This is a genomic window from Cryobacterium sp. TMT1-66-1 (assembly GCF_004403435.1).
GTDB lineage: Bacteria > Actinomycetota > Actinomycetes > Actinomycetales > Microbacteriaceae > Cryobacterium > Cryobacterium flavum.
Map to the genome: position 1 here is coordinate 1 of NZ_SOGP01000023.1, position 56,210 is coordinate 56,210.

52 protein-coding genes and 2 pseudogenes are annotated in these 56,210 nt (G+C 66.0%); 22 read left to right on the top strand and 32 right to left on the bottom strand.

Annotated features, from left to right (window positions below; genetic code table 11):
- Positions 1-583: 583 nt before the first annotated feature.
- The gene (locus E3T29_RS16305) at positions 584-778 is read right to left on the bottom strand and encodes a hypothetical protein (RefSeq protein ID WP_134346613.1); all 195 of its coding nucleotides are present in this window, start codon (positions 776-778) and stop codon (positions 584-586) included.
- A gap of 293 nt (positions 779-1,071) precedes the next feature.
- Here E3T29_RS16305 and E3T29_RS16310 point away from each other — a divergent pair, with 293 nt between their 5' ends.
- From E3T29_RS16310 to E3T29_RS16320, 3 genes are all read left to right on the top strand, one after another.
- Positions 1,072-1,542: an isoprenylcysteine carboxylmethyltransferase family protein gene (locus tag E3T29_RS16310; protein WP_134346614.1), complete on the top strand. Its 471-nt coding sequence runs from the start codon at positions 1,072-1,074 to the stop codon at positions 1,540-1,542.
- Between the two features lie 63 nt (positions 1,543-1,605).
- Entirely contained in the window at positions 1,606-2,604 is a 999-nt protein-coding gene (locus E3T29_RS16315; RefSeq protein WP_134346615.1) for an LLM class flavin-dependent oxidoreductase, read from the top strand.
- Between the two features lie 9 nt (positions 2,605-2,613).
- Positions 2,614-2,985, top strand: coding sequence for an MmcQ/YjbR family DNA-binding protein (locus E3T29_RS16320; protein WP_134346616.1), 372 nt, complete (start codon positions 2,614-2,616; stop codon positions 2,983-2,985).
- On the opposite strand, the gene E3T29_RS16325 is transcribed toward E3T29_RS16320, so the two are convergent.
- Entirely contained in the window at positions 2,942-3,604 is a 663-nt protein-coding gene (locus tag E3T29_RS16325; RefSeq protein ID WP_134346617.1) for a histidine phosphatase family protein, read from the bottom strand. The genes E3T29_RS16320 and E3T29_RS16325 overlap by 44 nt on opposite strands.
- 145 nt (positions 3,605-3,749) lie before the next feature.
- Here E3T29_RS16325 and E3T29_RS16330 point away from each other — a divergent pair, with 145 nt between their 5' ends.
- On the top strand, positions 3,750-4,076 hold the full coding sequence (locus E3T29_RS16330) for an antibiotic biosynthesis monooxygenase (protein ID WP_092339607.1): 327 nt from the start codon (positions 3,750-3,752) through the stop codon (positions 4,074-4,076).
- Between the two features lie 43 nt (positions 4,077-4,119).
- Here E3T29_RS16330 and E3T29_RS16335 read toward each other — a convergent pair whose 3' ends face one another.
- From E3T29_RS16335 to E3T29_RS16345, 3 genes are read right to left on the bottom strand one after another with little or no spacing between them, the layout of a single operon-like run.
- Positions 4,120-4,536 (bottom strand): hypothetical protein, encoded by a 417-nt coding sequence (locus E3T29_RS16335; RefSeq protein WP_233197494.1) that lies wholly within the window; start codon positions 4,534-4,536, stop codon positions 4,120-4,122.
- A gap of 23 nt (positions 4,537-4,559) precedes the next feature.
- Positions 4,560-5,576, bottom strand: coding sequence for a DUF6545 domain-containing protein (locus tag E3T29_RS16340; RefSeq protein WP_134346619.1), 1,017 nt, complete (start codon positions 5,574-5,576; stop codon positions 4,560-4,562).
- Positions 5,576-6,070 carry a hypothetical protein gene (locus E3T29_RS16345; RefSeq protein WP_134346620.1) on the bottom strand — a complete coding sequence of 165 codons (495 nt, stop codon included), beginning with the start codon at positions 6,068-6,070 and terminating at the stop codon, positions 5,576-5,578. The genes E3T29_RS16340 and E3T29_RS16345 overlap by 1 nt, the downstream gene beginning before the upstream one ends.
- Before the next feature lie 126 nt (positions 6,071-6,196).
- Between E3T29_RS16345 and E3T29_RS16350 the strand changes: the two genes are divergently transcribed.
- Positions 6,197-6,871 (top strand): hypothetical protein, encoded by a 675-nt coding sequence (locus E3T29_RS16350; RefSeq protein ID WP_134346621.1) that lies wholly within the window; start codon positions 6,197-6,199, stop codon positions 6,869-6,871.
- Between the two features lie 53 nt (positions 6,872-6,924).
- On the top strand, positions 6,925-10,554 hold the full coding sequence (gene metH, locus E3T29_RS16355; RefSeq protein WP_134346622.1) for a methionine synthase: 3,630 nt from the start codon (positions 6,925-6,927) through the stop codon (positions 10,552-10,554).
- An 18-nt stretch (positions 10,555-10,572) separates the two neighbouring features.
- Here the strand turns inward: metH and E3T29_RS16360 are convergent, their stop codons facing one another.
- Both E3T29_RS16360 and E3T29_RS16370 read right to left on the bottom strand, forming a co-directional pair.
- Positions 10,573-10,908 (bottom strand): ribbon-helix-helix protein, CopG family, encoded by a 336-nt coding sequence (locus E3T29_RS16360; RefSeq protein WP_134346623.1) that lies wholly within the window; start codon positions 10,906-10,908, stop codon positions 10,573-10,575.
- A 358-nt stretch (positions 10,909-11,266) separates the two neighbouring features.
- Positions 11,267-12,124, bottom strand: a complete 858-nt coding sequence (locus E3T29_RS16370) for a prolyl oligopeptidase family serine peptidase (protein WP_134346624.1) — start codon at positions 12,122-12,124, stop codon at positions 11,267-11,269.
- 75 nt (positions 12,125-12,199) lie between these two features.
- On the opposite strand from E3T29_RS16370, the gene E3T29_RS20515 reads away from it, so the two are divergent.
- Positions 12,200-12,331 carry a hypothetical protein gene (locus tag E3T29_RS20515; protein WP_255575368.1) on the top strand — a complete coding sequence of 44 codons (132 nt, stop codon included), beginning with the start codon at positions 12,200-12,202 and terminating at the stop codon, positions 12,329-12,331.
- A 438-nt stretch (positions 12,332-12,769) separates the two neighbouring features.
- On the opposite strand, the gene E3T29_RS16375 is transcribed toward E3T29_RS20515, so the two are convergent.
- The 8 genes from E3T29_RS16375 to E3T29_RS19780 all read right to left on the bottom strand — a co-directional run bounded on the left by E3T29_RS16375 (position 12,770) and on the right by E3T29_RS19780 (position 20,578).
- Positions 12,770-13,597: an ECF transporter S component gene (locus E3T29_RS16375; RefSeq protein ID WP_134346625.1), complete on the bottom strand. Its 828-nt coding sequence runs from the start codon at positions 13,595-13,597 to the stop codon at positions 12,770-12,772.
- Positions 13,594-15,546, bottom strand: coding sequence for an ATP-binding cassette domain-containing protein (locus E3T29_RS16380; RefSeq protein ID WP_134346626.1), 1,953 nt, complete (start codon positions 15,544-15,546; stop codon positions 13,594-13,596). Before E3T29_RS16380 ends, E3T29_RS16375 begins: the two co-directional genes overlap by 4 nt.
- A complete protein-coding gene (locus tag E3T29_RS16385) occupies positions 15,546-16,142 on the bottom strand; it encodes a hypothetical protein (protein ID WP_241987863.1) in 597 nt (198 codons plus the stop codon). Before E3T29_RS16385 ends, E3T29_RS16380 begins: the two co-directional genes overlap by 1 nt.
- Positions 16,143-16,162: 20 nt before the next feature.
- Positions 16,163-17,530, bottom strand: coding sequence for an O-acetylhomoserine aminocarboxypropyltransferase/cysteine synthase family protein (locus E3T29_RS16390; protein WP_134346627.1), 1,368 nt, complete (start codon positions 17,528-17,530; stop codon positions 16,163-16,165).
- 56 nt (positions 17,531-17,586) lie between these two features.
- Complete coding sequence (locus tag E3T29_RS16395) at positions 17,587-18,768, bottom strand: MalY/PatB family protein (protein WP_134346628.1); 1,182 nt, start codon at positions 18,766-18,768, stop codon at positions 17,587-17,589.
- A gap of 130 nt (positions 18,769-18,898) precedes the next feature.
- Complete coding sequence (locus E3T29_RS20365; RefSeq protein WP_241987864.1) at positions 18,899-19,105, bottom strand: hypothetical protein; 207 nt, start codon at positions 19,103-19,105, stop codon at positions 18,899-18,901.
- Between the two features lie 462 nt (positions 19,106-19,567).
- The gene (locus E3T29_RS16405) at positions 19,568-19,894 is read right to left on the bottom strand and encodes a type II toxin-antitoxin system RelE/ParE family toxin (RefSeq protein ID WP_134346931.1); all 327 of its coding nucleotides are present in this window, start codon (positions 19,892-19,894) and stop codon (positions 19,568-19,570) included.
- Positions 19,895-20,326: 432 nt separating this feature from the next.
- Entirely contained in the window at positions 20,327-20,578 is a 252-nt protein-coding gene (locus E3T29_RS19780) for a hypothetical protein (RefSeq protein ID WP_166792442.1), read from the bottom strand.
- A gap of 210 nt (positions 20,579-20,788) precedes the next feature.
- On the opposite strand from E3T29_RS19780, the gene E3T29_RS19785 reads away from it, so the two are divergent.
- On the top strand, positions 20,789-21,412 hold the full coding sequence (locus tag E3T29_RS19785; protein WP_198417779.1) for a Pr6Pr family membrane protein: 624 nt from the start codon (positions 20,789-20,791) through the stop codon (positions 21,410-21,412).
- 160 nt (positions 21,413-21,572) lie between these two features.
- Here the strand turns inward: E3T29_RS19785 and E3T29_RS16415 are convergent, their stop codons facing one another.
- Complete coding sequence (locus tag E3T29_RS16415) at positions 21,573-23,231, bottom strand: MFS transporter (protein ID WP_134346629.1); 1,659 nt, start codon at positions 23,229-23,231, stop codon at positions 21,573-21,575.
- Positions 23,228-24,037, bottom strand: coding sequence for a tryptophan-rich sensory protein (locus tag E3T29_RS16420; protein ID WP_134346630.1), 810 nt, complete (start codon positions 24,035-24,037; stop codon positions 23,228-23,230). The genes E3T29_RS16415 and E3T29_RS16420 overlap by 4 nt, the downstream gene beginning before the upstream one ends.
- 57 nt (positions 24,038-24,094) lie before the next feature.
- Between E3T29_RS16420 and E3T29_RS16425 the strand changes: the two genes are divergently transcribed.
- The 7 genes from E3T29_RS16425 to E3T29_RS16455 all read left to right on the top strand — a co-directional run bounded on the left by E3T29_RS16425 (position 24,095) and on the right by E3T29_RS16455 (position 35,996).
- Positions 24,095-24,568 carry a MarR family winged helix-turn-helix transcriptional regulator gene (locus E3T29_RS16425; protein WP_241987865.1) on the top strand — a complete coding sequence of 158 codons (474 nt, stop codon included), beginning with the start codon at positions 24,095-24,097 and terminating at the stop codon, positions 24,566-24,568.
- Positions 24,569-25,087: 519 nt separating this feature from the next.
- On the top strand, positions 25,088-27,331 hold the full coding sequence (locus tag E3T29_RS16430; RefSeq protein WP_174776438.1) for a UvrD-helicase domain-containing protein: 2,244 nt from the start codon (positions 25,088-25,090) through the stop codon (positions 27,329-27,331).
- 138 nt (positions 27,332-27,469) lie between these two features.
- Entirely contained in the window at positions 27,470-29,578 is a 2,109-nt protein-coding gene (locus tag E3T29_RS16435; RefSeq protein ID WP_134346632.1) for a prolyl oligopeptidase family serine peptidase, read from the top strand.
- Positions 29,579-29,635: 57 nt separating this feature from the next.
- The gene (locus E3T29_RS16440; protein ID WP_166792443.1) at positions 29,636-31,171 is read left to right on the top strand and encodes a DUF3375 family protein; all 1,536 of its coding nucleotides are present in this window, start codon (positions 29,636-29,638) and stop codon (positions 31,169-31,171) included.
- The gene (locus E3T29_RS16445; RefSeq protein ID WP_134346634.1) at positions 31,164-31,871 is read left to right on the top strand and encodes a DUF4194 domain-containing protein; all 708 of its coding nucleotides are present in this window, start codon (positions 31,164-31,166) and stop codon (positions 31,869-31,871) included. Before E3T29_RS16440 ends, E3T29_RS16445 begins: the two co-directional genes overlap by 8 nt.
- Positions 31,868-35,236, top strand: coding sequence for an ATP-binding protein (locus E3T29_RS20570; RefSeq protein WP_134346635.1), 3,369 nt, complete (start codon positions 31,868-31,870; stop codon positions 35,234-35,236). Before E3T29_RS16445 ends, E3T29_RS20570 begins: the two co-directional genes overlap by 4 nt.
- A gap of 151 nt (positions 35,237-35,387) precedes the next feature.
- On the top strand, positions 35,388-35,996 hold the full coding sequence (locus E3T29_RS16455) for a hypothetical protein (RefSeq protein ID WP_134346636.1): 609 nt from the start codon (positions 35,388-35,390) through the stop codon (positions 35,994-35,996).
- A 23-nt stretch (positions 35,997-36,019) separates the two neighbouring features.
- Here E3T29_RS16455 and E3T29_RS16460 read toward each other — a convergent pair whose 3' ends face one another.
- On the bottom strand, positions 36,020-36,475 hold the full coding sequence (locus E3T29_RS16460) for a DoxX family membrane protein (protein WP_134346637.1): 456 nt from the start codon (positions 36,473-36,475) through the stop codon (positions 36,020-36,022).
- 38 nt (positions 36,476-36,513) lie between these two features.
- Positions 36,514-36,678, bottom strand: a complete 165-nt coding sequence (locus E3T29_RS19790) for a hypothetical protein (RefSeq protein ID WP_166784319.1) — start codon at positions 36,676-36,678, stop codon at positions 36,514-36,516.
- A 154-nt stretch (positions 36,679-36,832) separates the two neighbouring features.
- On the opposite strand from E3T29_RS19790, the gene E3T29_RS16465 reads away from it, so the two are divergent.
- Positions 36,833-39,130, top strand: coding sequence for an FdhF/YdeP family oxidoreductase (locus E3T29_RS16465; RefSeq protein WP_134346638.1), 2,298 nt, complete (start codon positions 36,833-36,835; stop codon positions 39,128-39,130).
- Between the two features lie 18 nt (positions 39,131-39,148).
- Here E3T29_RS16465 and E3T29_RS16470 read toward each other — a convergent pair whose 3' ends face one another.
- From E3T29_RS16470 to E3T29_RS19795, 4 genes are all read right to left on the bottom strand, one after another.
- Entirely contained in the window at positions 39,149-39,466 is a 318-nt protein-coding gene (locus E3T29_RS16470) for a DUF6457 domain-containing protein (RefSeq protein ID WP_092339639.1), read from the bottom strand.
- A 112-nt stretch (positions 39,467-39,578) separates the two neighbouring features.
- Complete coding sequence (locus E3T29_RS16475) at positions 39,579-40,067, bottom strand: DUF427 domain-containing protein (RefSeq protein WP_134346639.1); 489 nt, start codon at positions 40,065-40,067, stop codon at positions 39,579-39,581.
- A 30-nt stretch (positions 40,068-40,097) separates the two neighbouring features.
- On the bottom strand, positions 40,098-41,357 hold the full coding sequence (locus tag E3T29_RS16480) for an MFS transporter (RefSeq protein WP_134346640.1): 1,260 nt from the start codon (positions 41,355-41,357) through the stop codon (positions 40,098-40,100).
- Positions 41,358-41,410: 53 nt separating this feature from the next.
- Positions 41,411-41,674 (bottom strand): Pr6Pr family membrane protein, encoded by a 264-nt coding sequence (locus tag E3T29_RS19795; RefSeq protein ID WP_166792466.1) that lies wholly within the window; start codon positions 41,672-41,674, stop codon positions 41,411-41,413.
- On the opposite strand from E3T29_RS19795, the pseudogene E3T29_RS16485 reads away from it, so the two are divergent.
- A pseudogene (locus E3T29_RS16485) lies at positions 41,588-41,824 on the top strand (ATP-dependent DNA ligase); the annotation flags it as partial. The gene E3T29_RS19795 and the pseudogene E3T29_RS16485 sit on opposite strands and share 87 nt — an antisense overlap.
- A gap of 20 nt (positions 41,825-41,844) precedes the next feature.
- Here E3T29_RS16485 and E3T29_RS16490 read toward each other — a convergent pair.
- Both E3T29_RS16490 and E3T29_RS16495 read right to left on the bottom strand, forming a co-directional pair.
- Positions 41,845-42,846 carry a glutathione S-transferase family protein gene (locus E3T29_RS16490; RefSeq protein WP_134346641.1) on the bottom strand — a complete coding sequence of 334 codons (1,002 nt, stop codon included), beginning with the start codon at positions 42,844-42,846 and terminating at the stop codon, positions 41,845-41,847.
- A gap of 9 nt (positions 42,847-42,855) precedes the next feature.
- Positions 42,856-43,179, bottom strand: coding sequence for a hypothetical protein (locus tag E3T29_RS16495; protein WP_134346642.1), 324 nt, complete (start codon positions 43,177-43,179; stop codon positions 42,856-42,858).
- 144 nt (positions 43,180-43,323) lie between these two features.
- Between E3T29_RS16495 and E3T29_RS16500 the strand changes: the two genes are divergently transcribed.
- Positions 43,324-43,791, top strand: a complete 468-nt coding sequence (locus E3T29_RS16500) for a VOC family protein (RefSeq protein WP_134346643.1) — start codon at positions 43,324-43,326, stop codon at positions 43,789-43,791.
- Here E3T29_RS16500 and E3T29_RS16505 read toward each other — a convergent pair.
- A complete protein-coding gene (locus E3T29_RS16505) occupies positions 43,765-46,239 on the bottom strand; it encodes an ATP-dependent DNA ligase (protein WP_134346644.1) in 2,475 nt (824 codons plus the stop codon). The genes E3T29_RS16500 and E3T29_RS16505 overlap by 27 nt on opposite strands.
- A gap of 71 nt (positions 46,240-46,310) precedes the next feature.
- Between E3T29_RS16505 and E3T29_RS16510 the strand changes: the two genes are divergently transcribed.
- Positions 46,311-47,150 (top strand): Ku protein, encoded by an 840-nt coding sequence (locus tag E3T29_RS16510; protein WP_134346645.1) that lies wholly within the window; start codon positions 46,311-46,313, stop codon positions 47,148-47,150.
- A 33-nt stretch (positions 47,151-47,183) separates the two neighbouring features.
- Here the strand turns inward: E3T29_RS16510 and E3T29_RS19800 are convergent, their stop codons facing one another.
- Entirely contained in the window at positions 47,184-47,327 is a 144-nt protein-coding gene (locus tag E3T29_RS19800; RefSeq protein ID WP_166792444.1) for a hypothetical protein, read from the bottom strand.
- 101 nt (positions 47,328-47,428) lie between these two features.
- On the opposite strand from E3T29_RS19800, the gene E3T29_RS16515 reads away from it, so the two are divergent.
- Both E3T29_RS16515 and E3T29_RS16520 read left to right on the top strand, forming a co-directional pair.
- A complete protein-coding gene (locus E3T29_RS16515) occupies positions 47,429-47,764 on the top strand; it encodes a cupin domain-containing protein (RefSeq protein ID WP_241987866.1) in 336 nt (111 codons plus the stop codon).
- Between the two features lie 25 nt (positions 47,765-47,789).
- Entirely contained in the window at positions 47,790-48,212 is a 423-nt protein-coding gene (locus tag E3T29_RS16520; RefSeq protein WP_134346646.1) for a YbaY family lipoprotein, read from the top strand.
- On the opposite strand, the gene E3T29_RS20020 is transcribed toward E3T29_RS16520, so the two are convergent.
- Positions 48,183-50,102 (bottom strand): M12 family metallopeptidase, encoded by a 1,920-nt coding sequence (locus tag E3T29_RS20020; RefSeq protein WP_198417780.1) that lies wholly within the window; start codon positions 50,100-50,102, stop codon positions 48,183-48,185. The two genes, E3T29_RS16520 and E3T29_RS20020, sit on opposite strands and share 30 nt — an antisense overlap.
- A gap of 132 nt (positions 50,103-50,234) precedes the next feature.
- Positions 50,235-51,725, bottom strand: a complete 1,491-nt coding sequence (locus E3T29_RS16530; protein WP_134346647.1) for a phosphotransferase — start codon at positions 51,723-51,725, stop codon at positions 50,235-50,237.
- A gap of 286 nt (positions 51,726-52,011) precedes the next feature.
- Here E3T29_RS16530 and E3T29_RS20380 point away from each other — a divergent pair, with 286 nt between their 5' ends.
- On the top strand, positions 52,012-52,674 hold the full coding sequence (locus E3T29_RS20380; RefSeq protein WP_241987867.1) for a GntR family transcriptional regulator: 663 nt from the start codon (positions 52,012-52,014) through the stop codon (positions 52,672-52,674).
- Between the two features lie 125 nt (positions 52,675-52,799).
- Here the strand turns inward: E3T29_RS20380 and E3T29_RS20385 are convergent, their stop codons facing one another.
- The 3 genes and pseudogenes from E3T29_RS20385 to E3T29_RS16550 form a co-directional block, all read right to left on the bottom strand.
- Positions 52,800-53,021: a hypothetical protein gene (locus tag E3T29_RS20385; protein ID WP_241987868.1), complete on the bottom strand. Its 222-nt coding sequence runs from the start codon at positions 53,019-53,021 to the stop codon at positions 52,800-52,802.
- Positions 53,022-53,109: 88 nt separating this feature from the next.
- Positions 53,110-53,604: pseudogene (locus E3T29_RS20770) on the bottom strand (IclR family transcriptional regulator); the annotation flags it as partial.
- Positions 53,605-53,817: 213 nt separating this feature from the next.
- Positions 53,818-55,539: an HNH endonuclease signature motif containing protein gene (locus tag E3T29_RS16550; RefSeq protein WP_166792445.1), complete on the bottom strand. Its 1,722-nt coding sequence runs from the start codon at positions 55,537-55,539 to the stop codon at positions 53,818-53,820.
- Positions 55,540-56,210 lie beyond the last annotated feature (671 nt).

The window sequence follows — 56,210 nt, forward strand, 5'->3', positions numbered from 1 at the left end:
AACCCGAATGACACCCCGCCCAACGCCGCCAACAACGCATCCCGAGCCTGCTCCACCGCCGCAACGACGGGGTTCGAGCTGGCCTCGCTCGGGTTTTCCATGAACATGGGCGCCATTGCCTCCTTGATACCCATTCTACCGCGAATCGAACACAAAAACGATAGAACCTCAGAAGCATTTCTGGAAGCAATTGGGAAGGTCGACGCGGATAGCTTTAGCCTCGGTACCCCAGAATGCTTGTTTGCAAGCCGTTCGGGGTGAACTAGTCGCGTGAAGGTTTGCCTTTACGACGGGACAATATCGAATTCAACAGCGGATTCCTCTCACGAAACGTACACGTCAGGGCTCCTTTTGATCGATGCACGCGGCGATCTGTGATGCTGAACCCATCTTCGCTGGGCGCAGCATTTAAATCTTGCTCTCGTTCCGGGCCTAGGCCTCGACCGCAGGCACGGGCGCCCCCGGCGAGACGCAGGCGCAGCGTCTGCCCAGGGCGAGCCGTCGACACAGCCACGCACACAATGACCGTCGCAGCGAGGCGGCAGCCACCGCGCCGTCCGGGGGGTGAGCGCACCACGGTGAGCTACGCGGCCAGGGGAGCGGCTCCTGCCTGCCAGCGGATAGCGCGCACGCCGGCCCGGGTGCCGTGCATGTTGTCATCGTGGCCGCGCCGGCGACGGCACTCGACCAAGTCCTCGGCCGGCGTGATGTGCGGGTCGCGGCACGAGTTGTCGTAGCCGGTGTAGTCGATTTCAAGGAGGAGTTCGTCGTCAGTCATGGTTGAAGTTCCAGTTCAGCGGAGGCACCCCGAGGTGAGGTGTCCCGGCGAATGCAGGTGCCGGATCACAGCGCTTGCCTCGAACCGATCGTGCAGTACACAACCCGATCTGAGGCCCGATGTCACTCTCCGGCAGCGTCGGCGGAGCTGGTCTCTGCATTCGAGGGTAAGTCGCCGCGGTGCGGATTGTCTGCAAGAAAGCGAAAATGTTTCATTTCGTTACACGGTGGTGATGTGGAGGTAACGTCGATCGATCGATCGGTCGGCTCGCCGCCCGGGCGTACCCTCGAATTATGAAACGTGCGCTCGCGCTGAGCCTGGTCACCGTGCAATTTCTGCTGCTGGGGGCTCTGGTCTTTCTGCCCCATGGCTCGCTGTGGTCGCCCGGCGTCGGCATCATCGTGGCCGCCATCACGTTCGCTCTGGTCGGCGCCGCCCTCGCGGTGCTCGGCGTCGTTGGCCTGGGGCCAGCGTTGACCGCGAGTCCGATTCCGCGGGAGGACGCCCCGCTGGTCACCGGAGGTGTCTATGGGCTCATGCGCAGCCCGATTTACGCGGGACTCATGACCGGCGGTGTCGCACTCGTGCTGGTGGGGGCATCCGCTCGGCACGTCGTGGCGTGGCTCGCCCTGGTCGGCCTGCTTTCAGCGAAGACGCGGTGGGAAGAGCGGATGCTCGTGGCCGAGCACCCCGATTACCTCTCCTACGGCGCGCGGGTCGGGCGATTCTTTCCGGGCATCGGTCGGCTGGCCGGGCGCGGCTGATGCCCTTTCATGCTGGTTTCGGGTGTCGGGTAACGATTTTGCCGCCCGAGTGTTGGCCCCAGTATGACTATTCCGCTCTCCATTCTTGATCTCGCTCCGATTGCCCCCGGGCAGACCGCTCGGGAGAGCTTCGCGGCGAGTGTCGCGCTCGCGCAAACGGCCGAAAAACACGGGTACGAGCGCGTCTGGTATGCCGAGCACCACAACATGCCCACCATCGGATCGTCGGCGACGAGCATCCTGATCGGCCACGTCGCCGGGCAGACCAGCACCATTCGGCTCGGATCCGGGGGCGTCATGCTGCCCAACCACTCCCCGCTGGTGATCGCCGAGCAGTACGGCACGCTGGCCGAGCTCTACCCTGACCGCATCGACCTCGGCCTCGGCCGGGCCCCCGGCAGCGACCAGAATACCGCCAGAGCGATGCGCCGCGACCCGCGCGCCTCCGACCAGTTTCCGCAGGACGTCATGGAACTGCAGGCCTACCTGCGCGGCCAATCGATCGTGCCCGGCGTGCAGGCGGTTCCCGGTGCCGGCACGAATGTGCCGCTCTACATTCTCGGCTCCTCGCTGTTCGGCGCCGGCCTCGCCGCCGCCCTCGGCCTGCCCTACGCGTTCGCCTCGCACTTCGCACCCGATGCTCTGCACGAGGCCATCGCGCTCTACCGCCGCGACTTCACGCCGTCGGAGCAGCTTGCCACGCCGCACCTCATCGTTGCCGCCAACGTGATCGCGGCCGACGATAAAGCGGATGCCGTGGCCCAGTTCGAGACGACCCGCCGCACCAGGGTGCGCGGCATGCTCTCCCGCGGGCCGGCGACGCCTGAGTACAGCGACGACCAGATCGACCTGTTCCTGACCACGCCGGAGGGCCGCAATATCGCCAACATGATGCGGTATTCAGCGGTCGGCACCGCCGACGAGGTACGCGCCTATCTCGAGGAATTCGCCGCGGGAACCGGAGCTGACGAGCTCATTCTCGCGCACCAGTCGCCGCTCATCGAGGGCCGCCTGCGTTCGGTCGAATTGACCGCCGATGCCATGAATCTCGTATCGGCGTAGGTTTCTAGCATGACTCCGGACACGCTCGTCGATCTCTGCCTGAGCCTGCCCCAGGCGATCGAGACCTTTCCGTTCGGCGAGGAGACGAGTGTGTTCAAGACCAGCGGCAACGGCAAGATCTTCGCACTCTCCGCCCTCGGCGGCGAGCCGTTCACGGTCTCGCTCAAAGTTGATCCGGAGGAGAGCCGGGCGCTCCGTGAAGAGTTTCCGCAGTGGATCACCCCGGGATACCACCTCAACAAGAAGCACTGGATCACGATCGTGCTGGACAACCACGTGCCCGCCGAGCTCGTGGAGCAGCTGCTGCGCGACAGTCACGCGCTCGTACGGCCCCGCCTCACACCTCAGACAGCGGCTCGCCCAGGGGATCGGCAGCGCTGAGGTCGGCCAGTGCCATGCCGCCCACGGGCAGGCCGGCCCAGGACAGCAGGGTCCAGCCTTCTTCGGGCGAGCCGGTCAGCTCGACAACACCGGTGTTGTCGAGCTCGTTTTCGCCCGCGAACGTCGTGGGCACGTTCTGCGCGCGGGCCGCGGTCCACACGCGAATGGCGGCGCCGTGGCTGAACACCGCAGCGACCTCAGAACCGGCAGCGGCCCGCGCGATATCGGTGTCGAACCGACGGAAGAAGTCGTGACCGTCGTGAGCGCCCGGCATCCGCTTGTCGAGGTCGCCGGAGCCCCAGGCCACCGCGGTTTCCAGATAGGTGCGAACGGATGCCCGATCGCGCAGCCCCTCGAGCGACCCGGCTTCGATCTCGTGTAGTCCGGACGCGACCTGCAGCTCGAGGCCGCGATCGGCGGCGAGCGGATGCGCGGTCAGATGCGTGCGCAGCAGCGTCGACACAAAAATGGCGTCGATCGGATCTGAGCGCAGGGCATCGGGTATCGCGGCGGCCTGGCGCAGGCCGAGATCGGTCAAACCCGGGCCCGGACGCTCGGTATCGAGGCGTCCGAGAACGTTGCCGGGAGTCTGGCCGTGGCGGATCAGGAGTAGTCGCATGTCTGTTCCAGCATAGGGAACCTTGCTGGGCGGTGGGAGACGGATGCGCCGACGGCTGCGGCACGGCGCGATACGGCGCGGTCTCGCAGCGGAGAGTGGCAGCATGGAGGAAATACCTTCGAGCGTTCGAATAGGAAGCAGTTTTATGACGATCATCAAGATCAATGCCATCACCGTACCGAGCGACGGCGGCGACGAACTCGCCCAACGCTTCGCGGCCCGCGCCGGAGCCGTCGACGACCGCCCCGGCTTCGAGGGTTTCGAGCTGCTCAAGCCGACCGACGACCGCCTGACCTGGCTCGTTGTCACGCGCTGGGCCGACGAGGAATCGTTCCAGGCCTGGCTGACCTCCCCGTCCTTTGCCCACGGCCACCGCAGCGAAACCCCGAAGGAGGGCGAGCCGAAAGCGCGCCCCGTCGGTGTGAGCAGTGAGCTGTGGTCCTATGCGATCGCCGGCGGGACCGCCAGCTAAAGCATCCGGGCTGCCGGCTTCCCGCGAAGGCGGTCCTGCCGCCCTACGCGGGCGGGCCTGCCTCGGCGCCGTCCTCCTGAAGCAGTTTGGTGATCGACCGCAGGGTTTCGGGGGAAACGTCGCCGAGCATCCGCGCCGCAAAGCTCACGACTCGGGCAACGCGCAGGCTCTTGACAAATTCGAGCTGGGCGTCGACCCGGTCGGGCAGATCTCCGGCGGCGCCGAGCATGTATTCCGGAGGGATGCGGAAGAACTCGGCAATGCCGGTTAGGAGCGCCGGATCGGTGACGAGGGGGCCGTCGCCGGTGATCATGTAGGCCCAGCGTGCTCGGGAGAGCGTGAGTCCGCGTTCCTTCAGCCCCGCCTCGATTTGGCGGAAAGTGTACGGGGTATTGCCCTCGGCCACGACGACATCGAGCAGCAGGTTGAGTTTGCGCGCCAGCTCCAACTGCGGGCTCACGTCCCCCCAATTCTGCGGCGCGCTCATCGTGTCGGCCCGACGAGGGTGGCGGGGGTCGCTGGCAGACCCACCTGGGTTCGCTGTTCGGCCAGTTCGATAATGGCCAGCTCGGCCGGGGTGACGGCCTCCTCGGGGCGAAGCAGCAGGCTGTCGCGAATCTCGACGTGTCGTCGATACAGGTGCGCGCCGGGTCCACTGACCGTGAGCAGCTGCCGCGGTGAGAGCTGCCGCTCGATGCTGAGGTGCGGAGTGTCGCTCAAAAGCCGCCACCACAGCGGTGTGATGCGCCAGAGCAGCACGCGGTCGCGGTAGTTCTCTCGGCCGGCGGCCAGCGCATCGACGGCCGCAGTCAACCCGAGGCCGATGACGAGACTGATGGGGGAAAGCAGCAGGGTCAGGGTGTAGGCAGTACGCGCCCAGCCGACCAGGAGATAGTCCGCGTAAAAAACGGCAAGCACGGCACTGGTCAGGCTGATGACCGCGTAGGTGAGAACGCCCAGGCAGGCGAGTAGCACCAAGCTCAGTGAGATCAGCGTGACCGGGCGGCGTTGCCGCCGCAGGTCAGCCAGGCAGGCTATAGCGAAGGACACCGCAAAGATTCCCATCGCGATCCAGGTCGTGGCCGCGTACGCGGTGAAATCCCAGCGAGGAATGAACGATGCGGCGATATCGTCGGTCACCCGCCAATCGCTTCCGAAGAACAAGATGGCCTGCGCGACGATGATCCCGCTGGTGACCAGGGAGGTCACACGCTTGCGCGCCCGGGTGAGGCCGCGCGGCGACATGGCTTCCTGCACGATGACGTCGAGCAGGGCAATGGCAACGATCGTCAGGGCGTGGAAGATGAAATAGGTCACATTGCCGTTCCCGAGCAGCGCATCGACCGGACGGTACACCGGCTGGGGCATAAGCGTCATGGTCAGAGCGAAGACCGCGAGAAACAACAGGAGTGGCCGTCGGCGTCCCCGAATGGCCGACGGCACGCACACCGCCGCGGCGACCCAAAAGACGGCTGACAGGGTGAAGAGAACTGTTTGCATCAGAGAACTCGTCCGAATCCGGTTTGGGTGCCGTGGGCAGCCAGCGGCCCATCGTGCAGCATGATGAGGGCGAGCTGATCGCCGATGGCCTCGGCCAGGGCCTCCTGCTCGTCGGAGAAGCGGGTGCGAGATAGGGCATAGACGATGGCATCCATTGGAATCAGGGGCGCCAGCAGAGCCACTCGCTCCGCCGACAACAGCTCTTGTTCCTGATTGAGAATCATGTGACCGAATTCATGATTGATGAACTGTTGGCGATGCATCACCGAGGTGGTCGGTGCGTGGTGGATCCGCTCGAAATTTTCCCCGGCGACGGCAATCCACAATCCGCAGAGACCGGCCTCGAGCATGCGCGGAGTCGCCCTCTGCACCACGATTTTTTTTCCGCGCACTGTTTCCATGTGCCGGTGCAACAATTCGGCCGTGAGCGGCCGGGGCAAACCAAGGTCGGACACCATCGTGTGCGCCCGCTTCTGTCGCGACTCGTAGTTCATCGGATGCCCCCTGTTTGCCCAATTATCCTACCCTTCGCCGGGTGCGGCCAGCCTCGGCGCGCGCCGCGGCCCTCCAATGGGTTACGATAGACATGTCTAACGTGGGTCTGTGGGGGAGGATCGGCAATGGCATCGCTCGACAATGGCGGCAATGCGGGGGCTCTGATATCGGTGTTGAACACGTGGTATAGGCGGCCAACGGTCGAGCGGGCACTGCGCTCCACGTGGAATTTGCGCGATCGGCGCCCTCTTATTGGGGGCGCCGAGCGGCAGATTTCCCAAGCCAAGCCGTTCCGTCATGGGGGAACCAGCGTGTTCGACCTCTGGCTACGTTCCCGAAGATCTCGCTCTGGAGCCCGACCCGACCGTCTCGTGCAGTCATGGTTGCTTGGCTTGCTTCCAGCGGGGGTCAGCCCGCGCGTCATCCTCACCTTCGACAGCTGGCACAACGCACGAACGAGCACAGAACTAACCAGGGACGCCCTCGGAGCCGTGACCGTCGCTAACCTGGCTACGGTGCGTGCGGCACTGAAAATCATTGATGCCGGAAACAGCGTGGTGGTGCAGGTCTGTTCTATTCCTGACCAATCGGAAGAAACCCTCCCCACGATTCGGGTATGGGTGTGCAATCGAAACAAGGCCAAAGCCATCGACGCAGCTACCCTCGAACAGAACCGGCGGGGCATGCTCCCCGTGCAAGCTCCGCGTGCGGCAGCACGATTCGAGACCGGGTGGATCGTGACCGGGGAACCCGGCGGGGCGCACCGTACTCGTGGGCGCGCCCGGCGGCGCGCACGCTAAGAAACGTTACTTCGGGGCCGCGCACCGTTCGGGGCCGCCGTTAGGCTGATCCAATGAACACCGACCGAGAGCCCGAGCGAACGACTGACACCGAAACTTCCGTCGCCCAGGCGCGCCCAGCCCGATCGCAGGCCCTGTTGAACGCCGTCAGGTCGAGCGTCGTCATCGCCGACGGCGCCATGGGCACCATGCTGCAGGAGCACAACCCCACCCTCGACGACTACCAGCAGCTCGAGGGCTGCAACGAGATCCTCAATGTGAGCCGCCCCGACATCATCGCGGCCATCCACGACGTCTACCTCGAAACCGGCATCGACGCCATCGAGACCAACACCTTCGGCGCCAACTGGTCGAACCTCTCCGACTACGGCATCGAAGACCGCATCGAAGAACTCGCCCGGCTCGGCGCCGAGATCGCCCGCACCAGTGCCGAGAAGTTCGAAGCCCGCGACGGCCGCGTGCGTTGGGTGCTCGGCTCGATGGGCCCCGGAACCAAGCTGCCCAGCCTCGGCCACACCACCTACTCAAACCTCAAGGCCACCTTCGCCGAGCAGGCGCTCGGCCTCATTCGCGGCGGCGCTGACGCCTTCCTGATCGAGACCTCGCAGGACCTGCTGCAGACCAAGAGCGCGGTGAACGGATGCAAGCAGGCCGTAAGCGAGACCGGCATCCGCTTGCCGATTTTCGTCGAGGTGACGGTGGAGACCACGGGAACCATGCTGATGGGCAGCGAGATCGGCGCGGCGCTGACCGCGCTCGAACCGCTCGGCATCGACGCGATCGGCCTGAACTGTGCCACCGGGCCCACCGAGATGAGCGAGCACCTGCGCCACCTCTCGAAGTTCTCCCGCGTACCGGTGATTTGTATGCCGAACGCCGGTCTGCCCCAGCTCACCAAGACCGGCGCGAGCTACCCGCTGACCCCCGACCAGCTCGCCACGGCGCACGAACAGTTCGTGAAGGAGTTCGGGCTGGGGCTGGTCGGCGGATGCTGCGGCACGACTCCCGCACACATGCGCAAGGTGGTCGAACGGTTGCGTGGTGTCACGGTAAAGCCGCGCACGCTCGAAGCGGATGCCGGCGTCGCCAGCCTGTACCAGCACGTCAGTTTTGACCAGGACAGTGCCTTTCTGGCCATCGGGGAGCGCACCAACGCCAACGGCTCCCGAGCCTTTCGGGATGCGATGCTCGCGGAGAACTGGGACGACTGCGTCGACATCGCCCGCAGCCAGGTGCGGGACGGCGCCCACCTGCTCGACGTCTGCATCGACTACGTCGGCCGTGACGGCGTCGCCGACATGAAGCAGGTCGTCTCCCGGCTCGCGAGCGCGTCGACCCTGCCGCTCGTCGTGGACTCCACCGAGCCGGCCGTGCTGCAGGCCGGCATGGAGCTCATCGGTGGCCGTCCGGTGGTGAACTCGGTCAACTTCGAAGACGGCGAGGGGCCTACCTCCCGGTTCGGCCGCATCATGCCGCTCGTGAAGGAGCACGGCGCCGCCGTGATCGCCCTCACCATCGACGAAGAGGGCCAGGCCCGCACCGCCGAGCACAAGGTGCGCATCGCCACCCGGCTGGTCGAGACGCTCGTCAACGTGTGGGGCATGCGGGTCGAGGACATCATCGTCGACGCCCTCACCTTTCCGATCGCGACCGGCCAGGAGGAAACCCGTCGCGACGGCATCGAAACCATCGAGGCGATCCGCCAGATCAAGGCGAAGTACCCCGGCATCCACACCACCCTCGGCGTCTCGAACGTGTCGTTCGGGCTCAACCCGGCGGCTCGCTCGGTGCTCAACTCGGTGTTCCTGCACGAGGCGACCGCGGCCGGCCTCGACTCCGCCATCGTGAACTCGGCCAAGATCGTGCCGCTCGCCTCGGTGCCCGATGACCGCCGCAAGGTGGCCCTCGACCTGGTCTGGGACCGCCGCGAATACGACGCCGAAGGCACCCTCACCTATGACCCTCTGGTGGCCCTGCTCGACCTGTTCGCCGGCGTCGACTCCGCCGCATTGAAGGACGAACGTGCCGCCGAACTGGCGGCCCTGCCGGTGGGCGAACGGCTGGAGCGCCGCATCATCGACGGCGAGGCCAAGGGCCTCGAAGCCGACCTCGACCTCGCCCGGGCCGGGGGCCTGAGCGCCCTCGACATCGTCAACGTGCACCTGCTGGTGGGCATGCAGGTCGTTGGTGCCCGCTTCGGCAGTGGCGAGATGCAGCTGCCGTTCGTGCTGCAGTCGGCCGAGGTCATGAAAGCTGCCGTCGCGCTGCTGGAGCCGCACATGGAGAAATCCGAAGCGGCCGGCAAGGGCACGATCGTGCTCGGCACAGTTCGCGGCGACGTGCACGATATCGGCAAGAACCTGGTCGACATCATCCTCACCAACAACGGCTACGACGTGATCAACATCGGCATCAAACAGCCGATCGCTGAGTTCATCCGGGTCGCCGAAGAGCACAACGCCGACGTCATCGGCATGAGCGGCCTGCTCGTGAAATCCACGGTCGTGATGAAGGAGAACCTGCTCGAACTCGAGTCCCGCGGGCTCGCCGATAAGTGGCCGATTTTGCTCGGCGGCGCCGCCCTCACCCGCTCCTACGTGGAGGACGATCTCGACAGCGTCTTCGCCGGACAGGTGCGCTACGCCCGCGATGCCTTCGAGGGCCTCGCCCTGATGGAACCGCTCGTGGCCATCTCCCGAGGCGCCGACCCCTTGTCCGTCGGGCTGCCGCCGCTCAAGAAGCGCATCCACAAGAAGAGCCTGCTCACCCTGACCGAGCCGGAGGAGATGCCCGCCCGCTCCGAGGTCGCTGCCGACAACCCCATTCCGGTGCCGCCGTTCTGGGGTACCCGCATCGTCAAGGGCGTCGCTCTCGCCGATTTCTCGGCCTTTCTCGATGAACGCGCCACCTTCATGGGCCAGTGGGGGCTCAAACCGAGCCGCGCCGAAGACGGTGCCAGCTACCAGGAACTGGTCGACACCGTCGGCCGGCCGCGCCTGCGCTACTGGCTCGATCGCATCCTGAGCGAGGGCATGCTCGACGCTTCCGTGGCCTACGGCTACTTTCCGGTCGTCGCCGAGGGTGACGACATGGTCGTGCTGCACCACGGCGACGACCCCACCGGGCTGGTGGGCCAGGCCGGCCTGCTCGCGCCCGACGGCGGTTCCGGTGGCCTGCTCGGCTCTGATCGTCTGCGGTTCAACTTCCCCCGGCAGCGCCGTGACAAGCACCTGTGCCTGGCCGACTTCGTGCGCTCCAGGGACACTGGCCAAACGGATGTCGTGGCCTTCCAGCTGGTCACCGCCGGCTCGAACGTGGACTCGGTGACGGCCAAGATGTTCGCTGCGAACCAGTACCGCGACTACATGGAACTTAATGGGCTGACCATGCAGCTGACGGAAGCGCTGGCCGAGTACTGGCACTCGCGCATCCGCTCGGAATTCGGTGTCGGCGGCGAAGACCCGACCGATATCGCCGGCATGTTCAAGCTGGAGTATCGCGGAGCCCGCTTCTCGCTCGGTTACCCGGCCTGCCCCGAGATGGAAGATCGCCGCAAGGTGGTCGAGCTGTTGAAGCCCGAGCGCATGGGTGTGGTTTTGTCGGAGGAGCTGCAGCTGCACCCGGAGCAGTCGACCGACGCGTTCGTGTTCCACCACCCGGAAGCGAAGTACTTCTCGGTGTAACGGGTCGTTCCTCCCGAATCACCCCGCGTGGCGCTCGAAGTACTCCGAGAGGGCGTCGCGCATGACGTCGCTTTGCGGTCGCTGCGCCGCCTTGACAAAGGTCGCGAGCTGATGGTCGAGTTCTTCCGTCAGGCGAAAGGTTCGTTTGGGCGACTGGTACCCACGAGCTTTCTGTTCACTCGCCAAACTTGGGCGCCCGCGAAGGGCCTTCTCGACGCCCTCAGCGCCGCCCAGCGCCGCCTCGAGAGCTGCCCGGCCGTGGGCCGCGGCCGCGTCGCCCTCGCGTAGGCGCGCGTCGGGCCCGAAAGTCTGCAGCTGCTCGGCCCACGAACTGCGGTCACTGTCCGTGTTCATTTCTTTCTCAATTCCTCGACCAAGTCCAGAATCTTGCGCCGTGCAACCATGACATGAAACACCGACACGTCGGATGGCGGGGTCACCTCCACCATGACTTCCAGCAACCGACGTCGATCATGTGTTGGACAAATACGTGTTCAATCAACACCGAGATCAGGCCGTCGCCGCCCGGGCAATCGAGGTTCGTCAAATGACTACACGTGGTCGATGGCGTTCAACATGGCATAAATGGCGTCTTCGTGGGCAACGCCGTGCTTGTCAGCTGAGGTGGCCCACGTCAGCCCCACACGTCGATAGTACGCCTCGACGCCCCTTTTGTGTAGGACATAAATCGGTGGCGTGATTAAACGTGGTGCTAGTTTGCTGCGGTGAAGACGCTGTCGAAGAAATCCACGGCATCGACAGCAACACGTCCACGCACATTCCTGGGATCTGGTCGATCGCCGAGAAAGACATAGTGGCCAATGTCAGCGCCCACGCTCTGTCCTCGAGCGTTTGACAGAGCCTCAAGGTAGACGAGTGCGTTTTCCTCGGGAAGGCAATTATCGTCGGCGTCACCCCAGCGAACCTCGACCCGTGACGTGATTTCTTGAAGACTTTCAGGCGTGAGCAGTTGACCGACCGCTGGAGCCATCAGAAAACCGGCCCGAACGCGATCGTCGGCAAATGACCCGACACCGTCGGAGACGATTATTGCCAACTCATCGGGTGTATACGCGGCACCCAGCTTCTCAATGAGGTGTGGAAACTCCGGCACATCCGGTGCCGGCACGAGTCCACTGAAGACAGCTTCGACAATTGGTTGGCTCAGGCGTGCACCCAGCAGGGCAGCCACCGAATAGCCACCCAGCGAGAATCCTGCCGCACCGATTCGTCGTTCATCGACCTCAAAGGTGTTGATCAAGTAGTCGAGAACGAGCGTCAGGTCTCGGGCCCGCTCCCACAGAAAGGCGAATCCTTCGACCAGGTACTCGTCGTTGTAGCTGTTGCCGTGATGGTCAACGGCCGCAATAAGATAGCCAGCGTCACGGAGCGGTTCCGCCAGCCAAGTCATATCCTCGGCCGCGCCACCGGTGCCGTGTGACAACAGGATCGCTGGAGCAGGCCCGGCAACGGATGGCGCCCAGACGCGTATGACCAGAGGTCGCGATCCGGAATCGACCGACCAGCGGTGTCGCGTCTCGTCAGCAAGTTCGATCGTGGTGAATGACATGCACCCATTAGACCAGCCGAGACCCTTGTGCCACGACTGTTGTGTGTGCCCCGTTAGAGGCGCGGACCGGACTACATGGAACTCGACGGACTCACCATGCAGCTGACCGAGGCGCTGGCCGAGTACTGGCACTCGCGCATCCGCTCGGAATTCGGTGTCGGCGGCGAAGGCCCCACCGATATTGCCATCATGTTCAAGCTCGAGTAACGCGCCGCGCGGTTCTCGCTCGGCTTCCCGGCATGCCCCGTCCCGTGAGCCACCTCGTGTGGCGTTCGAGGTAATCCGCACGTCCCCCGGGGCAGCGCTGGCCACGAGTCACCGCCCAATCTCTCGCCCGCAAAGACAGGTCGATACGTTGCGCGGGAGCTGCGCCGGCGCGCGGGACTTGCGCCAGTACGCGGGAGATCGGCGCGGCCACTCCCGCGCGAGTCCCGTACGTCGCGCGGGAGCTGCGCCGGTGCGCGGGAGTTACGACGGCGGGGTGGCCTCGAAGGCATACGTTACGCGGGACTTGCGCCAGTACGCGGGAGATAGGTTCTGGCCGGAGCTCCAGCGTAACTCGTCGCGCGGGAGCTGCGCTCGTGCGTGCGAGTTGCGCCTCCCGCGCAGCTGCGCAAGTCCCGCGAAGCGTGAAAACGGGTGCGGTCAGCGGCGCGGGCCCAGCCGGGCACGACGAAGGGCGGCCAGCACGGCGGGGCCGACGAGGGCGATGCCGACGACCGTGGTGATGGCGCGCACGGTGTCCCAGGTGAGGGTCGACGTAACGAGCGAGTAGAGCGCGAACGAGGCAAGGTTCTGGCCGGGGTCGGCGGCGGCCTCATAGGAAATTCCGGTTCCGCTGCCCACGGCGAACGGCCAGAACCAGAGGTTCATCAGAAGCCCGAAGAGGTACGAGGCGACCACGCCGTAGGCGGCCAGCAGGGCGATTTCGAGGCTTGCACGCCAGCGCTGCGCGGTTGCACGCCGCGCGGGTTCGGTCGGCGGAGTCGTTTTCGGCCAGCGCGGCAGCAGCCCCGCACCCGCTCCGACCCAGCCGCAGGCAAACATTTGGAACGGAGTCCACGGCCCGAAACCACCCCAGAGCAGGGAGGACACCGCGATGGTGAGCAGTCCGAGCAGAAAACCGAACCGGGCGCCGTAGACCCGTCCGGCCAGAATCAGCAGCACGAACACCGCCTCGACCCCGCCGACACCGGCACCCGCGATGCGCACCGCGGCACCGACTGCCGAGAGCACACCGAGCAGCGCCACTGTTTTCGCCGTGTACATCTCCCGGTCGAGGGTGAGCGCGAGGGCCACGATGAGCGCCGGTATAAGCGCGAACGCCACGATCGGCACCGCCACTTGCGCGTCGGCCGGCACCGCCCCGACGAAGAACGGCCAGGCGAAAGCGGCTGCCGCGAGAGTGCTGCCGCCACCGAGAATCCACGACGTCCAGCGGATGTTGCGGCGCGCGCTGACAATAACCGTCACGTGAGCACCTCGATCGGGGCGGATAGCCGGCCCGCCGCCATGCGTAGGGTTCGCGTGGCGAGACCCCGCGCAAAGTTATTGTCGTGGGTGGCGAAGATGACCGCGGCGCTGTGACCGGCGGCCGTGAGGAGCGCCGCGCTGACCAGGGCACGCGCCGCCTGGTCGAGTCCGCGGGTGGGTTCGTCGACGAGCAGTAGGGCCGGCCGGGCCGCGAGCTGAATGGCCATCACGAGGCAGAGTCGTTCGCCGGCGGAGAGGTCGCGCGGGTGACGCTCGAGCAAGTGCGCGGCATCCGTTGTGGCGTCGAAGCCGAGCAGGTGGGCGAACAGCGCCGCGGTGCCTGCGAACTTTGGGAGCTGAAGACCACGGTCGGCCCGCCGGCATTCCTCTGCCACCGTGATCGCGAACAACAGGTCGTCGAAGTTCTCGGGCACGAGCGCCACAGCCCGACGCCGCCCGCGCCGTTTGAGGGTCTGGACATCGTGCCCGGCGACAATCACGGTGTCGGCAGCCGTCGGCAGCGCGATCGCGCGCAGCAGGCTGCTCTTGCCGGCACCGTTGCTGCCGCGCAGCGCGATGAGTTCGCCAGCTCGCACCTCGAACGACACGTCGTCGACGGCCAGATCGGCGGCGTGCCGAACGCTGAGACGACGGATGCTCGCCAACGGCACTGCAGGTAGGGTCGCGATCGGCTTCAGTGCAGGAATCTCGAGGACGTCCGCGAACTGGAACTCGGCGGGGGAGACCTCGTGCAGGCGGCTGCCTCGAATCTGCAGCCAGGCATCCGCTGTACCGGCGAATTCGTGGGTGTTGTGTTCGGCGAGAACGACGCACACACCAGCCTCGTGGGCGAGCTGGCCGAGTACCGTGCAGACGCGTGCGCGCGCGGACTGGTCGAGGTCGGCGAGCGGCTCATCGACGAGCAGCAAGATGGGGTGGTTCACCAGGGCGGCGGCAATGGCGACGAGGCTGGCCTCTCCGGCCGAGAGCTGCTCGATCGGGCGAGATATGAGGTGCTCGATTTTCAGCCGGGCGGCGACCTCGAGCACGCGGGCGTGCACGATGGGCGGGGCCACGCCTCGCACCGCGAGGGTGAACCCGATCTCGTCGTGCACCGTTTCGGCCGCGAACCCGAGCCGCACATTCTGGGCGACGAGTCCGACGAATCCGGCGGTGTCGCGTGGGGGAGTCGAGGCGCGGTCGGCTCCGGCAATGTCGATGCGCCCGGTCTGGACTCCGTCGTAGAAATGCTGGAACAGCCCGCTGAGGCTGTGAAGCAGGCTGGTTTTGCCGGACCCGGTCGCGCCGACGATCACGGTCAGGGTGCCGGGTTCCAGGGTCACGTTGAGGTCGTCGAGGTGCCAGCCGGCTCCGAAACTCAAACCGGCACCGGTGAGCACCACCGGTGCCTCACACACCCCGGGGACAGCGCGGGTCGCCGCGAAACCGCGCGTCTCCATCGACGCGGCCAGTGCGAGGGCCCGCTCGATGGTCTGCTCGAACACGGGCACGAGCAGCGACGCGATCGACCGTTCACCGCGCAGGGCACGGGCCACCCGAACCCGCCGTACCGACTCCAGGAGCGCTGGAAAGGTGGCCCAAGCGATCACGAGGGAGCGCGAAATAGCGCGCAGCGGCCCTCGGCCCGCACCGCGCGCGAACAGGGACTGCACGTTGATGACGGCGTTGAGCAGGCCGAAGAACACGATGACGGCCGCGACCGGCAGCGCGCTGAGCGCGGCGTTACCGAGTCCGAGCAGGGTGATCGGGCCGAACAGCGTCATGTGGCTGAACGGTCCGTCGAGCCGCAGCCGCGGAAGATCCAGAAGCACCGGGTCGAGGCCAACGCCGGCGCCGCCGAACACCACCCGGTAGACGACTCGCAGCAGCATGAAGCCGACAGCGAGCACGACTGCCGCGCGGAGCGGGGCGAGGCGCAGGCGAAACACTAGCTGCCGGGCGTGGGCGTCTCGGTGCCGGTGGTGTACACGAGGCCGAGGGACTGGCCGGGCTCGACCTCGAGCGTGCCGAGACCCTCCATGGCGTAGTCCCAGTCGGCGTCGGGGGTGGCTTTCACCCAGAGAGCCCAGTAGGCGTAGGCGGGCGGCATCGACGCGCAGGTCTCGGTGAACGACTCCTGCCCATCGACCACGACGGTTTCGTCGGCGGCCGGGCGGTCATTGACGCGGCAGACGATGGCGTCGCCGTATTCCACACTGCCCTCGGTAGTGATGCCGGTCGTCGTGAGTGCCGCGCTGGCGGCGATAGCAGCTGTCGCGTCGACACAGTCCGTGACCGTGTCGGCGTCGAGCGTGCCGAAATCGACGACGACGTTGACCCCGGCGCAGTCGGCGGCAGAGGCATCCGCTTCGGCCGGTGCGGTGGCGGTGGCGGCAGCGGATGCGCCCGAGCCCGAGCCGGCGCCGGAATCGGTGGTGGCGCATCCGCTCAGGGCGGCGAGCAGAACGAGCGCGCCCAGCGCGGCAAAGGTGCGAGTGGGCGCGGTGCGCGTGGGCGCGGTGACAGGCGGTGCGGTGAGGATCATTACTTCAGAATACCTAGCGTTTAGAGGATGCCGGCGACTCGGTCGAGCCCGCCGCGGAGGTCGAGCAGAAGGTCTTCGAGCGATTCGATGCCGACCGACAGGCGCAGCATTCCGGCGGTGATGCCGAGGCGGGCATTGAGGTCGGGGGCAAACGACGCGTGGGTGGTGGTGAGCGGGTGCAGCACCATCGAGCGGGTGTCACCGATTCCGGTCATGCGGCTGAACACGCGCAGGCCGTTGGTGAAGGCTCGGGCACCCTCGATGCCGCCCTTGACGGTGACGGCGAAGACAGACCCGGTGCGGCCGTTGTAATACTTCTGCGCGATTTCGTGCAGCGGGCTGCTCGACAGGCCGGCGTAGTCGACGACCTCCACCTCGGGCTGTTCCTCAAGCCAGTGCGCGATGGCGATGGAGTTGTCGACGTGGCGTTCCATGCGCAGCGACAGGGTTTCGATGCCCTGGTGCAGCAGAAATCCGTTGAACGGTGAGAGTGACGGCCCGACATCGTTCACGACGGCCTCGCGCACATACTGGGCGAAGGCGGCCGGACCGAACCGGTCGAGCAGGGAGGGCAGGCCGGGGCGCAGAGAGTCGGTCAGCAGCGGGTAGCGACGCGAGCTCGCCGCCCAGTCGAAGGTGCCGCCGTCGACGATCGCGCCCGACACCCCGGCGCCGTGGCCGCTGAGAAACTTAGTGGTCGAGTGCACGACGATGTTGGCGCCGTGCTCGAACGGACGAATCAGGTACGGCGTGGCCACGGTGTTGTCGACGACGAGCGGAATGCCGTGGCGGCGGGCGACGGCGGCGATGCGAGCGATGTCGACGACGTCGTTGCGCGGGTTCGGGATGGTCTCGGTGAAGATGGCCTTGGTTTCCGGGCGAATCACGGCGTCCCAGGCGGCGTCGGAATCGGTGTCCCAGACGTAGTCGACCTCGATGCCCATGCGCCGAAAGCTGCGGCCGAGCAGAATGCGGGTGCCGCCGTAGATGCTCGCGGTCGAGACGATATGCTCGCCCGCTTCGGCCAGTGCGAACAGGGCCGAACTGATCGCGGCCTGCCCGCTCGACACGGCCACGCAGGCGGTGCCGCCCTCGAGCGACGCGAGCCGCTGCTCAGCCACCGCGTTGGTGGGGTTGCCCTGCCGAGAGTAGATAGGCTCTCGCGAGCCTCCGTTGAACCGGGCGGCCCCGTCGTCGAAGCTGTCGAAGACGTACCCGGCGCTCAGGGTGAGCGGCGGAATGCGGGCACCACGGTTCGCGTCGGCGTATTCGCCGACGTGCACCTGGCGGGTGTCGAAGCTGAAGCCATCCCAGTCGGTGATCGGGTCCACGACCTCGGTGGCGTCGGAGTTCAGTAGCGAAGCGGATGCTGGTGCTGGCGTGGCCATGGAACTTCCTGTTGCGTCGGTGTGGAACTGGAGCGGGGCATCCGTTGTCGGCGCCATCAGGCGGCCGTGACCGTGGGGGCGGCGGCCACCCGCGCGACGAGTGCCGCGATGCGGGCGACGGCCTCGCGCAGGGTGTCGGGCGAGCAAGCCAGGTTGAGCCGCGCGAAGCCCTGGCCGCCGAGCCCGAAGGACTCACCGCTATTGAGAGCGACGCGGGCATCGTCGAGAATGCGCTGGTACGGGTTGTCGCCGAGACCGACATGGCGAAGATCCATCCAGGCAAGATAGCTGGCGCGCGGCCGGTGATAGATCACGGCGGGCAGGTGTTCGCGGAGCAGTTCAGACAGCAGCAGATCGTTGGCGACAATTTGATCGATGGCATTGTCGAGCCAGTCGGTACAACCGAACGCGGCGATGTTCGCGTGCAGGCCGAGGATGCTGGTGCGACAGGCGACCTCTTCGGGCAGGCGGCCGAGCAGCTCGTTGGTCGCGTCATCGGCCGCGACCACGATGGCGCACTTGAGCCCGGCGATGTTCCAGCCTTTGCTCGCGCTGGTCACGGTGACCGCGCGGGCGCCGGCGGCGAGGGCGACCGGCGCGAACGGAGTGAAGGTAGCGCCGGGGTAGGTGAGCGGCGCGTGGATCTCATCGGAGATCACGAAGACGTCGTAGTGGGCCGCGAGTCGGGCGAGTTCTTCGAGGGTGCCCGGGGCCCAGACGATCCCGTGTGGGTTGTGCGGGTTGCAGAGCAGGAAGGCATCGATGCCGAACGCGAAACTGCGCTCCAGGGCGGCGAAGTCGAACAGCCAGGTGTCACCGTGCTCGATCAGCGGGGTCTCGATGACGGTTGCCAGGGCCTCTTCGACGAGTTCGTAGAACGGCGGATAGACCGGCGGCGTGATCGCCACCCGCCCACCGGGTGGTACGGCCAGGCGCAGCGCTTCGACGATGCCGACGCTCACATCGGTAGCGAGGTGCACGTGGCTCGGGTCGACGACCCAGCCCCACCGGTCACGGGCGAACGTGGCGAAGGCAGGGGCGAGCGGGCCGGGGCCGTCCAGGTAGCCGGTATCCGACGCCTGCACCCGCTCGACCAGGGTCGCGATGATCTCCGGCGCCAGGGGGTAATCCATCTCGGCAACAAACAAGGGAAGTACGTCGGCGGGAAACCGAGTCCACTTGATGCTGCTGCGCTCGCGCCGGATATGCTCCAGCGGTGCGACCTTGATGACTGACATGACCACAGCTTGTGGCCGCGAGCGCGAATAAGCGAACAGGCACGTAAACATTCGACACATGAGCGGATGTCGCCGGCTGGCCGGTCGCAGCGGTCACGGGTGTTGTTTACATGAGTTCGCGCACCCGACGTTAGCCGCGGGCCGGCGGGATCGTCTTGCGCATCACGGTCTTGCTCTTGCCGATGTGACGCTCGAACGTGAATCCCGCTTTCTCGAACATGGCCCTTGTGCCCTTGCGGTGGTAGATGCGCGGCAGTTCAACTGGGCTGCCAAACTCGCACCACGCGATCGCCGCGTCGCCGTCGAAGACGAGCGGCCTGGGCGAGGCCTCCGCCACGAGTCTCTGCTTGAACATCGGCCCGTCGGACTCGCTGTTGACGGTGCACTCCGTGTCGCCGTGGAAATACGAGCAGTAGCACCCGCCCCAGACCCCGTTGTGCTTCTACGCGAGCGCCAGTCACGCCGAAAAGGTCTCGGGAGTCAGCGGTTTGACCACGTGCGAAGTCATCACGTCCACCTCCGGGATTTGACTCGGGAATTCATCCGCAGCGCGCGAGGTCGTCGTCTGTTCCGTGCGGTCCGTGTGCCGACCAGTAAATCCGATACCGCGCGCGTCTTCAAGGTCATTCAGCACCTGATTATCGAGCGAAGCGGCTTGGCAGCGCGCGAACGCGGAGCCGGGTATCAGCCCCGGTCACGGGCGTTATCACCCCCTGACGGACGCCTTCAGGCTCCCGAAATACTGCCATGGCGGGCGGCGCGACGCACCCGAGAGCGCCCGCAAGCCAGCGATCTTCGGTCATTCATAGATACTGTTGCGGTGATCAATATCGATCACCAAAACGATCAGGTGTGCGTCTTGGAGGTCGCACACTACGCGATAGTCTCCGACGCGATACCGCCACAGGCCTGAGAGAATTCCGGTGAGGGCTTGGCCTCGATCCCGGGGATTATCGAGTGTCGCGATTGCTCGAAGTGCCGCTTTCTTTCTGGTGAAAGGATTCGGATATGCCCAAGAAACACCCAACAGAGGTTCGCGAACGAGCGGTCCGTATGACTCTTGATCGTTTGAAGGATTACCCGTCAATGTGGGCCGGGTGCCGCGACCTAGCCGCAAGCTCAACATCGACGCCGAGACGCTGTGAAAGTGGGTCACCCCAGGCACAGGCCGACGCCGGCGAACGCACCGGGCCCACGAGCGAGGAGCTCAAGGAAATCAAACGCCTCAAGCGCGAAAACCGTGACCTGCGCGAGACGAACGACATCCTCAAAGCAGCGGCGTCTTTCTTAGCGAGGGAGCTCGACCCTCGCAACCGTCCATAGTCGCTTTCATCGTCCAGATGAAGGCGAACGGCCATGGAGTCGAGTTGACGTGTGGCGTCCTGCGCGAGCAGGGCGTCACGGTCACGGTCGAAGTCATAGCCGTAGGAACGAATTAGGGCATCGAGCCGACCGGGGCGAGCATCCTCTCCCGGAACGTCATGGTCTGCGTATTCGCCGAGCGGTACGAGCCGATAAGCGAGGTACGCAGGATCCCAAATCCGAGGCCCAGGGGAAGTCATGTCGACATCGATAGACCCGTGAGGTGCCCGTCTTGGACGACCATATGGTATAGGGCGACGTCGTTCAGGCACACCACCTCAATTGGCTCGTGCGCCGGCAGCTGCCACGTGGCGGCCAGGTGCGCGAGTGGCACGTCGGCGTCATGAATCCGTCGGAGCAAAGATCCAGCCTCGTGCAGGATCGTCGGCGACCACATCCAGCCTGGCAATGGGTAGTTGCCGACGATTCCCGGGAGGTAGGACAGCATTTCCCTGCCCTAAGTGGGAGCAAACGCCGGCCGTTTTCCCGGCATCGGGGGTGTCAGATTCCATGGCGTGGAATCTTCCACATAAAAACAGGTTGGGCCCATAAAATTTGTGCGGGTGCCGCAGTACCCGAGACTGGCACCACTAATCAAAGGCGGACCGTGAAATATTTAGTAGCTGCAGTCCGACTATCTGTCGCGATACTGGGAACTGTGGCGATTCTGTCGACATTTTTTGACACGGCCACGCGGGCGACGATTAACCCGTTCAACTTCTTCGGGTTTTTCACCATGCAAAGCAACATTATTCTGGTTGTTGTGCTGCTGGTGGCCGCGGTCGTGTCCCTCTCCGGACGACGCCAGTCGCGGTCGTTGATGTTGGCGCGAGGATGTGCAACAACTTACATTGTCATCACTGGCGTCGTGTACAACGTGTTGTTGGCCGGACTTGAAGGTGGCGTGTCCCTCGCGTGGGCTAACTCCGTGTTACACATAGTCCTGCCCCTCTATGCCGCGCTTGATTGGGTGATCTTCAGCGACCGCAGTGCCCTGCCGCTGAACAAGATATGGGTCGCGCTTGTCTACCCAATCGTGTGGATCATCGTCGTCACTATCCGTGGGGCGACCGACGGATGGGTACCCTACCCATTCCTAGATCCGGCACAGGGCTACGGCGTCGTCGGGCTCTACGCTCTGGCCATTGCTGTCGCAACGGTCGTCTTTGCTTCGATTATCTGGCTCATCAGTCGATTGCATCTCGTGCGCAACTTAACACCTGTTGATGCGCCCGAAACCCGTCTCTCGGAAATTGGGCTGCATCCTGTCATTCAAAGATGACAGCCCAGAAAGACGATATACACTCGTCCGCACTTCCTTTGCCGGGTTACGTGCCCCTCCACCCCGAGTCCATCCGGGACCATTCAGAGTCAGACAACACGGCAATACGAGGCAGGTGCAAATTCTGCTTAAACCCTCACCAGGCCTTAGGAGGTACGCCTTAGATCGGCTCTCCCGACGTCTGGGCCGCGGTGACGCTCTCGCCGGCAGCTTTCTCTTCGCGTTGCGTGTGGTGCGGCGCCGTTCCGGAGAGTCGCAGCGTCGCCAGGAAGCCGAGCACGAGGAACCCGGCCGCGGCGAAGGCCGAGTACCGGGTGCCGTCGCTGAAGGCCTCCCGCGCGGCATCCGCCACAGCTGGGCTCTGCGCCTCGAGAGCCGGGATCGCGGAGCCTGCACTGTTCACGACCGCGTCGACGATTTGTGTCTGGGTTTGGGTCGGCAGGCCCGGCACGGTAGACAACTTCGCGTCGAGCGATGCGCCGACCGCGGTGAACAGCACAGTGCCGAGCACCGCGATTCCGAGCGCGGACCCGATCTGCCGGGCGGTGCTGGAGGTGCCGGATCCCTGGCCACTCTGGGCCACAGGGACGTCCTTGAGCACCACGCCGGTCAGCTGCGCGGTGGCCAGGCCCACACCGATCCCGTAGACGAACAGGAACGGCACGACGACCAGCCAGGTGGCATCCGCCGTGATGACGATGCCGAGTCCGGTGACGCCGATGATCTCCGCGACGATGCCCATGCGCACGATCGTTTCCGGCGAGGTCTTGTTTCCGAACGCGCCCGACAGCCCGCTGGCCACGAACGAGCCCAGCGCGAGGGCGAGCAGCACGAAACCGGTCTGCAGTGCGTCATAGCCGAGCACGTTTTGCAGCCAGAGCGGCAGCGACAGGATGATTCCGAATTCGCCGAGCGACACGATCATGGCGGCGATGTTGCCGTTGCGGAACGAGGCGATCCGGAACAGGGAGAAGGCGAGCAGGGTGGTCTGGCCGATCCGCTGCCGGTAGAGCCCCCAGGACACGAACGCCACCCCGGAGACAATCGTGATCAGGAAGACGAACGGGATGATCGAGATCTCGTAGGGCCAGGTCCAGTCGTTCACGGTGAGGGGCTTGTTGGTCAGCCACCAGCCGTAGGTCCAGCCCTCGATCAGTCCGAACACGAGCGTGGCGCTCGTGATGACCGAGAGGATGGCACCGACCACGTCGACGCGGCGGGGCTCCCCGGCATCCCGGGATTCGACCACGAAGACCAGCACGCCGATGATGATGACGATGCCGAGGGGCACGTTGATGCCGAACGCCCAGCGCCAGGAGAAGTAGGTGGTGAGCCAGCCGCCGAGCAGCGGGCCGACGGCCACCATGCCACCGATGGTCGAGCCCCAGATCGCGAACGCGATGCCGCGGTCCCGGCCACGAAAGGTGGCGTTGATGATCGACAGGGTGGTCGGCAGCACCATCGCGCCGCCGACGCCTTGGATCAGCCGGGACAGGATCAGCAGGTCACCCGACTGGGAGAACGCGGCGAAGACGGATGCCGTGGCGAAGACGATCACGCCGAGCACCAGGATGCGGCGGCGCCCGAAGCGGTCAGCGAGCGTGCCGAACACAAGCAGGAGCGCGGCGAAGACGAGCGTGTAGCTCTCCTGCACCCACTGCACCTGGGTCGACGTGATGCCCAGGTCTTCCACGATCGAGGGAATGGCAACGTTGATGATCGTGGAGTCGACGATGATCAGGGCGACCGCGACGCTGATGAAAACGAGGCCGGCCCAGCGACGGCGGGCCGAGGGTGCGGTGGGGGCGGTGCTGGTCATGCGGGTACCAGCCCTCGCGTTGACGTGGAAGAGGAGCTTCGGATGCGAATGGTGACGGTGACCGTGAGAATGACGACCACCGCGACGAGGGCCGCGATCGCGGCCGGGGTGGAAAGAAGAGTGCCCGTGAGGCGGGCGACGGCGATCCAGGCGAGTCCCCAGCAGAGGGATGCGGAGGGCGCGAGCCGGCCATGCCCGGAGAGGGCGATCAGCACGCCGACCAGGCCGGCCAACGCGATCACGGCGACCCCCCAGACGTCCGCACTGATGCCGAAACCGCCGAAGCCGGCGGCGACGAGCACGGCCGTCACGTTCGCCACGGTGGCGATGCTGACCCAGCCCAGGTACAGGCCGATCGTGCCGTCGGCGACGATCGTCTCGACCAGGTTCTTCGGCCGCGAGGCGACGGTGAGCTGGAACGCCCGGATAAGCACGGCCAGAAGCAGCGCGATCACGGGGACGCTGAGTGCGAGCAGGTCGAACTGGATACTGAGGATCCAGGCCGCGTTCAGGACCAGCGACGCGGCGACCAGGTAGCCGAGGGTGCGCTGCCGGGCATCCGTTGTCTGCGCCGGCAGGAACTGCCAGATGGCGTAGGCGATCAGGCCGAGGTAGATCGGCGTCCAGATGCCGAATGCCGGGCCGTCGGGGGCGATTGGGGTCGCGTCGGCGGCCAGAGCCCCGCCCGACGCGTTCTGGATCGGGGTTCCGCCGGCGGCGCCCGAACCGATGAACGATCCCACGATGGCCAGGATCGCACTGACCAGCACCACGGTCTGGCGCAGACGATCGTTGCTCAGTTTCATCTCAGTCTCCTACTAATCAGCTAGCTGATTAGTTGACGCTAGCACTAGATTAGGGGCATGACCACACCTGATCCGAAACCCCCGGCGGACCAGAAGCCGAAACCGGCGCCAGTGCAGGAGTCCATGGCCTGCTGGCCGACCGGACGCCTGCTTTCGACCGCCGCGCGGCTGGTCGAACACGCCTGGGTGGAGGCGCTGGACCAGCTGGGACTTACCCACGCCGGCATGGTCGCACTGCACCTGCTCGGCTCGGGGCCGCTCAGCCAGACCGAACTCGCTCATGCCGCCCGCGTGCAGACGCAGACCATGTCCCGCACCCTCGAACGACTCGAGCGCGAGGGCTACGTGGTGCGCACCCGGGACGAGCACGACGCCCGGCGACACTCCGTGGTCAGAACGGATGCCGGCACCGCCGTCTGGGAGCAGTCCCGCACGCTCGAGGCCGACCTCTTTCCCGAGCTCGAGAACGCGGACGCGATGCGTGACGCGCTGCTCACGATCATCTCCGCCTCCTCAGCCCGCCGCTGGTAACCCGGCCGTACGACACCTGGCAAGCGGGGCACCCCACGGGCGTGTCTCCTAACGGCTTCAACCAGATCGTGATGGCCCGGAGGAGGACTCCGCCGCGGTGGATGACGGCGCGCTTGTCCTACCGGGTCGCGATGGCGCACATCGCTGCTCACTGCCTGGGCTGCTTCCGGACAAGGGCGCGAACCGCATGACGCCAGACCGCTGTGGCGTGGTCAGGTTACGGAGGGGAAAAAACGCCCTGTGCCACGGAGCGGCGGGCGATTCGGAGTGCGGCAACGAACGACACCCGGTTGGGGTCGCGGTGAGCGTGGCGCCAGTGACAAGAAGATGACGGCTGCCTCGTGCACGCATATGTGCGGGAACCGAAATCAACCCGCACGAGGTCCCGTCCCCCGAGCTGACTTTCCTTTTGCGCAAGTGTGAAGCGTGGCCGTCCCGGCCTTGCCGAGCGGCTCGATATACACAGCAAGGCCCACACTGACCGCGACTAAACTAGGGACTTCGGTTTAAGGGGTGTTCGTGATCGACCAGGAGCTTGTTCGGGAACAGAACTATGTCCAGGGCCTGTATGCGCGGCTGGACGCGCTGGCGAAAGAGGCCGAAGGCCAGCTGAAAGCGGTGCGCCGCCTCGATGTCGGTGGCAACCACCAATCGCGCAGCGAACGCGACACCTTTGCCCGCCTCTACGAGGACCGCATCGTGCAACTGCGCGAGGTCGACGACCGGCTCGCTTTCGGCCGACTCGAAACCATGCCCGACGACTCCGGCGACTCGGTCTACCGCTACATCGGCCGGGTCGGCCTGCGCGATGAACACCACAAACCGCTGCTGCTGGACTGGCGGGTGCCGCAGGCGAGCGCGTTCTACCAAGCCACCGCCGCCACACCGCTCGGCGCCCGGGCTCGCCGCCACCTGCTGTCCAAGGGGCGCAGCATCATCCGCATCGAAGACGAGATCCTCGATGCCGCCCTGCTCGCTGACCCTTCGGCGAGCGCGCACCAGGGCGAAGGCGCCCTGCTCGCCGCCCTCACCGCGCAGCGCACCGGGCACATGTCCGACATCGTCTCGACCATTCAGGCGGAGCAGGACCGCATCATCCGCTCTGAGCTGGCCGGTGTTCTGGTCGTGCAGGGTGGCCCGGGCACCGGCAAGACCGCCGTGGCACTGCACCGCGCCGCCTACCTGCTTTACACGCACCGGGATCGCCTGCGGGACAGCGGTGTGCTCATCATCGGCCCGACACCGTCGTTCCTGCAGTACATCGAGGCCGTGCTGCCCTCGCTCGGCGAGACCGGCGTCGTGCTCAACACCGTCGGCCAGCTTTTCCCCGGCATCGAAGCGACCAAAACGGATGCCCCCGCCGTCGCGGCCCTCAAAGGCCAGACCTTCATGGCCGACCTCATCGCGCGGGCCGTGCATTCCCGGCAACGCACCCCTGCCGCACCGCAGGTGCTGGTCGTGAACGGCGATCGCATCGTGCTGCAGCCCGAACTCGTGGCCCACGCGATCGCGCGTGCCCGCGGCACCAATAAGACTCACAACGAGGCCCGCGTGACGTTCGTGAAGACCGCCATCAACGCGCTCTCCCGGGTCTGGCTCGAGCAGCTGCAGAAGCAGGGCCGGTCGATGGACGACACCGACCTGCCGATGCTGCGCGAAGACCTGCGCCTGGCCGACGATGTGCGGGTCGCACTGAACACCGCCTGGCTGCCGCTGACCCCGCAGAAACTGCTGCAGGATCTCTATGCGCGGCCGCAATGGCTGGAGGAACTCACCCCCCGCTGGCGTTTCGCCCAGCGCAAGCTGCTGGCACGCCCGCGCGACGCCGAGTTCACGATCGCCGACATTCCGCTGCTCGACGAAGCCGCCGAACTGCTCGGTGAGTACAACGCGGTGGACCAGGCCAAGAAGCGCGCGCTCAAGGAACAACGGGGGCGCGATGTGGAGAACGCCGAGACGGCCATCGAGAACATGCAGGTGAAGGGCTTGGTCAACGCAAAAGACCTCGCCGCCCGAGCCGGTGAACTCGATGAGCGCTCGACGACCAGTGAGCGCGCCGCCCGGGATCGCAGCTGGACCTACGGCCACGTCGTCATCGACGAAGCCCAGGAATTGTCGCCGATGCAGTGGCGGCTGGTGCTGCGGCGTGGTCCGCGCCGGTCATTCACGATCGTGGGTGACATCGCGCAGGCGGCCAGCGCCGCGGCATCCGCTACCTGGAAAGAAGCGTTGCAGCCGGTGCTCGACGGCTCGCCCGAAGCGGACCGTTGGCGGCTCGAAGAGCTCACCGTGAACTACCGCACCCCCAGCCAGATCGCCACGGCGGCCGAAACGGTGGCGCTCTCACACGGTCTGTCGATCACGCCGTCGCGCACGGTGCGGTCGAGTGAGTGGCCGGTCGAAACGGTAGCGGATGCCGCGGTGGCGGTCCGCAGCGACCGCGCGCTCGGCGCAGGTGGCACCCTCGCCGTGATCGTCGTCGACGCCGGGCTCGATGAGCTCGAAGCCACCCTGCGCGCCGAATTCGGCGATCTGCTCGGCGTCGGAGCACTCGGCCTGAGCCGGGAGATTGCGTTGCTCACGCCGCGAGACGCGAAGGGGCTGGAGTTCGACGCGGTGATCGTCGTCGACCCGACGGCCATTCTCGCGGCCTCCGAGCGTGGCGCCGGCGCACTCTACGTAGCGATGACCCGGGCCACGCAGCGGCTGTACCTCGTGGGGGACGCGCCGCTGGGCGATACACAGACTTCCTCCGTGGCTTAATTAGGAAATCCGTGGGGCGTAGCGCGTCTTGCCCGCGGAGCAGGGCGGGACCGGGCCACCGGCCGCACGGATTTCCTGAATTAGCCATGGGTAATGCGGGAGCCGTGGGCCGCCTACCCAGTCGGCTAGCGTTGAACCATGACATCGGAGTCCACGCCCACACCCTTTTCCAGCCTCGACGACTACATCGCGCTGCCCCGCGTTGAGGGTCTCGCGCTCTCGCCCGACGGCCAGCGCGTCGTACTCACCGTCGCCACCCTCACCCGCGATCAGACGAGCTACGAGCGCGCACTCTGGTCGGTGGCCGCCGACGGCAGTGGTGTTCCCACCCGCCTGACCCGGTCGGCGAAGGGCGAATCGCAGGCGGCGTTCACGGCCGCCGGTGATGTACTGTTCGTCTCCGGCCGGCCCGACGCGGCCGCTGCAGAGAAGGACGCCGAGGCCGCCCAGCTCTGGCTGCTCCCCGCCGCCGGCGGCGAGGCCCGCGCGATCACCCGGCTCGCCGGGGGAGTCTCCGGCATCGCCGCGGTGGCGACCGCCGCGCGGTCCCTCGTGATCGCGGCCGACCTGCTACCGAGCGCCGCCGACCTCGAAGCTGAGAGCGCCGCCCGCAAGGAACGAACTGAGAAAAAGGTCGCGGCCATTCTGCACGAGAGCTATCCGGTGCGCTTCTGGGACCACGACCTCGGCCCCGCAGAACCCCACCTGCTCGCGCTCGACCTCGCAGACCTGCACGACACGATTACGGCCCCCACAATCAACAGCGAAGCGGATGCCCCCGCCCCCTACCCCGCCGACCTCCCACGTCCCCGAGACCTCACGCCCACCCCCGGCCGCACCATGGACACCGCCGGCCAGGCCCTGACCCCCGACGGATCCACGCTCATCGTGGCGCTGCGGGTGGCCGAGCAGCGCTCCGGCCGGTACGTTCTGGTGTCCATCGACGTCGCGACCGGCGCCCAGACCACCCTGTTCGACGAGCCGAAGGTCGACTTCGAATCGCCAACCGTGAGCATCGACGGCCGCCAGGTCGCCTTCGTACGTTCCGCCGTCAGTACGCCGGACGGCCCGGCCGACCAGGAGATCTGGGTCGCCGACCTCGACGGCGGCCACCCGCGCCGCCTCGCCGCCGAGTGGGACCGTTGGCCGTCGAGCTTGGTCTTCGACTCGCCGGCAGACTCGCCGGCCGACTCGAGCCAGGCCCTCATCGTCACCGCCGACCACGACGGCCGCGGACCGATCTTTCGGGTGCCGCTCGATGGCGGCACGCCCGAACAGCTCACGACCGACGACTTCAGCTATACCAACGTCTCTGTCGACGCCCAGACCGGCGCCATAGTCGCGTTGCGTTCCTCGTGGATCACGCCGGCGCATCCGGTGCGGATCAGCCGGTCCGGTGTCATCACCACGCTCGCTACCCCGGCCGCGCTGCCTGTGGTTCCGGGCACGATCACGGAGGTGGAGACCGTGGCGGAGGACGGAGCACGAGTGCGCGCGTGGCTGCTGCTGCCTGCGGGAGCCTCGATACAGCATCCGGCACCGCTGTTGCTCTGGATTCACGGCGGCCCGCTGAACAGCTGGAACGCGTGGAGCTGGCGGTGGAGCCCGCTGCTCGCCGTGGCTCGCGGCTACGCGGTGCTACTGCCCGACCCGGCGCTCTCGACCGGCTATGGCCTGGATTTCATCGCGCGTGGCTGGAACTCCTGGGGCGCCAAGCCGTACACCGACCTGCTCGCGATTACGGATGCCGCCGAAGCGCTCCCCGAGATCGATGAGTCTCTGACCGCGGCGATGGGCGGATCATTCGGCGGCTACATGGCCAACTGGGTGGCCGGCCACACCGACCGGTTCCGCGCCATCGTGAGCCACGCGAGCCTGTGGTCGCTCGACCAGTTCAACGGCACGACTGATAACTCCGAGTACTGGCAGAGCATCTTCTCGGCGCAGGGCATGATCGACAACTCGCCGCACCAGGCGGTGCGCGACATTGTCACGCCGATGCTCGTCATTCACGGCGACCACGACTACCGGGTGCCGATCGGCGAGAGCCTGCGGCTGTGGTCGGAACTGGCCGAGCACCACGCCACTGCCGACGGCAGTACCCAGCACAAGTTCCTCTTCTTTCCCGATGAGAACCACTGGGTGTTGAAGCCGCAGCACGCGGTGATCTGGTACGAGACCGTGTTCGCGTTTCTCGACCAGCACGTGCACGGCGCCAACTGGAAGCGGCCGCGCCTGCTCGGCTGAGCGTACGACCCGGCCGGGAGTTTCGGTTAAAGTGGAGAGCTGGAGAGGAACCAGCTATTGAGTGATATTGCGAGCGAATTGGCGCGGGTGCGCGAAGCCTTCGACAAACCCACCCTGCGCCTGCTCGACCGCAAGTGGGCGCCGTTCGTGCTCGCCGTGTTCAAGAGCTCGTTCAGCCGGGACCGACGCAGCGTGCCGTGCGAACTGCTGCACACCCAGGTGGATGCCTACCTCGCCGACCTCCGCAGCATCGGCATCGACGCCCCAGAGAAAACCGGCCGGGCCCTGTGCGTGCAGTGGATGAACGACCTCTGGCTGTACCGCGAAGTGCGCGACACTGCTGACGGCAACCAGGAGCACTACTCGCTCACCAGCCACGCCCTCGAAGCCCTGCTGCTCGTTGACGGTCTCGCCCGGGATCGGGCGCTGATCAGCGAATCCCGACTCAGCACCATCGTCGACACGGTGCGCCACCGGGCCACGGAGGCCAACCCCGATCGTGAACAGCGGGTGCGCCGCCTCGACCAGCAGATCGACGAGCTGACCAGCGAGCGCGATCGCCTGGCCGGAGGCGGCGACATTGCAGCCGCCTCGAACGAGCAGATGCACGAGGGCTACGCCGACCTCATCGACCTCATTCAGCAGCTGCCGAGCGACTTCAAACGGGTTGAAGAATCCGTCGCGGCCATGCACCGGCAGATCGTCAGCGACTTTCGCGGCGAGGAACGCCCGATCAGCGAGGTCCTCGACGACTACCTCGCCAAAACGGATGCCCTCATGTCGTCAACCGCGGAGGGTCGGGCCTTCGAGGGCGCCTTCACCCTGCTGCGCAACGACACTCTCATGCAGGGGCTGAAAGCCGACCTCGAAACGATTCTGCTGCATCCGTTCGCCCTGGAACTGAGTTCTGCCGAACGTCGCAGCTTCATGAGCACGGTGACGCTGCTGCGCAAGGGCATCGACGACGTGCTCACCCAGCGCAAGGGACTCACCACCACCCTGCGCGAGCACATCGTCAACCACGACGTCGTGAAAGACCGCGAGCTCGAACGAGTGCTGCGGGACATCAACCGTGAACTCGCGACCTGGATGCAGACCGCAGGTCCCCGCGCTACCGTCACCGCCGAGCTCATGCCCGGCACCCTCGACGTCGAACATCTGCGGGAGCGGTTCTACGATCCGGTCGCCCATCGGGCCCCGCCGGCACTGATCGACGTGTCCGCCGCGGCGCCCGCAGCCCCGAGCCTCGGTGACCTGCGCCAGCAGGGCGGTCCGCTGCTCGAAGAACTGCGTGACGCTCTCGTGGCGGCCTTCGGCGCGGGTTCCGTCGCTGGTTCCGGTGCGGGGGAGGCGGCATCCGTTGGTGGCTTGTTCAACGGATTCGACGTGAGTCTGCGCCGGCCGGTGGAGATTCTCGGCCTGCTGCAGCTCGCCGCCCAGCTCAGCCAGACAACCGATTCGACCGGCCTGGAAAGCTTCGAAACGGTGCGACCGGATGGCTCGGTGCGGCTCTTCGACGTGCCCCGCCGTATTCTGACCGACGACGACACGGCGGCCCTGGCCGCTCAGAATTTGGGATACCAGCATGAATGACGAATTGTCGGATGACCTGGCGCGCGACCTGGAAAACACCGGGATCGACAGCGACCCGCGGAGCCTGTCGCTGTTCGAGGGCGATGAGGGCGGACTCAGCGTGGAGCAGCGCCGCACCCTTGTGTTGCTGCTGAAGCACCGCTACATCTCGGCGGCCCTGCAGCCGGCCGAATGGCAGACGCTGCTCGCCTCGCAGAGCCTGCTCAAGTCGCGCCTCAACGACGTTTTCCTGGACCTGCACGTCGACCTGCACTACGAGGTCGCGTACAAGCGGCAGGCGGTTGCCGAGGGCGGCGAACGGTTTCCCACGCTGCTGCACGACGTCGCGTACACCCGCGAAGAGACCATTCTGCTCGTGCTGCTGCGCCAGCGGTTTCGCAGCGAACGGGCAGGCGGCCAGGAGATCGTGCTCGTCGACCGGGAGAACCTGGTCGAGAACGTCGCGCACTTTCGCCCGGACTACGCCACCGACCTCTCCGGCGACGCCCGCAAGGCGTCGGCCGCGGTCGACAGCCTCGCCAAGGCGCGGGTGCTGCTGAAGACCAGCGACCCTGACCGGTTTCGCGTTTCGGCGGTGATCGAGGTGCTTTTGTCGGTGGAACGCCTCGGCGAACTGCTCGACTGGTTGCGCGAAGAGAACGGCGACGCCACCAACGATGACCCATCGCTCACCGCCTCGCACCAGGAGCTGCTCGTATGAACGATTCCCCGCTGTTCTACCTTGACGGTGCTACCGAGGGCACCACCCAGTGGCGGGCCGAATCGATGCAACTGGTGAACTGGGGCGGTTTTCACGGCCATCACGAGATAGATTTCGCGGTGCAGTCCACGCTCGTCTCCGGTGCGTCGGGAACCGGAAAGAGCAGCCTGCTCGACGCCTATCTGGCACTGATGATGCCCTCGGACACCCCGTTCAACGGTGCCTCGAACGACGCCGGTTCCGGCCGCGCGCGCAGCGTTGACCAGCGCAACCTGATGACCTACCTGCGCGGCAAGACCGACGCCAACCGGGAAGCCACCACCGGGGAGCTCACCGACCAGGTGCTGCGCGGCGCACACGAGGCCACCTGGGGCGCCATTGCATTGACCCTGATCGACGACAACCAGCGCCGATTCACCGTGCTGCGGGCCTACTTCGTGCCGCGCGGCGCCCACAAATTCGCCGACGTCACCATGAAAATGGCCACCACAGACGGATCCCTCGACCTGCGCGACCTCGCCTCCTGCGCCGAAAGTCGGTTCGACAAGCGCGCGCTCAAGGCCCGCTTCGAGGGCCTCGACGTGTTCGACACCTACGCGGCGTTCGCCCAGACCCTGTACACCCGGCTCGGAATCGGCGCGAACGGCGAGGGTGGCAAAGCACTGCGCCTGCTCGCCCGCATCCAGGCCGGCCAGCAGGTGAAAACGGTCGACGGACTCTACAAGTCGATGGTGCTCGAAGAGCCGGCGACCTTTGCCGCCGCCGACAAAGCGGTCGACCACTTCGAAGACCTCGAACGCTCCTACGGCGCCATGGTCACCGAAGCCCAGAAAGCCCAGGTGCTCGAACGCCTGCCCGACCTGCACCAGGCCTACGAAACGGCCACCGCCAAGGCCGACCTGGTCGACACCTTTGGCGTGCACCGCGCCGGGGACACCCCGTTCGTGCTCTGGCAGCTGCTCACCGAGCAGACCCTGCTCGAGGCCGCCGCCGATACCAACCGGGCCGCCCGCCGTGACAACCAGGCCGCCCAGATTCAGGCCCGCGACGTGGAGACCGCGCTCAAGACCCGCTTAGCCGAGCTGCAACAGCAGCAGCGCGACAACGGCGGCGACGTGCTCGAACGTCTGCAGACCGAACTCGTGCACCTCGGCAACCAGCACGACGACGTGGCTCGTGAGCGCGCCGGCTTCGACGACCGGGTCAAGGTTTTGGCCGTGCCGATCGATTCCGCCGCCGGCTTCGCGGCCGCCCAGCAGGGCGCTGACCGGTTTGCCGCTGGTTTCGCCGACGCCGAGGCCGCCCTGGAGGCGACCCGCTCGGCACTACAACGCGAGTCGTACCCGGTGGAGGAGGGCATCCGCTCACTCAAGCAGGAGCGGGCGTTTTTGACCGGGCGCGAAAGCCTCGTGCCCCAGACGCTAGATAAGGCTCGGCTGCTGATCGCCGAGGCTGCCGGCATTGGCGCCGAGGAGTTGCCGTTCGTGGCCGAACTCATCGACCTCGCCGCCGGTGAAGAAGCGTGGCGGCAGGCCGCCGAGGTGATCCTATCGTCGGTCGTGCGCGTGCTGCTCGTTGACGAGACGCGGCTGGCGCACCTGAGCGCGGCGATCGACCCGTTGCAGCTGCCGCTGCGCATCCACTTTGAGGGGGTGGCGCTGAAGCCGCACGAGGCCGTGGCCGGCGACGCCCGGTACATGTCGGGCAAGCTCGACGTGAAGGATTCCCCGTTCAGCAGCTGGGTTCAGGCGCGCCTTCGCTCGTCGAACCTCGACGCTCTGTGCGTGGCCGACCCGTCCGAGCTGGGTGGCGGGGGTGCACGGGTGACCCCGAGCGGGCAGACCCGCAACGGTTCCCGCGGAGCCCATGGCGCGAACAGCGGCCAGAAATCGATCATCGGGTTTTCCAGCCGGGCTCGGCTGGACGACATTGCGGTGGAGCTGGCCGCGCAGGGGCTGGCGGCCGACGCTGTCGCGGGGCGGGCATCCGCTGTGTCGGGGCAACTGGGTGAGCTGCGGGAACAGCAGGCCGCTCACCAGCACATTCTCGACACGGACTGGTCGTCGATCGACGTCGCTGCGGCCACCGCGCGCATTGCCGATAAGAAGTCCGAATACGAGCGGATGCGCTCCGGCAGCGATATCCTGCGCGCCCTGAGCGACGAAGAGGGCCGGCTCACCCTCGAACTCGACGCTGCCCAGAAACTCAAGCACACCACCGACGGGGTCGGTTCGGTGCTGGGCGAGGAGCAGGGCAGCATCGTCGACGCGCAGGACACGGTGAACGACCGACTCGAGCAGATCGAACGGGGCGAGGCCCTGACCCTGTCAGAGGAGCACGCCGCACACCTGAACGAACAGTTCGCGCTGGTTACCGACCGGAACGACCTCGCCGGTTTCCCTGGCGGTCTGAAGCGCCTGCGCGAGCGGTTGATCGACCAGTCGGCGCAGGATCGTGACCGCGCAGCCCGTGACCGGGCCACCATGATCGGCATCTTCTCGACCTACCAGGCCCGCTGGCCCGACCCGAATATCGGTGTCGCGCTCGAATCGGTCACGAGCTACACCGACATCCTCGACGCCATCCGCACCCTCGGCCTCTCCGAGCGTCGTCAGGAATGGAAGCGGCGGCTGTCGGCGTGGAGCGGCCAGGACCTCGTGCCGCTCACCGGCGCCTTCAACACCGCGATCGAAGAAATCGAAGACCGGCTGCGGCCGATCAACGAGATCCTCGCGACCCTGCCGTTCGGTGCGACCCGTGACCGGTTGCAGATCGCGCTGCGGCGGCTGCACCGGGACGATGCGACGGCCTTTCGCAAGGAGCTCAAGGTGCTTTCCTCGGGTGCGACCGAGCAATTCACCGATGACGAGACCGAAGACCGATTCACCCGGCTGCAGCAGTTTATGAGCCTGATCCGCCCTGGTACCGCTGAGACGCCTTCGCAGCGGGACCTGCTGCTCGACGTTCGGCAGCACGTGGAGATCACCGCCGTGCGCGTCACACCGGAGGGAGCCCGGGTCAGTACCTACTCGTCGCTCGGCGGCAAGAGCGGCGGCGAGTCGCAGGAACTCGTGGCCTTCGTCGTCGGCGCCGCCCTGCGCTTTCAGCTCGGCGACGAGAGCCGTACCCGGCCGCGCTTCGCCCCGGTGTTCCTCGACGAGGGATTTGTCAAATCCGACGCCGAATTCGCAGGCCGGGCCGTGGCCGCGTGGAAGGGCCTCGGCTTTCAGCTCATCATCGGAGCCCCGCTCGACAAGGTCACCGCCCTGGAACCGCACATGCAGTTGGTGCTGTCGATCACCAAGAACACGGCCACCGGCTATTCCTACATCACGCCGCTGGCGTCGCCGGAGGCTGCTGCCTGATTCATATATGGGCAGCCCGGCCAAGTAGGCGCTCTGCGGAACCGGATCCGCGGGCTGACCCGGCCTGTTCGGTCGTACCGGCTTGGGCGTAACATGTGTGCGTGTATGCCCTTCGACAGGCCCCGAGTACTGGAGCAGATTCGTGATGAGAATGCGACAGCTGAATCGCAATCCCAGTTTTCGTAACCCCACGTTTCTCTCCACGTGGCTGCTGTGGCTGGTCGGCGTTCTGGCTTTCCCTATTGCCGGCCTGGCCGGTACGGCGGTGGGCGGACGGGTCAGCAACCCGGTGTCTGCCCTCATCGGCGGGGCAGTCTGTGGTGTGGTCATCGGTGTCGGCCAGGTGCTGACCAGCCGGCGACGTCTCAACCCCCTCATCTGGATACCGCTCACCGCGATCGGCATGGGCCTCGGGCTTCTGCTCGGCTCGACCGTCGTGAACTATCGAACAACCTTGGCCGAGCTCGCCCTGATGGGAGCGATCACAGGTCTCGTGCTCGGCGCGGCGCAGGCTGTAGCACTGCCGCCGCGCGCCCGGCGACGCTGGGTGTGGGCTCTCGGCGTGGCCGCGCTCTGGGCGCTCGGCTGGACCGTGACGACTCTGGCGGGAGTGAACGTCGATGCCCAGTTCACCAATTTCGGCGCGATTGGTGCGCTGACGTTCACCGCGCTGTCCGGGCTGCTGCTGCACGTGCTGCTGCCGTTTTACCCGGCCTCGGGCATGTGGTTGCGGTCGAGGCCGGTCCATCCGTCGCTCTGACGCTCGGGGGCGCGCATCCGTTCTCAGTGGCGGCGGACCCGGGACGTGCGCCACGCCTGCCACGCACCGGTAGCCCAGAGCGCCCACAGCACCAGCAGGGGTTGAAAGATTAGCCGGATACCCCGCGACAGATCCGAATTGAGCCCGAACGAGTCGGTAGCCGTAACGAACTGGGAAATATTGCCGGGAAAGATCGCCACGAAGAACGCGGCCACGACCCAGCCCACCGGCACCCGCCAGCGGTGCAGGACAAGCAGCGCGATTCCGAGGGTGATCTCGGCGATTCCGGAGAGTACGACCACGAGGTCAGGGCCGAGCGGAACCCAGGTCGGAACCTGCGCCTGAAACGCCTCGCGATTGAACGTGAGGTGACTGATTCCAGCCAGCAGAAGGAAGGTGCCGAGGGCCAGCCGGCCGAGGAGTCGAGGCAGTGAACGGCGCGAGTGAGCCGCGGCGGGACGAGGTTCAGGAAGAATCATCGACCTGAGTCTATGTGCCCCGGGGTGCGGCGCGCCAACTAGCGGCCGAGTAGGCGAGCGAAGAAGCCGCCGGTGGACTTCTCCTTCACGTGTCCCTCGCAGCGCTGGTTGCGGGGCACGCCCTTCATAACCTGGTCGACGTGCTGGCCGCAGCCGGCCCAAGTGGTCTTCTGACAGGTCTTGCAGGTGACTGCTCTGCACATGGTGGGTGCCTTTCGTTGGGGGAGGTGTCTCTACACTATACCCTTGGGGGTATACAGAGAATTCACACGTGATGAACGGATGCTCCCGCCCCGGTCGGTGTATCGTTCGAGCGTCGACCACGTGGCTGGCTGAACAGATCGAGAGCGGTGCAGCATGAGCAGTGAACCTCCTATCAACGACGTCACCGACGACGACATCGAGGTCACACACTCCAAATCCTGGGCCGCCGGTGTACCCGGCGTGCTGCACTCGATGGAGCCGGCGATCACCCAGATGGGCGCTGTGCGGGGCATGCGGGCGCTGCTGTCGATGAACCAGAAAGACGGGTTCGACTGCATGAGTTGTGCTTGGCCAGACCCCGACCATCGTAAGGCCTTCGAATTCTGCGAGAACGGCGCCAAAGCGGTCACCTGGGAGGCGACGCCGATCACCATCCCGACCAGCTTCTGGGCAGAGCACTCGCTCGCCGACCTGCGTGAGAAGAGCGAATACTGGCTCGGCATGCAGGGCCGGCTGGTCGAACCGGTCTACAAACCGGCCGGCAGCGACCACTACCGCCCGGTCAGCTGGCCCGAAGCCTTTCGGGTGATCTCCGCCAAGCTCAATGCCCTGGACTCACCCGACCAGGCCGCGTTCTATACCAGCGGCCGCGCCTCCAACGAGGCCGCGTTCGCCTACCAACTGTTCGCTCGCGCGTACGGCACCAACAATCTGCCCGACTGTTCCAACATGTGTCACGAGTCCACCGGCTGGGCCATGGGTCAGACCGTCGGTATCGGCAAGAGCACGATCAGCTATGACGACTTCGCCAAGTCTGACCTGATCATCATCATGGGGCAGAACCCCGGCACCAACCACCCGCGCATGCTCACCGCGCTCGAAGAGGCGAAGGACGCCGGCGCCCAGATCGTCGCGGTCAACCCGCTGCCCGAGGCCGGCCTGCGCCGCTACAAGAACCCACAACGAGTGCGCGGAGTCATCGGCCACGGCACCGACATCGCCGACCAGTTTCTGCAGATCCGCATCGGCGGTGACATGGCGCTGCTGCAGGCCGTCTCCAAACGGGTGCTCGACGCCGAAGATGCCAGCCCCGGAACCGTGCTCGACCAGGCCTTCCTCGACGAACACTGTCACGGACTGGCCGAATTGCGCGAGCATCTCGCCCAGCTGGACGAGCGGATGGTGCTGGCCGCGACGGGCCTGCGCGCGGCCCAAATCGATGAACTGGCGAAGCGGTATATCAGCGCCGATCGGGTGATCATCACTTGGGCGATGGGGCTCACCCAGCAGAAAAAGGGCGTCGTGACCATCAAGGAGATCATCAACCTGCTGCTGTTGCGTGGCAACATCGGCAAGCCCGGCGCCGGCGCCTCGCCGATTCGCGGCCACAGCAACGTGCAGGGCGACCGCACCATGGGCATCTGGGAGCAGATGCCGCCGGCCTTCCTCGACGCACTGGAAAAAGAGTTCGGCTTCAATCCGCCGCGCAAGCACGGTGTGGACTCCGTCGACGGGGTTCGCGCCATGCGGGACGGAAAGATGAAGGTGTGGATGGGCCTTGGCGGCAATTTCGTCGCAGCCATGAGCGACACCGGCATTGCCGAGGCCGCCATGGCGCGCACGGAGATGAGCGTGCAGATTTCCACCAAGCTTAACCGGTCGCACGCCGTGACCGGCGAGGAGGCTCTGATTTTGCCGACCATGGGCCGCACCGAGATTGACGAGCAGGCCACTGGGGAGCAGTTCGTCTCGGTCGAAGATTCGGTCTGCGCGGTGCATCCGTCCTGGGGCAAGCTCAAGCCGGTCTCGACGAACCTGCTCTCCGAGGTCGCGATCATCTCGCGCCTGGCCCGGGCGGTACTCAGCGACAAGGTGGCGGTGGACTGGGCCGGTTTCGAGGCCGACTACGACCTGATTCGCGAGCATATCTCGCACGTCGTGGGCGGCTGCGAAAACTACAACGAGCGCATCCGTCAGGAGGGCGGTTTCGTGCTGCCGAACGGCCCGCGCGACTCCCGCACCTTCAACACTCCCACCGGCAAGGCCATGCTGACCACGAACACGCTGGAGCACCTCGAGGTGCCGCCCGGGCGTCTCGTGCTGCAGACGCTGCGCAGCCACGACCAGTTCAACACCACCATCTACGGCCTGGACGATCGCTACCGCGGCATCAAGAAGGGTCGGCACGTGGTCTTCATCAACAAGAAAGACCTGATCAATCTCGGCTTCAATGACGGCGACCTGGTCGACGTGCACAGCGAGTTCAGCGACAACGTCGACCGGGTGCTGCGCGGCTACCGGCTGGTCGCCTACCCGACGCCGCGCGGCTGCGCTGCCGCGTACTATCCGGAGGCGAACGTGCTGGTGCCGCTCGACAGCGTTGCCGACGGTAGTAACACGCCGGTGTCGAAGGCCGTCATCATTCGATTGGAGCCTGCTGCCCAGTCGTGAAAGCTAGTGTGCCCATGGTTACTGAGCAGTATTGACCCAGCCGGCCTCGTCGGGGTTCTCCTCCGCGGGCTGCCGGCAGACATCGAGCACGATCTCCGCTGCCCGGGCGATCGCTAACTGCGAGGCTATCGTCGAGTTGGCTGCGGCGAGGCCTGCGGCGTAGCCGACGACGAAGGTGGTGATCGGGGCGGCCATGGGGCTGACAGCGTGAGCAGCCTCATCGGCGACGTTGAGAATGAGGTGGTTGTCCAGTTCCAGGTCCAGAATCTGCAGGGCCTGGCTGAGCCGGCGGGTCCACTGCTGGAGGATCTTTTCGTCTACGGCGTTATGCGTCACAGCAGCTCCTTGAGTTGTCGGGTCTCACGTGTCGGATGCATCGGATGCTTAGCTGATCTGAGGGTACCCTCGCCGGAGAATTTCTGTGCAACGAAATAGTGCCGACCGCGCGTTACCAACCCACCGTGCCCGCGGCCCCCTTGAACGGTCCGGCGATTTTTGCCGTGATCCAGCCGCCGTAGTAGTCACCCTCCTGCGCCCGGACGGTTTCACCGTCAACGGTGCAGCGCGTCATGGCTCCCGGGTAGATCGCCACCCGGTCCGCCAGCGTTTCGAAGCCTGCGGTCGGCGTGGGATAGAACCAGGCGGCCCGGGCGCTTGAACCGACGGTGAGGTAGCCAGCGACGCCCTTGTATTCGCAGTAGCTGTGGCCCGATGCGGGTTGCAGCAGGCCAGGGTCGAACGCCGTGCGTGGCAGGTAGTACACCGGGGGATGGCTGGTTTCCAGCACCCGCACCACGTCGGTTGTGTCGGCGATCGTCACGCCGTCGAGTTCGATCGTGACGTGCTCACCGGTGTGTTCGACGCGCGGCGGTCGCGGGTAGTCCCAGACGGATTCCTGGCCCGGGCGGAGGGGATCGCGTTTCACTCGCTCATTCATGAGCCGATGCTAGAACGGTAACCTGCGAAGTCAGCTGTCAGTTCTGTGCGGGCGCAGGTTTCGGGGACGCAGGGCGACCACGGTCAGCGCGGCGGCCAGCACCGCGAGACCGGCGACCATGCCGACCGTGCCGCCCCAGCCCCACTGTACGAAGAACACGCCGCCCAGCCAGCCGAACAGGCTCGATCCGGCGTAGTAGGACAGGTTGTACAGCGATGATGCCTGGGCGCGACCGACCGTGGCCTCGGCGCCGGTCCACCCGGAGGCCACGGCGTGCGCGGCAAAGAAGCCGGCCGTGGCCAGCACGAGGCCGAGCAGAACGACCACGAGCACGCTCGACAGGGTTAGAAGCACGCCCACTGTCATGCAGGCGAGCGAGCCGAGCAGAATCGACCAGCGTCCGAATCGGGCAGCCAGGATGCCGGCCTGGGCCGACGACCAGGTTCCGGCGAGGTAGGCCACGAAGACGAGACTGATCAGGGCTTGCGGAAGGTTGAAAGGGTCGTGGGCTAGGCGAAAACCGAGGTAGTTGTAGAGGGCAACGAACCCGCCCATCAGCAGAAACCCCTGGGCATAGAGCGCGAGCAGGCGCGGTGACTTGAGGTTGGCGCCGAGTAGCCTGACCAGGCTGAGATCCGTGCCGCGTTCGCGTGCCCGGCGCGGCACAAAACCGCGAGGCGCCGGAATCAGACTGATGAACAGCACGGCCGACACCGCGCAGAGCACGCCGACGGTGAAAACGCCGACCCGCCAGTTGGTCAGTTCGGTGACCGGCCCGGCCACGAGACGCCCGAGCAGTCCACCGATCGAGGTGCCGGCCACATAGGTGCCCGCCGCACGGGCGGCGTGCCTTGGTTCGATCTCCTCGCTCAGGTAGGCGATCGCGATCGCCGGCACCCCGCCGAGCATCAACCCTTCGACGAAACGGCCGGTGAGCAACAGCGAGAAGGTGGGCGCGAACGGCACCAGCAGCCCGAACACCGTGGCGGCGATCACCGCGATCGACATGGCCCGCACCCGGCCGAGCCGGTCCGCTACGAGCGACCAGGGAATCACGCCGATGGCCAGGCCGAGTGTCGATGCGGAGATGACGAGGGCGGCATCCGCTGCGCTGACCCCCACGTCGCCGGCGATCTGGGCGAGCACAGCCTGGGGCGAGTAGAGCTGGGCGAACGTGGCGATGCCGGCGAAGAACAGTCCGGCGAGCAGTTTGCGGTAGTCGGAGCTGCCGTGCGAGTGCCCGTTCCAGCTCGCGGATGACGCCGCCCGGCCCGGGTGCGCCGGCGTCATCTGCGGGTGGTCAGGACTGGGGGCACTCGTTCAGAGTACGCGGCTGCGCGGGGTCAGGGTGCGCAGGCCGCCGAGCGCGTACACGCCGGCACCGAACAGCACGGCAGCCTCGGGCGGTCCGCCAACAGGATCCAGTCCAGTACGGCGTAGATCGGAATGATGATGTGCAGAATGTCATTCGACCACTGCAGGTTGAAGGAGTTCAGCCCGGCGTCCGCGAGCAGGGTGTTGTAGACGACGCCGACCCGCGTGCCTTCACGATTCTGACGGTTCCGGATCGACTGCGGAGCCAGGGCGACCCGTGGGCGACGATGCATGGGCACCCCGGCACCATCGACACCCTGTATTCGTGGTGGGAACGCGATCTGTCCAACGGACTCGGCGAGCTGCCATTTCCGCCGGACTTTCCGAAGATGCCGGGGGAGCCGCCGCGCGTGCAGCCCAGCCGCGCCCGGAAGCCCGGCTAGCCCGCCGCCCGAGCCCGCGGTCAGTTCGCGATGCGCTCGGCCGCCAGGGGTGGCTCCGGCGGGGTGCCAGTGCCGAACGGGTGCCCGCCGAGGCCGGCGCGAGCGTGCGGGGCCAGCCAGGCTGCGGCATCCGGTCCCTTAGGCACGATGCCGCTCGGGTTGATGTCCACGTGGGTCACGTAATAGTGTTTCTTGATCTGGTCGAAGTCGATGGTGTCGCCGAACCCGGGGGTCTGGAACAGGTCGCGGGCGTAGGCCCACAGCACCGGCATCTCGCTGAGCTTGTTGCGATTGCACTTGAAATGCCCGTGATAGACCGAGTCGAACCGGGCCAGGGTGGTGAACAAGCGGATGTCCGCCTCGGTGATCGTGTCGCCCACGAGATACCGCTGCCCGGCCAGGCGCTGTTCGAGCCAGTCGAGCCGCGCGAACAGGGCGTCGTAAGCCCGCTCATAGGACTTCTGGCTGCCGGCGAAACCGCACTTGTAGACGCCGTTGTTCACGTCGTGAAAGATCAGGTTGGCGACCTCGTCGATCTCGGCCCGCAGCACCTCGGGGTAGAGGTCGGGGGCGCCGGGACGGTGGTACTGCGTCCACTGCGTCTCGAAATCGAGGGTGATCTGCGGGTAGTTGTTGGTGACGACCTTACCGCTTGGCACATCCACGATCGCTGGCACGGTGATGCCGCGGGGATAGTCGGGAAAGCGGGCGAAGAAGGCCTGCTGCAGGCGTTCGATGCCGAGCACCGGGTCGAGGCCGCCGGGGTCGAGGTCGAAGGTCCAGCTGTTCTTGTCGTGCGTGGGGCCGGGCAGACCGAGCGAGATCACACCCTCAAGGCCGAGCAGGCGGCGCACGATGGTGGTGCGGTTCGCCCAGGGACAGGCGCGGGCCGCGACCAGGCGGTACCGGCCGGGTTCGACCGGCCAGCCGTCCCGGCCGTCCTGGGTGATGCGGTCTTCGATGTAATTGGTGTCGCGGTTGAAATCCAGGCCGGGCGTGATGTAACTGGGGTCGAGGCTCATGCGTCCACGCTACGCGCTGCCGGGCTCCGCTGTAAGTTCGGCCGTGATCTCCGCGTCGGTGCGCGCGTCGATGATGCCCCACATCATGTGGGTGGGGCCGCTGCTATCGCTCGGTTCCACCCGTGGCCGGCTGGCCCAGCCGCGGGAGACGGCGGCAGCACCGAGTTGCGCGAGCGAAGCCGCGACGCGGTTCTTGCGAATCTTTCCGGCCAGCACGCTGCCGTCGGGCGACTGACGCCAGCCTCGCTTGTGGGCGATCACCCGTCCGATCTCTTCGTCGGTCAGCCAGCGCGAAAAACTGCGGGTGGGCGGGTCGATGGCAATCAGCTTCATGCCCACACTGTACCCGCCTCCGCACCGTGAGCACGCCGAGCAATACGGCGACGCTGTCGGAAAAATCTGTGCCCCGCGCTGCGTGCGATCGACTGATCCGGGCGATAATCACAGCATCACCCCGACAACATAAGGAGAACCACCATGAGCAGTCGACTCAGCCCGTATCTCGGTTTTCGCGACACCGCGCGCGAAGCCATGGACTTCTACCAGAGTGTCTTCGGCGGAGAGATTACGCGCAGCACCTTCGGTGAATTCAACGCGAGCGACGATCTGGCCGAGAAGGACAAGATCATGCACTCGGAACTGACCACTACGAGCGGTTTCTCGCTCATGGCTTCTGACACCCCCAGCAGTATGGAACTCCCCACCAGCAGCAGCGTCACCGTGTCCCTCAGCGGCGACGACGAAGCCGAACTGACCGGGTACTGGGAGAAATTGCTCGAAGGCGGCACCGCGACCATGCCGCTCAGCAAGGCACCGTGGGGTGACATCTTCGGCATGCTGGTCGACAAGTTCGGCACCAGCTGGATGGTGAACATCGCGGGGGCCACGGCGGATACGGCCTCCTCGAGCGGCACGAAGTCAGTCCGCGACGACGTCACCCGGTGACTTGTCGGGGCGCCAGCCCCGCCACGAGGGCTGGCGCAGCCGACCGGTCGCTGTCCATTCGGCGAACTCCACCTCGGCGACGAGGGTGGGGCGCACCCAGACGGCGCTCTGGGCATCCGTTGGGGGAATGTCACTGAACGGTGTGGTCTTTCGCACCAGCCGGGTCAGTCGAGAACGGATGTCGGTGAGGTCGCGTTCCCCAAACCCCGTGCCGACGCGCCCGACGTAGCGGAGGCCCGCATCGGTCGGCACCCCGAGCAGCAGCGACCCGATCGCGCCGGTGCGGTTGCCGCGGCCGGGCCGCCAGCCGCCCACGACGACCTCCTGGGTACGAAAGTGTTTGATTTTCACCCAGTCGTGGGAGCGGCGCCCGCCCGTGTACCGGCCGTCGAGCCGCTTGGCCATGACGCCTTCGAGCCCGAGCTGGCGGCTGGTCTGAAACGCCTCGGAGAAATCACCGTCGAACCGTGGCGGCACCTGCGTGGAGCCGGTCGCGGTGACCGCGTTCTCCAGTCGGTCCCGGCGCGCGCTGTAGGTGAGCCCGGTCAGGGAGCGGCCGTTTTGTTCGAGCAGGTCGAAGAGCATGAACTGCACCGGGGCACGTTTCGAGGCAGCGGCCACTTCCCGTTCCTCGGTGAGTTTCATGCGGGTCTGCAACAGCCCGAAGTCCGGTCGGCCGCGTTTGTCGACGGCCACGATCTCGCCGTCGAGCACCGCGGCATCCGTTTCTGGATTCGTCGCCAGTGCGGCGAGCAGGTCCGCGACGAGATCGGGATAGGACGCCGTCACGTCGTGCCCGTTGCGGGTGACCAGGCGCACGGTCTGCTCGGCCAGCGACACGTAGGCGAGCGCACGCATGCCGTCCCACTTCATTTCGAAGGCCCAGCCGTCGTCGCCGAGGTCGGTTTCGCAACCGGCAGCGGCCAACATGGGGGAGTAGGCGTGCTTCGTCGGTGCGGGTGCGAGGCTCGCCGCCGATGCGCTGTGCGGGCGGGCATTCGTGCGGGAGTCGGCGCCACCGGTGAGTGGCTTCATGCGGTGGATCAGCCAGTTGTTCGCTGGTTTGCTGCCGTGGCCGTCGCTCGTGCGAATCAGGGCAAACCGGGCCGAGCCGCCGAGCCCGGCGTCGGGTTCACCGTGCAGGGTCACGATCACCTCGTCATCACGCCATTTTTCGAGCTCGTAGTCGCCGCGGTCCCAGATGGATACATCGCCGGCGCCATATTCTCCGACTGGAATATTCCCCTCGAAACTGCCGTATTCGAGCGGATGATCCTCCACGTGCACCGCAAGCCGGTTCTGGATGGTCGACACCGGAATGCCACGCGGCAACGCCCAGGACACCAGTACGCCGTCGTGTTCCAGCCGAAAATCCCAGTGCAGGCTGCGGGCGTGGTGTTCCTGAATGACGAAAGATTGGCCAGTGGAGGCCAGGGCCGGGGCCTCAGGCACCGGCTCGGGGGTCTTCGACGCATCGCGCTTGTCGCGGTACACCGTGAGGCGGTCCGGTGTAACCAGGGCGGAGGCCGAATCATTCGCGTTCACGGCGTGCTCGAACGACCCGGCCGACAGCAGTGCGAGCGGATCCTCCCGCCGTTTTAGACGAGCGAGCACCTGCTTGTAGTCGAGCTGCTCGAGGTCGGCCGAGGCCAGCTCCTTCCAGGTGCGCGGGGTCGCGACCATCGGGTGGCTCCGCCCCCGCAGCGAATACGGGGTGATGGTGGTCTTCGCGGCGTTGTTCTGGCTCCAGTCCACCAGCACCTTGCCGGGCCGCAGGCTCTTCTTCATATCGCTCACGACGAGGTCGCGGTGGTCGGCTTCGAGGGCCCGTGCCAGTTCGTGCGCCACCGCCGACACCTGATCGGAGGTGTACGACAGGTCGAGGGCCGCATACACGTGGATGCCCTTGCTTCCGCTGGTCACGGGCATCGGTTCCAGCCCCATATCCTGCAGAATCGTGCGGGCCAGCCGCGCCACCTCCGCGCATTCGGCGAGTCCGATGCCCTCACCCGGGTCGAGGTCGAGCACGAGCCGGTCAGGATTGCGCTGGGTGCCGGTGCGACCGAACTGCCACTGCGGCACGTGGATTTCAAGGGCGCTCATCTGCCCGAGCCAGGTGAGGGTGGCGAGGTCGTTCACCAGCGGGTAGATGTTCACGTGGTCCTTGTGCTGAATCTCACGCCGTTTCACCCAGCTCGGCGCCCCGGGTTCCAGATTCTTCTGGAAGAACATCGGGCCGGGGCTCTCATTCGTGCCGACGCCGTGCACCCAGCGTTTGCGCGTGGCCGGGCGGTTCGCCGCATGGCCAATGAGCACGTCGGCGACGGCCGCATAGTACGCCAGCACGTCAGCCTTGGTGGTGCCGGTCTCCGGGTACAGCACCTTGTCGAGGTGGGTGAGCGAAATTCGGTGCCCCTCAACGGAGACCACCTGGCTGCTGGCGTTCATGCGTCAACTGTGCCGCGGAAACCGCGGGTCTACTAGGCGAAAAATGTCTCATTCGGGTGTGTACTGGTCGTATGAGAAGCATCTGGACCGGTGCGATCACCTTCGGGCTCGTCAATGTGCCCGTCAAGGTGTACAGCGCAACTGAAGACCACGACGTGTCGCTGCACCAGGTGCACGATGCCGATGGGGGGCGCATCCGCTATCAACGCCGGTGCGAGATCTGCGCCAAGGTCGTTCCATACGACCACATCGACAAGGCTTTCGACGACGGTGAGCAGACCGTGGTGCTCACCGCGGACGATTTCGCCACGCTCCCCTCCGAGCGCAGCAAGGAGATCGACGTGGTCGAATTCGTGCCGAGCGACCAGATCGACCCGATCATGCTCGACAAGAGCTACTTTCTCGAACCCGACGGCAAGTCGTCGAAGGCCTATGTGCTGCTGCGTCGCACGCTTGAAGCCACCGATCGAACGGCCATTGTGCACTTCGCGCTGCGTCAGAAGACGCGGCTCGGAGCGCTGCGTGTGCACGGCGACGTGCTCATGCTGCAATCCCTGCTGTGGGACGACGAGGTGCGCGAGGCCAAGTTCGCGTCCCTCGACGAGCTGGTGAACATCAGCGCCAAGGAACTGGACATGTCGGCCGCGCTGGTCGAGTCGTTCGCGACCGACTTCGCACCGGATGCCTTCACCGACGATTACCAGGACGAGTTGCGGGCGCTGATCGAGGCCAAACTGAAAAGCGGCGACGCTGTGTCGACCGAGGTCACCTTCGGTGAAACCGAGGATGAGGGCGAGGGCGGCGAGGTACTCGACCTGATGGAGGCCCTGCGGCGCAGCGTCGAGGCCAGCCGCGATCGGGCCAAGCCCAAGCCGCAGGAGAAGGCGAAGCGGGCCCGTTCCGCCTCCTGATCGGGCAGCTTCACGGTTCGCGCGAGGCGAACCTCAGTGGTGGCGCTTGGCGAGCAGGTACATCTTTACGTTGAGCTGCAGAAAGCGCACGAGCTGAACCAGCACGTTGCTGCGTCGTCTCAGTTCGCGGGCGCTCGGCAGCGGCGCGACGTCGATGTGGGCTTGGGCGGTGTCCATGGTGTTCTTCCTCCTAACTCGGTGGCAAAGTGGATGCGTGCGACTCACTCCGGAATGAGATACCAGAACGGGTACGCCTTGGCCTTGTACAGGAACATCGTGTGCAGCACGCCAAGAGCGGCGAGGGCAGCCTGAGCGTGCGCAGCGGCACCCAGCACGGCCACGAATACCGCGTGCGCGGCTCGCTCAAGGGGCGCACGGACGCCATCGAGCCCACCCTCGTCACGCTCACCGACGCCTCGGACATCTTTCCGCTGTTCCAGCACGCCGGCACGGAGTTTCTCTACATGCTGACCGGCAAAATGGTCTACGGCCACGGCCCCTACAAATACACCATGGTGCCCGGCGACTCGCTGCTGCTCGACGGCGAGGGCCCGCACGGCCCGCTGCAACTGCTCGAGCTGCCCATCACCTTTCTCGCCATCACCGCCAAATAGCTCGGCTCCGGGTATCCTGTGCGGCATGACCGAATCGGCAAGCGCCCGGGGTGAGAGCGTGACCCTGCACGGCGTCGTCGAGTTCGCACCCGAGCAACGACCGCAATCGCCGTGCACGGTCACGGTGCTGGTGGAAGACGTGTCGAAAGCGGATGCCCCCAGCACGATCGTGGGCCGGTCCCGTTTTCAGATTCCCGCGCCGCCCCGCAGCGAACTGTCCGATCGCGACGTGAACTTTGCCGTGACCGTACCCGCCGATGCGCTCGACTCCGTGCGGCGGCTGAACGTGCGGGTGCACGTGAGCGCGCGGATGCGGCGGGAACCGGACGTGACCGAACGGCCGGACATCACCGAGGGGGACTTCGTCTCAACGCAGTCCCACCCGGTGCTGCCTGACCCGGTTCTGCCCGGCCTCGCCTCAGTTCGTGTCCCGGTTCTGCGAGTCTGAACCCTCGGCAACGGCACGCGCCTCAGCCTCGTCGAACGACGTGCTCACGCCGCCGAGACTCTCGTAGCCGGTGAGCGACGGACCCCACGCTGCTCCGTTGAACCACTTGTGGAACAGCGCGCTGTTGGTTCCGGTCAGGAACGCGTCGAGCCGCCCGGGTGCCCAGGACACCACGCGCGGCTGTGAGGTCGCGATGCCGCCCATGTTCTCGTAGCCGAGCACCGACGGCCCCCACCCCTTGCCGTCGAACCACTTGTGGTACAGCGCACTGTCGGTGCCGATCACAAACAGGTCGAGCCGGTTCGGGCCCCAGGACACGGCCTCGGGCTCGCCCACGATAATGCCGCCGAGCCGCTCGAAGTCGTTTACGGACGGACCCCACGCGCTGCCATTCCACCACTTGTGGTACAGCGCGCCATCCGTGCCCGTGACGAAGACGTCGAGCCGGTTCGGGCCCCACGAGACTACCCGCGGCGCCGAGGTGCAAACTCCGCCGAGACCTTCATACCCGGTGAGCGACGGGCCCCAGGCTGAGCCGTTCCACCACTTATGGTAGAGCGCCCGGTCGGTGCCGATCACGAACAGGTCCAGCCGGTTCGGACCCCAGGAGACGACTTCGGGCTGGCCGACGACGATGCCGCCCATGTTCTCGTAGCCGGTCATCGACGGACCCCACGCCCCGTTGAACCACTTGTGATACAGCGCATGGTCGCTTCCGACGACGAACACGTCGAGCCGGTTCGGACCCCAGGAGACCACCCGTGGGTCACCGAGGATGACGCCGCCCATGTTCTCGTAACCCGTCACCGACGGGCCCCACGCGCTGCCATTCCACCACTTGTGGTACAGCGCGCTGTCGGTTCCGGTGACGAACAGGTCGAGCCGGTTCGGGCCCCACGCCACGGCTTGCGGAACACTCTCGGCGATGCCGCCCATGTTCTCGTAGCCGGTGACCGACGGCCCCCAGGCTCCGCTGAACCACTTGTGGAACACCGCACGATCGGTGCCGAGCACGAAGGCGTCGAGCCGGTTCGGTCCCCACGACACGACCGGGCTCGAACTCGCCCTGGGCGTTTGTGGGTACATGAAGTTGACCGCCGCGATGTCACCGGCCGACAGGGCCGTGCGCTGGCCGATCTGGGCTCCGGCCTGCATCGGGGTGATGGTCTCCAGCCCATTCTTTGAAAACGCGGTGCGCGGGTAATGCATGATCGAGCCGTAGTCATAGCCGCCGACGTCATCACCGTCGACGATGTGCTGGTCGAACTGGCTCTCCATACCTGGTGAGATGTTGGCCACGTTGATGGTCACGAAGGTGTTGCGGTCTTCGCGGCTCTGTTCATGCCAGAGACCGACCGCGTGGCCGATCTCGTGGATGGCATTGCCGCTCGTGCAGCCGGTACCCAAACTGATGGTCTGCATGCCGTTACCCTGCATGCCGAGCATCGACCAGCATCCGCTGGCATCGCTGAACTCGACGAAGTTGGGAAATTGCGCGGCATTGGCCGGGGTACGTTCCGGAAAACGGATGGGCGTGCGAGCCTCCCAGTGCGTGATCGCGTCCCGCACCCGCTGCTGGTCGGGCAGGGCGGCGTTGATCTGAAACGGAACCTGCGCGTTCGGCCAGCGAAACCGCGCGCCGGTGATGATGACGGCCCGGGCGCGACCGTCGTCCTGGTTCGCCTGATCCTTGCTCTGCTCCAGTTCGGCGACGGTGCCCAGGACGATGTCACCCTCGAAGACCGCCAGGTTGTTGACCTTGTAGTAGACCACTTCCGTCGGTCCGAAGGTGACGCCGGAGATGATACCGGAGGCCGACTCTCCCGCCTGAAATTCACCCTCACTGACGAATTTCTGGTCCCCGCCAGGGCCGGAATTGTTTTCTGCCATGGAACTGCTCCTTGTGTCCTCTGTTCCCGCCTGGCACGGGCCGGAATTGGCGGTGCCGGAATGAGCGCTGCGCCGCAAGTGGTACCAGTGCCCACTGGCGGTCAAGCTACGCCGGCAGGCGTTATCGGAGCGTTACTCGATGTGCGAAGGCGCGACCAGCCGTTCGATCGCGGCAAGGGGGATGGGCAGCCAGGTGGGGCGATTGCGAATCTCGTACACTGCTTCGTAGAGTGCTTTGTCGAGTTCGAACGCATCGAGGAGCGCGCTCTGCTCGGCCAGCTTGATGCCGGACCGTTCGGAGTAACCGTCGAGGAAGGCGTTGCGGCAGGCCGTGGCCCACTCAAAAAAAGTGGGCAGGGCATCCGTTGTTTCGGCCATCGCCCCCGCCACGTACGCGAACGAACGTAGCATGCCCGCAACGTCGCGCAGCGGAATGTCGGGTTGCGTGCGCTCGCGCAGGGTACGCAGCGGTTCCCCCTCAAAGTCCAGGAGTACCCAGCCACGGCCGTCGACATCGAGCACCTGGCCGAGATGGAAATCACCGTGAATGCGTTGCAGCCGCGGCCAAACTGCCGCCTCGGCCCGGGCGAACACCGCCTCGATGGCATCGCGGTAGGCGGCGAGAACCGGCACTTCGTCCAGGGTCTGCCGGCAGCGCAGGCGCATCTTCGCCATTTCGTCCGCGATCACGGTGGGGGTGGCATCCAGGGTCGGAAGGGTTCGGGCGAGGTCGGCGTGCACATCAGCGGTGGCCTGCCCCAGTCGAAAAGCTGGGCCCGTGAAGTCGCTGCCGGCGGCAGCGGCGACCAGGGCGGTGCGCCAGGCATCCGGAGCATCGGGTAAAAACTCCTGGGCGAAGGCCAGGTGTCCGACGGCACGGCCGCCCGGTTCGGCGGGGTCATCCCACTGGCCGAGGATGGCGCCGAACGGCAGCGGGATCCGCGCTGATCCGGCGCTCGCCAGGGCAGCCTGAACCGTCACATCCGGATTCTCGCCGGCATGAATGATGCGAAACACCTTGCAGATGATCGGCGTCGTCGGCGCTCCGGCAGCGTCCGTGCGCTCCACGATGATCGAGGTATTGGATTGCTCACCGCTGAGTACGCGGCTGGAGGTCACCACGGTCTGCGACGGGGCCGCTGAACCCGATCGCAGATCGTCGCCGCGCGCACTGGCGGCGGCACGATCGGTTGAGGGCAGGCTGGAGACCGACACGCCCTGCAGCTCCATGAACGTGAGTACGGCGGCAGCGAAGGCAGGATCGTAGGCCGCGTCGTAGATGAAGCGTGCGTGATCAGAACCGGGCTGGCGCACGGTGATCAGGGCATTGGCTGCACCGGGCAGTTCAGAGACGCGCTCAGTTGTGGGCAATTGGTACAGAGTGATTCCCAGGCTCGCGGTATCCAACATGAGGTCGACGCGGATGCTCACTCCGGCCTCGAGGGAGTCCAGCGAAAAATGGCCGATGCTGCGCAGGGCCGGTACCTGCCCCTTATTGCCGAACCAGCGCTGCCCCGCGACCCATGCGTTCACATAGTCGGGCAGCGGAGTACCCCGATGGTTCGGGGCGAGGTCGGGATTGCTGGAGCTGTGTGCATTCTGGGCGCGCTCTCCATCGATCATGCCGCCAGCGTAGCCTCCTCTCCCGGATTACGCGCGAGGATGCGTGCGGGTCGTCACGCCGAAGCCCCAGCGGATTCTCGACCGGCGCGATTCGAAGGACTACCGTTCGTCAAGCCCCCCAAACGGGATTTCTCGAATCTGACGACATTTTTGAGAGCCTGCGCTAGAATTGTAAACAATTGACAGGTGGTTGAACTGTGTCGCATCGTCAATAAAATTCTCATTCCGTGCACCTCAGTCACTCACTCAAGAAAGAACCGTGAACGGTATGCCCCAGCGTTATTCATTGGAACCCGTCATTCAGGAATCCACCCCGTCGATCATCGCCCGCAAGCTGCGGTACGCGATCGCCCACGGCGAGGTGGCTCCCGGGTCGCAGCTGGGCGAGGCCGAACTCGCCCGCGAGCTCGGCGTCAGTCGGGGACCGCTGCGCGAAGCCATGCAGCGCCTGACGCAGGAGGGCCTGCTGGTCAGTATTCGCAACCGGGGCTTGTTTGTCATCGAAATGACGGATGCTGAGATTCGCGACATGTACGTGCTGCGCACCGCCATCGAATCGGCCGCCTGCAAGCTGCTCGTGCGCGCCGACCACGTCGCCGCCGGTGGAGACCTGCTGGCCAAGGTGTCCGAGATGGAGAATGCGGCCGCCACCGGCGACCGCGCCGCCATGAGCGACGCTGACATGGCCTTCCACGAACACCTCGTTGCGTTGAGCGGCAGCCGCAGCCTCGCGCGTATCCACAGCACGCTCATGACCGAGACGCGCATGTGCCTGACCGTGCTACAGGACTCCTATCGGGTCACCGAGGAGTGGATCGCTGAACATCGCGGCATCGCCGAGGCTGTGCTGGGCGGGGATGGTCCATTGGCCGAAAGCCGGCTGAGTGACCACGAAGACGACGCGATGGCGCGACTGACCAGCGCACCGGCATTCGTTTCGGTCGGCTGATGCTGAAACTGACACGACGCCGCAGCGTTCGCCGCTACGTATCGCGACCGCGCTGATGCAGGACCCTACGAAAGAGCGGATGCGCCGGGAACGGGTCCCGGCGCATCCGCTTACCTCGTTTCTAATCAGCGGATGACCGTGATCGGCACGGTGGGCAGCGCCACAGCCCCGAGATGGTCGGTCGGTACCCGGTAGGTTTCCCGGGCGGTGAAGACGGCCACCGGAACCCAGCCGGTGATGCCGCCGCCGAGCAGGGCGTAGCCGATGCTCGGTGCGAATCCGGCGAGCAGAAAACGGAGCTGCGTACCGATGGCGAAGCCGGAGTAGCGCACAGGGGCAGCGAACATCTCGGAGAAGAACGAGGGTCACAGCCCGTCGACCATGGAGTAGCAGCCGCCGCAGTGCCGCCGGATCGGTCGGGGTCTGGTCGGTGTACCCCTCGCGATGCCGCTGCAGCATGTCTTCCTGAAAGTCGGGCGCCGAGTAGGCGAGCAGCACGAGTCCGGAGGAGCAGGCGTAGATGGGCAACCGACCGGCGATCTGGGTGATGTTGAACGCCGACCCGTGGGTGGTCAGTCGCTCAACGTCGAGCACGACTTCGCCGTCGAGAACGCCCAGGGTGGTGCGTTCCTGCACGACCGTCTGCACGTCTTCCATGAACGGCAGGGCGATCTGGCGCAGATCGGTGGTGCGCCAGCCGCGGGAGGCCAGCTCCCAGAGGCGAACGCCGAGTCGAACTTCGCCGCTGTCGGCACGTTCAAGCAGGCGCTGCTCGACCAGCTGTGCAACGAGGCGGTGCGTGGTCGCCAGGGAAATTTCGACGCGACGGGCGAGGGCAGAAACTGTCATCGAGGTGCGGGTGGCGTCAAAGGCGCCGAGAATGCTCACGAGTCGCGTCAGCATTGAATCGCCCGAGGGAGAGTTGGCCATGGGACTCAATGTGCCGCTTGCCCGGTCTGTTCGTCATGACTGGGAAACTCAAACGGATGCCCGCCGCGACCGGTTCGCGACTGCTGGTTGGGTTGTGACGTGCTGGGGGAAGGCCACCAGGTTCTGGTCGAGCTGGTCGAGACCGCCACAGTTTTGCGATGCCTGTCTCGCTGCCCAGCCATCCGTGGGTCGAGTGCTTCGGGCAGTTCGGGCTTATTTGTTCCAGTTGGGTTTCTCGGCGGGGATGGCGGCGCGGTTTTGGCCGGCGGGGCGCCAGGTGTGGGTGGGGTCGAACAGGAGCGGTCCTCGTACCCAGGGTCGGCCGTCGCGCATGTCGATGTCCCAGCCGGAGGTGTCGATGCTGGAGTGGGCGGCGTTGCAGAGAAGGACTGCGTTGTCGATGTCGGTGAGGCCGCCTTTCTGCCAGGGGAAGACGTGATGAGCCTGTGCGAGGTGGGGTGGCACGGTGCAGCCGGGGATGACGCAGCCGCCATCGCGGGCGGCGAGGGCTCGGCGCTGTTGGGCGCTGAAGAATCGGTTGCTGGTGCCCAAGTGCAGGATCGTACCGGTGTGGCCGAACAGGATGGGTTGGTAGCCGCCGGCGCAGATGAGTTCGTCGACTTGGTTGGGGGTGAGGGGGCCGTCGATGCCGTCGATCCAGCCGGCGCCGCGGCCGTCGAGGAGGTCGTTGATGTTGATGTGTACGAGCACGGTCGGGGCGGCACCGCCCATGGTCGGGGTGCCGGGGTGTCGGGCTGCGGCTTCGAACACGGCGCGGAGGATGCTGGCTTGTTTTTCGTTGCGGGAGCGGGTGTCGTCGGGTTGCTGCGGGCACGGACCGTGCGGGCCAGGTGGGGGGTTAGCCTCGACCTCGACTTCGACCCCGGTTTCTGCTTTTGCTTGGGTTTCGGCCTCGTTGCTGGTGCCGTTGCTCTGCGTGCCGTTGGTGCTGGCGTCGGAGGGTTCGGTCTCCCGGAACTCAACCGTGGTGCGGGGTATGACATCGGTGGCAGGGGTGGCCGTGGGGGTATCGTTCCCGGGGACCGGGTTGGCCGCGGCGGCGGACAGGTACGCATCGAAAACGTTGCTCATGATGGCGCGGTCGAGGGTGGTGAACCAGCCGCTGAGGCTGTAGCCGCCATTGCTGAGGGTGCCGAAGGTGAGCCAGCTGCGCCGCTCGGTCGGGGCCTCGCCGGGCGCGGTGCCGTCGGGGGCGAGGCGTGCTTTCCACTGGATGCCCTGTTGCCGCAGCAACTCCGGTGCGAACGCGATGCCGGCTCCGGGCAGTCCCTCGGTTTCGGGGGTGATCGCCCCGGAGCCGCTGGCCACGAGGGAGCGTTCGACCCGGTCGAGGTCCTCCACCAGCACGGAGGAGCGTAGGCCGTCGAGTACCTGCACGATCACCCGGGCCTGCTCCAGCCCGAGCGCCCCGCCCTGCAGGGCCTCTCCGAGCACCGGGTAGGTGGGGGCCAGCGGGCGGCCGAGCAGCATCCGCTGCCCAGCCTTCTCACCGAGCACGACCCGCTGCCGCACCTCGGAGCGAGAGAGCCGGGCGAGGGTGCAGACCAGCTCGACGCCGCTGCGGCAGCCGAGCCGACGGGCCAGCGTCGGCGCAGCCAGCGTCGTCGCCGCACCCGCCACGCTTGGAGCGGCCGCACTCTGATCAACAGCAGCTTGGGCGGCGGCTTTCGCTGCGGCAGCATCGAAGTATTCGGAGCGACGCAGCACGTCCGACGTGGAGAGCACCCGGGCTCCGTCGACGACCCGGCCCACGCTCTCTAACGCCAGCAGCATGGTCAACGATTCCTCATCACCGAGCAGCCCGAACGACACCCCGCCCAACGCCGCCAACAGAATCTCCCGAGCCTGCTCCACCGCCGCAATGACGGGGTTCGAACTGGTCTCGCTCGGGTTTTCCATGAACATGGGCGCCATTGCCTCCTTCACGCCAATTCTACCAAGAATCGAACGAAAAAGCGATAGAAACTCACAAATACTCCAGGCACCAAAGTTGCCCGACCGATCCAATTTCGTCAACATTACTGCGACCGTCATCAGGCAGCGCAAGGACGATCATTCGCGTTTCACCGCCGTACCGTCTTGGCGTCAGCCATGCAATGTCGAAGTAATGAGCGATTCTCCTTCGCGAATGCGCCCCAAGCATTCGCGCTTACCCATTGCCCGACGCAACACTGTTGCGCCAGTTCCGCGCCGCCCGTGCCCGGCAGCGGTGCCCGACAGCGATAGTCGACCCGCTGAGTTGGCTCGTAGCCAACCGGGGCACCCACGACGACGTGACACCGCCGGCAACCTCTGACGGCATCCCAGGCTCAACCTGAACCCTGGACGAAGAAATCGCCTACCAGCGAGCAGTTAGGCCGAGGCGAAGGTGTGCGCCAGACGCACGGGTTCAACGCGAATGCTGGTGCGTTCGCAACCGGTGCACTTGAGAACGTAAAGGGGAAGGGTAATGCGCAGGGCCTGCGCGGGGTTGGGTTTCAGGTCGGCCTGAGACTTGCAAAACGGGCAGGTAATTCGCATCGAGGGTTGTCCCTTGGCTTGGTTCTGAGCTAGCGATAACTCGCGTCAGATTGACCATAAGGGGC

Excerpts from the sequence above, each read along its gene's own strand:
- E3T29_RS16305 (WP_134346613.1), bottom strand. The coding sequence starts at position 778 with ATGACTGACGACGAACTCCTCCTTGAAATCGACTACACCGGCTACGAC.
- E3T29_RS16310 (WP_134346614.1), top strand. The coding sequence starts at position 1,072 with ATGAAACGTGCGCTCGCGCTGAGCCTGGTCACCGTGCAATTTCTGCTG.
- E3T29_RS16315 (WP_134346615.1), top strand. The coding sequence starts at position 1,606 with ATGACTATTCCGCTCTCCATTCTTGATCTCGCTCCGATTGCCCCCGGG.
- E3T29_RS16320 (WP_134346616.1), top strand. The coding sequence starts at position 2,614 with ATGACTCCGGACACGCTCGTCGATCTCTGCCTGAGCCTGCCCCAGGCG.
- E3T29_RS16325 (WP_134346617.1), bottom strand. The coding sequence starts at position 3,604 with ATGCGACTACTCCTGATCCGCCACGGCCAGACTCCCGGCAACGTTCTC.
- E3T29_RS16330 (WP_092339607.1), top strand. The coding sequence starts at position 3,750 with ATGACGATCATCAAGATCAATGCCATCACCGTACCGAGCGACGGCGGC.
- E3T29_RS16340 (WP_134346619.1), bottom strand. The coding sequence starts at position 5,576 with ATGCAAACAGTTCTCTTCACCCTGTCAGCCGTCTTTTGGGTCGCCGCG.
- E3T29_RS16345 (WP_134346620.1), bottom strand. The coding sequence starts at position 6,070 with ATGAACTACGAGTCGCGACAGAAGCGGGCGCACACGATGGTGTCCGAC.
- E3T29_RS16350 (WP_134346621.1), top strand. The coding sequence starts at position 6,197 with ATGGCATCGCTCGACAATGGCGGCAATGCGGGGGCTCTGATATCGGTG.
- metH (WP_134346622.1), top strand. The coding sequence starts at position 6,925 with ATGAACACCGACCGAGAGCCCGAGCGAACGACTGACACCGAAACTTCC.
- E3T29_RS16360 (WP_134346623.1), bottom strand. The coding sequence starts at position 10,908 with ATGAACACGGACAGTGACCGCAGTTCGTGGGCCGAGCAGCTGCAGACT.
- E3T29_RS16370 (WP_134346624.1), bottom strand. The coding sequence starts at position 12,124 with ATGTCATTCACCACGATCGAACTTGCTGACGAGACGCGACACCGCTGG.
- E3T29_RS20515 (WP_255575368.1), top strand. The coding sequence starts at position 12,200 with ATGGAACTCGACGGACTCACCATGCAGCTGACCGAGGCGCTGGCCGAG.
- E3T29_RS16385 (WP_241987863.1), bottom strand. The coding sequence starts at position 16,142 with ATGATCCTCACCGCACCGCCTGTCACCGCGCCCACGCGCACCGCGCCC.
- E3T29_RS16390 (WP_134346627.1), bottom strand. The coding sequence starts at position 17,530 with ATGGCCACGCCAGCACCAGCATCCGCTTCGCTACTGAACTCCGACGCC.
- E3T29_RS16395 (WP_134346628.1), bottom strand. The coding sequence starts at position 18,768 with ATGTCAGTCATCAAGGTCGCACCGCTGGAGCATATCCGGCGCGAGCGC.
- E3T29_RS16405 (WP_134346931.1), bottom strand. The coding sequence starts at position 19,894 with ATGTTGAGCTTGCGGCTAGGTCGCGGCACCCGGCCCACATTGACGGGT.
- E3T29_RS19780 (WP_166792442.1), bottom strand. The coding sequence starts at position 20,578 with ATGCTGTCCTACCTCCCGGGAATCGTCGGCAACTACCCATTGCCAGGC.
- E3T29_RS16415 (WP_134346629.1), bottom strand. The coding sequence starts at position 23,231 with ATGACCAGCACCGCCCCCACCGCACCCTCGGCCCGCCGTCGCTGGGCC.
- E3T29_RS16420 (WP_134346630.1), bottom strand. The coding sequence starts at position 24,037 with ATGAAACTGAGCAACGATCGTCTGCGCCAGACCGTGGTGCTGGTCAGT.
- E3T29_RS16425 (WP_241987865.1), top strand. The coding sequence starts at position 24,095 with ATGACCACACCTGATCCGAAACCCCCGGCGGACCAGAAGCCGAAACCG.
- E3T29_RS16435 (WP_134346632.1), top strand. The coding sequence starts at position 27,470 with ATGACATCGGAGTCCACGCCCACACCCTTTTCCAGCCTCGACGACTAC.
- E3T29_RS16445 (WP_134346634.1), top strand. The coding sequence starts at position 31,164 with ATGAATGACGAATTGTCGGATGACCTGGCGCGCGACCTGGAAAACACC.
- E3T29_RS20570 (WP_134346635.1), top strand. The coding sequence starts at position 31,868 with ATGAACGATTCCCCGCTGTTCTACCTTGACGGTGCTACCGAGGGCACC.
- E3T29_RS16455 (WP_134346636.1), top strand. The coding sequence starts at position 35,388 with ATGCGACAGCTGAATCGCAATCCCAGTTTTCGTAACCCCACGTTTCTC.
- E3T29_RS16460 (WP_134346637.1), bottom strand. The coding sequence starts at position 36,475 with ATGATTCTTCCTGAACCTCGTCCCGCCGCGGCTCACTCGCGCCGTTCA.
- E3T29_RS19790 (WP_166784319.1), bottom strand. The coding sequence starts at position 36,678 with ATGTGCAGAGCAGTCACCTGCAAGACCTGTCAGAAGACCACTTGGGCC.
- E3T29_RS16465 (WP_134346638.1), top strand. The coding sequence starts at position 36,833 with ATGAGCAGTGAACCTCCTATCAACGACGTCACCGACGACGACATCGAG.
- E3T29_RS16475 (WP_134346639.1), bottom strand. The coding sequence starts at position 40,067 with ATGAATGAGCGAGTGAAACGCGATCCCCTCCGCCCGGGCCAGGAATCC.
- E3T29_RS16480 (WP_134346640.1), bottom strand. The coding sequence starts at position 41,357 with ATGACGCCGGCGCACCCGGGCCGGGCGGCGTCATCCGCGAGCTGGAAC.
- E3T29_RS19795 (WP_166792466.1), bottom strand. The coding sequence starts at position 41,674 with ATGCATCGTCGCCCACGGGTCGCCCTGGCTCCGCAGTCGATCCGGAAC.
- E3T29_RS16490 (WP_134346641.1), bottom strand. The coding sequence starts at position 42,846 with ATGAGCCTCGACCCCAGTTACATCACGCCCGGCCTGGATTTCAACCGC.
- E3T29_RS16495 (WP_134346642.1), bottom strand. The coding sequence starts at position 43,179 with ATGAAGCTGATTGCCATCGACCCGCCCACCCGCAGTTTTTCGCGCTGG.
- E3T29_RS16500 (WP_134346643.1), top strand. The coding sequence starts at position 43,324 with ATGAGCAGTCGACTCAGCCCGTATCTCGGTTTTCGCGACACCGCGCGC.
- E3T29_RS16505 (WP_134346644.1), bottom strand. The coding sequence starts at position 46,239 with ATGAACGCCAGCAGCCAGGTGGTCTCCGTTGAGGGGCACCGAATTTCG.
- E3T29_RS16510 (WP_134346645.1), top strand. The coding sequence starts at position 46,311 with ATGAGAAGCATCTGGACCGGTGCGATCACCTTCGGGCTCGTCAATGTG.
- E3T29_RS19800 (WP_166792444.1), bottom strand. The coding sequence starts at position 47,327 with ATGGACACCGCCCAAGCCCACATCGACGTCGCGCCGCTGCCGAGCGCC.
- E3T29_RS16520 (WP_134346646.1), top strand. The coding sequence starts at position 47,790 with ATGACCGAATCGGCAAGCGCCCGGGGTGAGAGCGTGACCCTGCACGGC.
- E3T29_RS20020 (WP_198417780.1), bottom strand. The coding sequence starts at position 50,102 with ATGGCAGAAAACAATTCCGGCCCTGGCGGGGACCAGAAATTCGTCAGT.
- E3T29_RS16530 (WP_134346647.1), bottom strand. The coding sequence starts at position 51,725 with ATGATCGATGGAGAGCGCGCCCAGAATGCACACAGCTCCAGCAATCCC.
- E3T29_RS20385 (WP_241987868.1), bottom strand. The coding sequence starts at position 53,021 with ATGTTCGCTGCCCCTGTGCGCTACTCCGGCTTCGCCATCGGTACGCAG.
- E3T29_RS16550 (WP_166792445.1), bottom strand. The coding sequence starts at position 55,539 with ATGGCGCCCATGTTCATGGAAAACCCGAGCGAGACCAGTTCGAACCCC.